The organism is Pseudomonas sp. No.21 (assembly GCF_054558415.1).
Map to the genome: position 1 here is coordinate 167,916 of NZ_BAAJNO010000003.1, position 49,441 is coordinate 217,356.

At 63.4% G+C, this 49,441-nt stretch carries 74 protein-coding genes (2 of these 74 only partly in view); 46 read left to right on the plus strand and 28 right to left on the minus strand.

The window, feature by feature from the left end:
* The 11 genes from fdxA to ACYJSS_RS06455 all read right to left on the minus strand — a co-directional run.
* Positions 1-222: the 5' portion of a ferredoxin FdxA gene (gene fdxA, locus ACYJSS_RS06405; RefSeq protein WP_111261643.1), read on the minus strand. The gene continues 102 nt to the left of window position 1, outside the view; only the first 222 of its 324 coding nucleotides appear in the window; its start codon is at positions 220-222; its stop codon lies beyond the left edge, outside the window.
* Between the two features lie 138 nt (positions 223-360).
* Complete coding sequence (gene mutS / locus ACYJSS_RS06410) at positions 361-2,961, minus strand: DNA mismatch repair protein MutS (protein WP_236204600.1); 2,601 nt, start codon at positions 2,959-2,961, stop codon at positions 361-363.
* A gap of 19 nt (positions 2,962-2,980) precedes the next feature.
* A complete protein-coding gene (locus ACYJSS_RS06415) occupies positions 2,981-3,961 on the minus strand; it encodes a tyrosine-type recombinase/integrase (RefSeq protein ID WP_111261641.1) in 981 nt (326 codons plus the stop codon).
* A gap of 9 nt (positions 3,962-3,970) precedes the next feature.
* Entirely contained in the window at positions 3,971-4,174 is a 204-nt protein-coding gene (locus tag ACYJSS_RS06420; protein ID WP_111261640.1) for a DUF4224 domain-containing protein, read from the minus strand.
* A 51-nt stretch (positions 4,175-4,225) separates the two neighbouring features.
* Positions 4,226-4,516, minus strand: coding sequence for a hypothetical protein (locus tag ACYJSS_RS06425; protein WP_111261639.1), 291 nt, complete (start codon positions 4,514-4,516; stop codon positions 4,226-4,228).
* Positions 4,516-5,265: a hypothetical protein gene (locus tag ACYJSS_RS06430; RefSeq protein ID WP_111261638.1), complete on the minus strand. Its 750-nt coding sequence runs from the start codon at positions 5,263-5,265 to the stop codon at positions 4,516-4,518. Before ACYJSS_RS06430 ends, ACYJSS_RS06425 begins: the two co-directional genes overlap by 1 nt.
* Positions 5,262-5,447 carry a hypothetical protein gene (locus ACYJSS_RS06435; protein ID WP_111261637.1) on the minus strand — a complete coding sequence of 62 codons (186 nt, stop codon included), beginning with the start codon at positions 5,445-5,447 and terminating at the stop codon, positions 5,262-5,264. The genes ACYJSS_RS06430 and ACYJSS_RS06435 overlap by 4 nt, the downstream gene beginning before the upstream one ends.
* On the minus strand, positions 5,444-6,436 hold the full coding sequence (locus tag ACYJSS_RS06440) for a hypothetical protein (RefSeq protein ID WP_236204599.1): 993 nt from the start codon (positions 6,434-6,436) through the stop codon (positions 5,444-5,446). The genes ACYJSS_RS06435 and ACYJSS_RS06440 overlap by 4 nt, the downstream gene beginning before the upstream one ends.
* Positions 6,433-6,645: a hypothetical protein gene (locus ACYJSS_RS06445; protein ID WP_236204598.1), complete on the minus strand. Its 213-nt coding sequence runs from the start codon at positions 6,643-6,645 to the stop codon at positions 6,433-6,435. Before ACYJSS_RS06445 ends, ACYJSS_RS06440 begins: the two co-directional genes overlap by 4 nt.
* On the minus strand, positions 6,642-7,310 hold the full coding sequence (locus tag ACYJSS_RS06450; RefSeq protein ID WP_236204597.1) for a hypothetical protein: 669 nt from the start codon (positions 7,308-7,310) through the stop codon (positions 6,642-6,644). The genes ACYJSS_RS06445 and ACYJSS_RS06450 overlap by 4 nt, the downstream gene beginning before the upstream one ends.
* A complete protein-coding gene (locus ACYJSS_RS06455; RefSeq protein ID WP_236204645.1) occupies positions 7,307-7,690 on the minus strand; it encodes a phage protein NinX family protein in 384 nt (127 codons plus the stop codon). The genes ACYJSS_RS06450 and ACYJSS_RS06455 overlap by 4 nt, the downstream gene beginning before the upstream one ends.
* Before the next feature lie 136 nt (positions 7,691-7,826).
* Here ACYJSS_RS06455 and ACYJSS_RS06460 point away from each other — a divergent pair, with 136 nt between their 5' ends.
* A complete protein-coding gene (locus ACYJSS_RS06460; protein WP_236204596.1) occupies positions 7,827-8,084 on the plus strand; it encodes a hypothetical protein in 258 nt (85 codons plus the stop codon).
* Between the two features lie 8 nt (positions 8,085-8,092).
* Here the strand turns inward: ACYJSS_RS06460 and ACYJSS_RS06465 are convergent, their stop codons facing one another.
* Entirely contained in the window at positions 8,093-8,488 is a 396-nt protein-coding gene (locus ACYJSS_RS06465) for a hypothetical protein (protein WP_236204595.1), read from the minus strand.
* 98 nt (positions 8,489-8,586) lie between these two features.
* Between ACYJSS_RS06465 and ACYJSS_RS06470 the strand changes: the two genes are divergently transcribed.
* Positions 8,587-8,805 (plus strand): hypothetical protein, encoded by a 219-nt coding sequence (locus tag ACYJSS_RS06470; RefSeq protein WP_236204594.1) that lies wholly within the window; start codon positions 8,587-8,589, stop codon positions 8,803-8,805.
* Here the strand turns inward: ACYJSS_RS06470 and ACYJSS_RS06475 are convergent.
* The 14 genes from ACYJSS_RS06475 to ACYJSS_RS06540 form a co-directional block, all read right to left on the minus strand.
* The gene (locus tag ACYJSS_RS06475; RefSeq protein WP_236204593.1) at positions 8,795-9,121 is read right to left on the minus strand and encodes a hypothetical protein; all 327 of its coding nucleotides are present in this window, start codon (positions 9,119-9,121) and stop codon (positions 8,795-8,797) included. The two genes, ACYJSS_RS06470 and ACYJSS_RS06475, sit on opposite strands and share 11 nt — an antisense overlap.
* Before the next feature lie 2 nt (positions 9,122-9,123).
* Positions 9,124-9,597, minus strand: coding sequence for a hypothetical protein (locus ACYJSS_RS06480; RefSeq protein WP_236204592.1), 474 nt, complete (start codon positions 9,595-9,597; stop codon positions 9,124-9,126).
* Positions 9,597-9,770, minus strand: coding sequence for a hypothetical protein (locus tag ACYJSS_RS06485; RefSeq protein ID WP_236204591.1), 174 nt, complete (start codon positions 9,768-9,770; stop codon positions 9,597-9,599). The genes ACYJSS_RS06480 and ACYJSS_RS06485 overlap by 1 nt, the downstream gene beginning before the upstream one ends.
* An 11-nt stretch (positions 9,771-9,781) precedes the next feature.
* Positions 9,782-10,648 carry a ParB/RepB/Spo0J family partition protein gene (locus tag ACYJSS_RS06490; RefSeq protein WP_236204590.1) on the minus strand — a complete coding sequence of 289 codons (867 nt, stop codon included), beginning with the start codon at positions 10,646-10,648 and terminating at the stop codon, positions 9,782-9,784.
* A 317-nt stretch (positions 10,649-10,965) separates the two neighbouring features.
* The gene (locus tag ACYJSS_RS06495; RefSeq protein WP_236204589.1) at positions 10,966-11,202 is read right to left on the minus strand and encodes a hypothetical protein; all 237 of its coding nucleotides are present in this window, start codon (positions 11,200-11,202) and stop codon (positions 10,966-10,968) included.
* A gap of 20 nt (positions 11,203-11,222) precedes the next feature.
* A complete protein-coding gene (locus ACYJSS_RS06500; RefSeq protein WP_236204588.1) occupies positions 11,223-11,477 on the minus strand; it encodes a hypothetical protein in 255 nt (84 codons plus the stop codon).
* Positions 11,478-11,930: 453 nt separating this feature from the next.
* Positions 11,931-12,176, minus strand: coding sequence for a DUF1654 domain-containing protein (locus tag ACYJSS_RS06505; RefSeq protein WP_236204587.1), 246 nt, complete (start codon positions 12,174-12,176; stop codon positions 11,931-11,933).
* Between the two features lie 54 nt (positions 12,177-12,230).
* Entirely contained in the window at positions 12,231-12,818 is a 588-nt protein-coding gene (locus tag ACYJSS_RS06510; protein WP_236204586.1) for a hypothetical protein, read from the minus strand.
* 62 nt (positions 12,819-12,880) lie between these two features.
* Complete coding sequence (locus ACYJSS_RS06515; RefSeq protein ID WP_236204585.1) at positions 12,881-13,546, minus strand: SOS response-associated peptidase; 666 nt, start codon at positions 13,544-13,546, stop codon at positions 12,881-12,883.
* An 85-nt stretch (positions 13,547-13,631) separates the two neighbouring features.
* On the minus strand, positions 13,632-14,018 hold the full coding sequence (locus tag ACYJSS_RS06520) for a hypothetical protein (protein WP_236204584.1): 387 nt from the start codon (positions 14,016-14,018) through the stop codon (positions 13,632-13,634).
* Between the two features lie 2 nt (positions 14,019-14,020).
* Positions 14,021-14,713, minus strand: a complete 693-nt coding sequence (locus tag ACYJSS_RS06525) for a type II TA system antitoxin MqsA family protein (RefSeq protein WP_236204583.1) — start codon at positions 14,711-14,713, stop codon at positions 14,021-14,023.
* Complete coding sequence (locus ACYJSS_RS06530) at positions 14,710-15,120, minus strand: type II toxin-antitoxin system MqsR family toxin (RefSeq protein WP_236204582.1); 411 nt, start codon at positions 15,118-15,120, stop codon at positions 14,710-14,712. The genes ACYJSS_RS06525 and ACYJSS_RS06530 overlap by 4 nt, the downstream gene beginning before the upstream one ends.
* 148 nt (positions 15,121-15,268) lie before the next feature.
* Entirely contained in the window at positions 15,269-15,718 is a 450-nt protein-coding gene (locus ACYJSS_RS06535; RefSeq protein ID WP_236204581.1) for a DUF4124 domain-containing protein, read from the minus strand.
* Positions 15,719-15,740: 22 nt separating this feature from the next.
* Complete coding sequence (locus tag ACYJSS_RS06540; protein ID WP_236204580.1) at positions 15,741-16,412, minus strand: LexA family protein; 672 nt, start codon at positions 16,410-16,412, stop codon at positions 15,741-15,743.
* Between the two features lie 98 nt (positions 16,413-16,510).
* Here ACYJSS_RS06540 and ACYJSS_RS06545 point away from each other — a divergent pair, with 98 nt between their 5' ends.
* The 42 genes from ACYJSS_RS06545 (at position 16,511) to recX (ending at position 44,942) form a co-directional block, all read left to right on the plus strand.
* Positions 16,511-16,747: a transcriptional regulator gene (locus tag ACYJSS_RS06545; RefSeq protein ID WP_236204579.1), complete on the plus strand. Its 237-nt coding sequence runs from the start codon at positions 16,511-16,513 to the stop codon at positions 16,745-16,747.
* Between the two features lie 69 nt (positions 16,748-16,816).
* Positions 16,817-17,431 (plus strand): hypothetical protein, encoded by a 615-nt coding sequence (locus ACYJSS_RS06550; protein ID WP_236204578.1) that lies wholly within the window; start codon positions 16,817-16,819, stop codon positions 17,429-17,431.
* 1 nt (position 17,432) lies between these two features.
* The gene (locus ACYJSS_RS06555) at positions 17,433-18,161 is read left to right on the plus strand and encodes a hypothetical protein (RefSeq protein ID WP_236204577.1); all 729 of its coding nucleotides are present in this window, start codon (positions 17,433-17,435) and stop codon (positions 18,159-18,161) included.
* Positions 18,161-18,823, plus strand: a complete 663-nt coding sequence (locus ACYJSS_RS06560; protein WP_236204576.1) for a replication protein P — start codon at positions 18,161-18,163, stop codon at positions 18,821-18,823. The genes ACYJSS_RS06555 and ACYJSS_RS06560 overlap by 1 nt, the downstream gene beginning before the upstream one ends.
* Positions 18,816-19,028 (plus strand): hypothetical protein, encoded by a 213-nt coding sequence (locus ACYJSS_RS06565; RefSeq protein WP_236204575.1) that lies wholly within the window; start codon positions 18,816-18,818, stop codon positions 19,026-19,028. Before ACYJSS_RS06560 ends, ACYJSS_RS06565 begins: the two co-directional genes overlap by 8 nt.
* Positions 19,025-19,384 (plus strand): Ref family recombination enhancement nuclease, encoded by a 360-nt coding sequence (locus ACYJSS_RS06570; RefSeq protein WP_236204574.1) that lies wholly within the window; start codon positions 19,025-19,027, stop codon positions 19,382-19,384. The genes ACYJSS_RS06565 and ACYJSS_RS06570 overlap by 4 nt, the downstream gene beginning before the upstream one ends.
* On the plus strand, positions 19,381-19,683 hold the full coding sequence (locus ACYJSS_RS06575; RefSeq protein ID WP_236204573.1) for a hypothetical protein: 303 nt from the start codon (positions 19,381-19,383) through the stop codon (positions 19,681-19,683). Before ACYJSS_RS06570 ends, ACYJSS_RS06575 begins: the two co-directional genes overlap by 4 nt.
* 40 nt (positions 19,684-19,723) lie before the next feature.
* Entirely contained in the window at positions 19,724-20,014 is a 291-nt protein-coding gene (locus ACYJSS_RS06580; protein ID WP_300936640.1) for a DUF1064 domain-containing protein, read from the plus strand.
* Complete coding sequence (locus tag ACYJSS_RS06585; protein ID WP_236204571.1) at positions 20,014-20,343, plus strand: hypothetical protein; 330 nt, start codon at positions 20,014-20,016, stop codon at positions 20,341-20,343. Before ACYJSS_RS06580 ends, ACYJSS_RS06585 begins: the two co-directional genes overlap by 1 nt.
* A gap of 10 nt (positions 20,344-20,353) precedes the next feature.
* On the plus strand, positions 20,354-20,941 hold the full coding sequence (locus ACYJSS_RS06590) for a hypothetical protein (RefSeq protein WP_459479506.1): 588 nt from the start codon (positions 20,354-20,356) through the stop codon (positions 20,939-20,941).
* A 201-nt stretch (positions 20,942-21,142) separates the two neighbouring features.
* A complete protein-coding gene (locus ACYJSS_RS06595) occupies positions 21,143-21,514 on the plus strand; it encodes a putative holin (protein ID WP_021217629.1) in 372 nt (123 codons plus the stop codon).
* Entirely contained in the window at positions 21,507-21,830 is a 324-nt protein-coding gene (locus ACYJSS_RS06600) for a phage holin family protein (RefSeq protein WP_236204569.1), read from the plus strand. Before ACYJSS_RS06595 ends, ACYJSS_RS06600 begins: the two co-directional genes overlap by 8 nt.
* 116 nt (positions 21,831-21,946) lie before the next feature.
* On the plus strand, positions 21,947-22,246 hold the full coding sequence (locus ACYJSS_RS06605) for an HNH endonuclease signature motif containing protein (RefSeq protein ID WP_459479634.1): 300 nt from the start codon (positions 21,947-21,949) through the stop codon (positions 22,244-22,246).
* A 66-nt stretch (positions 22,247-22,312) separates the two neighbouring features.
* Positions 22,313-22,693, plus strand: coding sequence for a P27 family phage terminase small subunit (locus ACYJSS_RS06610; RefSeq protein ID WP_236204568.1), 381 nt, complete (start codon positions 22,313-22,315; stop codon positions 22,691-22,693).
* On the plus strand, positions 22,693-24,402 hold the full coding sequence (locus ACYJSS_RS06615) for a terminase large subunit (protein WP_236204567.1): 1,710 nt from the start codon (positions 22,693-22,695) through the stop codon (positions 24,400-24,402). The genes ACYJSS_RS06610 and ACYJSS_RS06615 overlap by 1 nt, the downstream gene beginning before the upstream one ends.
* Positions 24,402-25,670: a phage portal protein gene (locus ACYJSS_RS06620; protein WP_236204566.1), complete on the plus strand. Its 1,269-nt coding sequence runs from the start codon at positions 24,402-24,404 to the stop codon at positions 25,668-25,670. The genes ACYJSS_RS06615 and ACYJSS_RS06620 overlap by 1 nt, the downstream gene beginning before the upstream one ends.
* Positions 25,671-25,687: 17 nt before the next feature.
* Positions 25,688-26,350, plus strand: a complete 663-nt coding sequence (locus tag ACYJSS_RS06625; protein ID WP_236204565.1) for an HK97 family phage prohead protease — start codon at positions 25,688-25,690, stop codon at positions 26,348-26,350.
* Between the two features lie 2 nt (positions 26,351-26,352).
* Positions 26,353-27,513 (plus strand): phage major capsid protein, encoded by a 1,161-nt coding sequence (locus ACYJSS_RS06630; RefSeq protein ID WP_236204564.1) that lies wholly within the window; start codon positions 26,353-26,355, stop codon positions 27,511-27,513.
* 61 nt (positions 27,514-27,574) lie between these two features.
* On the plus strand, positions 27,575-27,748 hold the full coding sequence (locus ACYJSS_RS06635) for a hypothetical protein (protein WP_236204563.1): 174 nt from the start codon (positions 27,575-27,577) through the stop codon (positions 27,746-27,748).
* Positions 27,749-28,072, plus strand: coding sequence for a head-tail connector protein (locus ACYJSS_RS06640; RefSeq protein WP_236204562.1), 324 nt, complete (start codon positions 27,749-27,751; stop codon positions 28,070-28,072).
* On the plus strand, positions 28,069-28,623 hold the full coding sequence (locus ACYJSS_RS06645; protein ID WP_236204561.1) for a head-tail adaptor protein: 555 nt from the start codon (positions 28,069-28,071) through the stop codon (positions 28,621-28,623). Before ACYJSS_RS06640 ends, ACYJSS_RS06645 begins: the two co-directional genes overlap by 4 nt.
* Positions 28,620-29,231, plus strand: a complete 612-nt coding sequence (locus tag ACYJSS_RS06650) for a glycogen/starch/alpha-glucan phosphorylase (RefSeq protein WP_236204560.1) — start codon at positions 28,620-28,622, stop codon at positions 29,229-29,231. Before ACYJSS_RS06645 ends, ACYJSS_RS06650 begins: the two co-directional genes overlap by 4 nt.
* Positions 29,228-29,665 carry a hypothetical protein gene (locus ACYJSS_RS06655; protein ID WP_236204559.1) on the plus strand — a complete coding sequence of 146 codons (438 nt, stop codon included), beginning with the start codon at positions 29,228-29,230 and terminating at the stop codon, positions 29,663-29,665. Before ACYJSS_RS06650 ends, ACYJSS_RS06655 begins: the two co-directional genes overlap by 4 nt.
* Before the next feature lie 25 nt (positions 29,666-29,690).
* Positions 29,691-30,458, plus strand: a complete 768-nt coding sequence (locus ACYJSS_RS06660) for a phage tail tube protein (RefSeq protein WP_236204558.1) — start codon at positions 29,691-29,693, stop codon at positions 30,456-30,458.
* Between the two features lie 66 nt (positions 30,459-30,524).
* The gene (locus ACYJSS_RS06665; RefSeq protein WP_236204557.1) at positions 30,525-30,947 is read left to right on the plus strand and encodes a DUF4124 domain-containing protein; all 423 of its coding nucleotides are present in this window, start codon (positions 30,525-30,527) and stop codon (positions 30,945-30,947) included.
* 53 nt (positions 30,948-31,000) lie between these two features.
* Complete coding sequence (locus tag ACYJSS_RS06670; protein ID WP_236204556.1) at positions 31,001-31,363, plus strand: hypothetical protein; 363 nt, start codon at positions 31,001-31,003, stop codon at positions 31,361-31,363.
* Positions 31,364-31,538: 175 nt separating this feature from the next.
* Positions 31,539-33,593: a hypothetical protein gene (locus ACYJSS_RS06675; RefSeq protein ID WP_236204555.1), complete on the plus strand. Its 2,055-nt coding sequence runs from the start codon at positions 31,539-31,541 to the stop codon at positions 33,591-33,593.
* Positions 33,593-34,102: a hypothetical protein gene (locus ACYJSS_RS06680; protein ID WP_236204554.1), complete on the plus strand. Its 510-nt coding sequence runs from the start codon at positions 33,593-33,595 to the stop codon at positions 34,100-34,102. Before ACYJSS_RS06675 ends, ACYJSS_RS06680 begins: the two co-directional genes overlap by 1 nt.
* Complete coding sequence (locus ACYJSS_RS06685) at positions 34,102-35,868, plus strand: hypothetical protein (RefSeq protein WP_236204553.1); 1,767 nt, start codon at positions 34,102-34,104, stop codon at positions 35,866-35,868. The genes ACYJSS_RS06680 and ACYJSS_RS06685 overlap by 1 nt, the downstream gene beginning before the upstream one ends.
* A gap of 3 nt (positions 35,869-35,871) precedes the next feature.
* On the plus strand, positions 35,872-36,414 hold the full coding sequence (locus ACYJSS_RS06690; RefSeq protein ID WP_236204552.1) for a hypothetical protein: 543 nt from the start codon (positions 35,872-35,874) through the stop codon (positions 36,412-36,414).
* Positions 36,411-37,784 carry a hypothetical protein gene (locus ACYJSS_RS06695; RefSeq protein ID WP_236204551.1) on the plus strand — a complete coding sequence of 458 codons (1,374 nt, stop codon included), beginning with the start codon at positions 36,411-36,413 and terminating at the stop codon, positions 37,782-37,784. The genes ACYJSS_RS06690 and ACYJSS_RS06695 overlap by 4 nt, the downstream gene beginning before the upstream one ends.
* On the plus strand, positions 37,775-38,737 hold the full coding sequence (locus ACYJSS_RS06700) for a hypothetical protein (RefSeq protein ID WP_236204550.1): 963 nt from the start codon (positions 37,775-37,777) through the stop codon (positions 38,735-38,737). The genes ACYJSS_RS06695 and ACYJSS_RS06700 overlap by 10 nt, the downstream gene beginning before the upstream one ends.
* A 26-nt stretch (positions 38,738-38,763) precedes the next feature.
* Positions 38,764-39,348 (plus strand): hypothetical protein, encoded by a 585-nt coding sequence (locus ACYJSS_RS06705; protein ID WP_236204549.1) that lies wholly within the window; start codon positions 38,764-38,766, stop codon positions 39,346-39,348.
* Positions 39,341-39,664: a hypothetical protein gene (locus ACYJSS_RS06710; RefSeq protein ID WP_236204548.1), complete on the plus strand. Its 324-nt coding sequence runs from the start codon at positions 39,341-39,343 to the stop codon at positions 39,662-39,664. The genes ACYJSS_RS06705 and ACYJSS_RS06710 overlap by 8 nt, the downstream gene beginning before the upstream one ends.
* A gap of 9 nt (positions 39,665-39,673) precedes the next feature.
* Positions 39,674-40,396 (plus strand): head decoration protein, encoded by a 723-nt coding sequence (locus tag ACYJSS_RS06715; RefSeq protein WP_236204547.1) that lies wholly within the window; start codon positions 39,674-39,676, stop codon positions 40,394-40,396.
* Positions 40,396-41,052 (plus strand): hypothetical protein, encoded by a 657-nt coding sequence (locus ACYJSS_RS06720; RefSeq protein ID WP_111261764.1) that lies wholly within the window; start codon positions 40,396-40,398, stop codon positions 41,050-41,052. The genes ACYJSS_RS06715 and ACYJSS_RS06720 overlap by 1 nt, the downstream gene beginning before the upstream one ends.
* A complete protein-coding gene (locus tag ACYJSS_RS06725; RefSeq protein ID WP_236204546.1) occupies positions 41,052-41,462 on the plus strand; it encodes a hypothetical protein in 411 nt (136 codons plus the stop codon). The genes ACYJSS_RS06720 and ACYJSS_RS06725 overlap by 1 nt, the downstream gene beginning before the upstream one ends.
* 42 nt (positions 41,463-41,504) lie before the next feature.
* Positions 41,505-41,981 (plus strand): hypothetical protein, encoded by a 477-nt coding sequence (locus tag ACYJSS_RS06730; protein ID WP_236204545.1) that lies wholly within the window; start codon positions 41,505-41,507, stop codon positions 41,979-41,981.
* On the plus strand, positions 41,978-42,490 hold the full coding sequence (locus ACYJSS_RS06735; RefSeq protein ID WP_236204544.1) for a lysis system i-spanin subunit Rz: 513 nt from the start codon (positions 41,978-41,980) through the stop codon (positions 42,488-42,490). Before ACYJSS_RS06730 ends, ACYJSS_RS06735 begins: the two co-directional genes overlap by 4 nt.
* 331 nt (positions 42,491-42,821) lie before the next feature.
* Positions 42,822-43,334, plus strand: a complete 513-nt coding sequence (locus tag ACYJSS_RS06740) for a CinA family protein (protein WP_111261760.1) — start codon at positions 42,822-42,824, stop codon at positions 43,332-43,334.
* 85 nt (positions 43,335-43,419) lie between these two features.
* Positions 43,420-44,469, plus strand: a complete 1,050-nt coding sequence (gene recA / locus ACYJSS_RS06745) for a recombinase RecA (protein WP_111261759.1) — start codon at positions 43,420-43,422, stop codon at positions 44,467-44,469.
* Between the two features lie 5 nt (positions 44,470-44,474).
* Positions 44,475-44,942, plus strand: coding sequence for a recombination regulator RecX (gene recX / locus ACYJSS_RS06750; protein ID WP_111261758.1), 468 nt, complete (start codon positions 44,475-44,477; stop codon positions 44,940-44,942).
* A gap of 52 nt (positions 44,943-44,994) precedes the next feature.
* Here recX and ACYJSS_RS06755 read toward each other — a convergent pair whose 3' ends face one another.
* The gene (locus tag ACYJSS_RS06755) at positions 44,995-46,074 is read right to left on the minus strand and encodes an LOG family protein (RefSeq protein ID WP_111261757.1); all 1,080 of its coding nucleotides are present in this window, start codon (positions 46,072-46,074) and stop codon (positions 44,995-44,997) included.
* A gap of 364 nt (positions 46,075-46,438) precedes the next feature.
* On the opposite strand from ACYJSS_RS06755, the gene ACYJSS_RS06760 reads away from it, so the two are divergent.
* Positions 46,439-46,633: a hypothetical protein gene (locus tag ACYJSS_RS06760; RefSeq protein WP_111261756.1), complete on the plus strand. Its 195-nt coding sequence runs from the start codon at positions 46,439-46,441 to the stop codon at positions 46,631-46,633.
* 11 nt (positions 46,634-46,644) lie between these two features.
* Here ACYJSS_RS06760 and ACYJSS_RS06765 read toward each other — a convergent pair whose 3' ends face one another.
* Positions 46,645-47,061 (minus strand): quorum-sensing-regulated virulence factor family protein, encoded by a 417-nt coding sequence (locus ACYJSS_RS06765; protein ID WP_173171775.1) that lies wholly within the window; start codon positions 47,059-47,061, stop codon positions 46,645-46,647.
* Between the two features lie 713 nt (positions 47,062-47,774).
* Here ACYJSS_RS06765 and ACYJSS_RS06770 point away from each other — a divergent pair.
* Positions 47,775-49,441: the 5' portion of an OmpP1/FadL family transporter gene (locus ACYJSS_RS06770; protein WP_236204543.1), read on the plus strand. Its footprint extends 34 nt past the window's final position; only the first 1,667 of its 1,701 coding nucleotides appear in the window; it begins with the start codon at positions 47,775-47,777; its stop codon lies off the right edge, out of view.

Sequence of the window (49,441 nt, forward strand, 5' to 3'; positions counted from 1 at the left end):
ATCGCGGTTGAGCTCGATGAACTCCTGCATGTCTTCCGGCACTTCATCTTCGGAGAAGATGGCTTGGGCCGGGCACTCGGGTTCGCAGAGTGCGCAGTCGATGCACTCGTCCGGGTGAATGACCAGGAAGTTCGGGCCTTCGTAGAAGCAGTCCACCGGACAGACTTCCACACAGTCGGTGTATTTGCATTTGATGCAGTTGTCGGTGACGACGAAGGTCATTTCTAGTTCTCTCCTCAGCGGCGGCTCGGAAACCCTGGCTATAGAGGTTTCCCGGCTCTGGATGGCGTCCCCGACTCAGGCTGGCGGCCGGAGCTCGTCCAGAGCGCGCGGGATTCTAACAGCTTGTGCGCGATGGCGTTAGATTCGAGCCTTGAATGTATATAACAACTCCAGCGCGCGGCGTGGGGTCAGGTCGTCCGGTTGCAACTTCGCCAACTCGTCGAGCACCGGGTGCGGCAGGCTTGCGAACATGTCGCTCTGCATGGGCGGTACCGGCTGGCCGGGTGCGGCTTTCGGTGCTTCATGGGGCAGGCTGGTGGTTTCCAGTCGCGCCAGATGCTCGCGTGCTCGGAGGATCACGTCTGCCGGGACGCCGGCCAGTTGTGCCACAGCGAGGCCGTAGCTCTGGCTCGCCGGGCCGGGCAGGACGTGATGCAGGAAGACGATGCGCTCGTTGTGCTCGGTGGCATTGAGGTGCACGTTGGCCACCACCGGCTCGCTTTCCGGCAGCACGGTGAGCTCGAAGTAGTGAGTGGCGAACAGCGTATAGGCGCGCAGGCGTGCCAGGTGCTCAGCTGCAGCCCACGCCAGCGACAGGCCGTCGAAGGTACTGGTGCCACGGCCCACTTCGTCCATCAGCACCAGGCTGCTGTCGGTGGCGTTGTGCAGGATGTTGGCGGTTTCGCTCATTTCCACCATGAAGGTGGAGCGGCCGCCGGCCAGATCGTCGCTGGAGCCGATGCGGGTGAAGATGCGGTCCACGGGCGACAGTTCGCAACTGGCCGCCGGCACGAAGCTGCCGATGTGCGCCAGCAGGACGATCAGGGCTGTCTGGCGCATATAGGTCGATTTACCGCCCATGTTCGGGCCGGTGATGATCAGCATGCGGGTGGCATCGTCCAGAGACAGGTCGTTTGCCACGAACGGGGTTTCCAGCACCTGCTCCACCACCGGGTGGCGACCTTGCACGATGCGCATGCAGGGCTCTTCGACGAAGCGGGGACGGTTCAGGTCCAGGTTCAGGGCGCGCTCGGCGAGGTTGCTCAGTACGTCCAGTTCGGCCAGGGCGGCCGCGGTGTCCTGCAGGGGCGCCAGTTGCTCGATCAGTTGTTCCAGCAGGTCCTCATAGAGCATTTTCTCCCGGGCCAGGGCGCGGCTCTTCGCGGAGAGGGCCTTGTCCTCGAATGCCTTGAGCTCGGGGGTGATGAAGCGCTCTGCGCCCTTGAGGGTCTGGCGGCGGATGTAGTCGGCGGGCGCCTGCTCGGCTTGCACGCGGGGCAGTTCGATGTAGTAGCCGTGAATACGGTTGTAGCCGACCTTGAGGTTGGGCAGGCCGGTGCGTGCCTTCTCGCGTGTTTCGAGGTCCATCAGGTACTGGCCGGCGTTTTCGCTCAGCGCCTGCAGCTCGTCCAGTTCGGCGTCGTAGCCGGTCTTGATCACACCACCGTCACGGATCACCGCAGGCGGTGTCTCGATAATGGCGCGGGCCAGCAGGTCCGCCAGCTCCGGATAGGTGCGGATGCTGGTGGCCAGGGTTCCCAGATGCGGTGCCTCCAGGTCGGTCATGGCACTCTGCAGCTCGGGCAGTGCCGCCAGGGCATCGCGCAGACGGGCCAGGTCGCGGGGGCGGGCGTTGCGCAGGCCGATGCGGGCGAGAATGCGCTCTACGTCGCCGATTTCCTTCAACTGTGGCTGCAGGCCTTCGAAGCGGTAGCGCTCCAGCAGGCAACTGATGGAGTCCTGGCGTGCCTCCAGTACGGCGCGATCACGCAGGGGGCGGTTCAGCCATCGGCTCAGCAGGCGGCTGCCCATGGCGGTCTGGCAGCGGTCGACTACCGATTGCAGCGTGTTGTCGCGTCCACCTGCGAGGTTGATGTCCAGCTCCAGGTTACGGCGGCTGGCACCGTCCAGGATCACCGTGTCGTCGAGGCGATCATGGCGCAGGCTGCGCAGGTGCGGCAGGGCGGTGCGTTGGGTTTCCTTGGCGTAGCCGAGCAGGCAGCCGGCCGCTCCGATGGCCAGCGTCAGGTTCTCGCAACCGAAGCCCTTGAGATCCTGTACGCCGAACTGCTGGCACAGGCTCTTGCGGGCCGAGTCACGGTCGAAGTCCCAGGGGGCGCGGCGACGTACGCCACGGCGCTTCTCGGCCGGCAGGCCCTGGGGCCAGTCGTCAGGGATCAGCAGCTCCGCGGGATTCATGCGCTCGAGTTCTGCCAGCAGGTTCTCCCAGCCCTTGATCTCCTGCACGCTGAAGCGGCCGCTGGTGATGTCCAGCACTGCCAGCCCGAACAGGCGCTCATCACCGAGTACCGCACCGATCAGGTTGTCGCGCCGCTCATCCAGCAGCGCCTCATCGCTGATCGTACCGGGGGTGATGATGCGCACCACCTGGCGCTCCACGGGGCCCTTGCTGGTGGCCGGATCACCGATCTGCTCGCAGATGACCACCGACTCGCCGAGCTTCACCAGCTTGGCCAGGTAGCCCTCCACCGAATGGAAGGGAATGCCTGCCATGGGGATCGCCTTGCCAGCCGATTGGCCGCGGGCGGTGAGGGTGATGTCGAGGAGCTTGGCGGCCTTCTTGGCGTCTTCGTAGAAGATCTCGTAGAAGTCACCCATGCGATAGAACATCAGCTGGTCCGGGTGCTGGTTCTTCAATCGCCAGTACTGCTGCATCATCGGCGTGTGGTCGGAGAGCTCGTTGTTTAGGGCTTCGGCGGGGGCCTGTCTTTTTGACATAGGGGTGTTTGTCTAATACTCAGCGCACATTGACAGGCATTGTCGGGGCCTGAGCGATCTTCGGCAACCGCCCGCGCAGATATCGTGCGGTCATTCTCGGGTCGCTATGGCCGCCGAGCGCCTGAGCGTTTTTGCCCTCAGCATCAGCATCCGTCAGGGACTTTGCGCGGATGTCGTGGATGGTCACGTCAGCCACGCCGGCTTTCTCCCTCGCCCTGGCAAACGCCTCCTTGATTGTGTGGTACGACACTGGCCTTCCGGCGCGTGCGCAGAACAGCGTGAGCGTGCGCACTTTCCTCGGCAGGGCCTTGGCGCGGGCGATCAACTCCTCGAGGTCCGGGGTCATGGCTACGACCAGTTTGGCTCCCGTCTTCTGCTGCACGAACGCCACGCCCTCCGGCGATATGTCCGCCAGGTGGATACTGATCACGTCGCTGATGCGCTGGCCGGTGAGGTATGCCATTTCCAGGATGTTGCGCACGTATGGGCTGCAGGCGGCCAGGATGGCCGAGAACTCGGCATCGGTGATGTACCGGTCGCGCCGCGCCTCCTGATGGCGCCGGACCCCCACGCAAGGGTTGGAATCGACCTCTCCCCATTCCAGGGCGTAGCTGAACACGATGCGGGCCACGGACAGGATGCGGTTGCACATGTTCGGGGTGCCGGCAAGATCGACCTTCACCGCGGCGATGTGCTTCGGCATGACCTGTCTTGGCTCGAACTCCGCGAATATGTCCTTCAGCCTCTCCGCTGCGGCTTCATACTGGGCCACCGTGTTGGCGGCCAGGCGCTTGACCTTGAAGTGGTGCGCCAGGGCTCTGTCGATGAGCTCCGGCATGCCGCCAAGCGCTGCCTGTGAGGTCTTCCGGGCATACTCAAGCAATGACGCCTGGTAGTCCTCGCCCAGGCGCAGCCACTTCCCACCCTTCACCAGGTAGTACGCGCCGTGCTTGTGGTACATGCAAGCCGGCAGGTGCCGATCCTTCTTCCTTGGACGCATGTCCCCTCCTCACGACCCCGTCAGACGCAGCCGGGGCTCCTTCTTCTGCTGCTGGGAAGCCCCCAGCCGGGCAAGCACTACGTCCCGAAGAACCTTCGGGCGCCCATCCGCGCCTATCACGTATCCGAAACGATGATCATCGAGCCAGCGTATTTGCGCGCTGGCGCGGGACCGACCCGTGAGGTCGGCCACTTCCTGCTGGGTCATGAACATGACGATACCTCCCCGCCGGTCATTGCCGGCAGGCTGTGGTGGGGTAGGGGGTTAGAAGTTGCTGTCGCGCCCGAAGGCTTCCCAGAGATACAGCCGGCCCTTCTTGGTGAGGCCGTATCGACTGCGGTAGATCAGGCCAAGCTCCCTGCATATGGTCTGCGAGGTGTGGCCCTGGTGCCATCCGCTGGCGCATTTCAGGACGGCGAATCGAATCACGTCGCGCCTGTCCATCCCGCCGAAGTTGGCGTGACCCCAGGCGGCCTCAAGATCCTCATCGCTGACGAGCTCTTTGATCGGGTCGTCAGCTCGCGCGACGCGCTGTGCAAGACTGAGTTCTCGCATCACTCCCCCTCCTCAGCCTGGCGGGTGGAGAGGATGGCGAACTCGACAGCGTCGTTCACCGTGTAATCGAGGCGCTCGTTGTTGGTTGGGAATTCGACTACCTCCAGTTCGGCATTCAGAAGAGCGACCCAGGCGCCGTCTCGTTCTGCGTTCACCTCGATAGACCACCCATCAGGCAGCTCCCCGCAGGCCCGGTTGATGGCTGCATGAAGCGGAACATCACGTTCCTCTGCGCCGAGCTGTTGGGGTGGAAGGGCGTAGAGTTCTCGGGCTTCGTAGCCTCCGGGGAATGCTTCTGGCTCCCGCTTCACCCAATCGAAGTGGCCGCGGCTGCATTTGGCCCACTCCTCGTCGGTGAAGCGTGATTGCCACGCCACCGGCTTCTGCCCCCTGATCGCGTCGAGCTCGGCGCGGAGCTTGGCATTGTCGTTGGCATACCCTCCGGGAGGTTCGCCGCCGATTGGATCACCCTCGTTGTTCAGGCCGTAAACGTCTCGCTGATAGCGGTCGTTGGCCTTGATCAACTCGGCGCGGAGCTGGTCGCGGTCTTGGTACAGCTCGACGATCTGGTCATGCAGTCGGGCGTTCTGACCAGTCACGCGGCTGCATTCAGATTCCAGGCTGTCGCGTTCCTCGCGGAGCTGGTCGCGCTCGGCGGCCAGATCCAGTACCCACTGCGGGTCGCACTGCATGTCCATCTTCTGGCGCTTGGCATTGCGCGCCAGGCTAAGCAACGGATTAAAGCTCATCGGTCGTTCTCCTGGGGCGGGGTGGGAGCAGGCTTGTTCCAGGCCTGGGCCAGGCCTTCGGTAGTGAAGGCCTCCACGGTGCGGTTGCACTTCGGGCAGATGAGGCTCAGGAACACGGAGTGCTGCAGTCCCATCAGCTCGCCTTCGTATCCGCAGTGGCACGGCTTGATCTTCTCGCTCATGCATCACCCCCATTCCCCGCCTCAGTTGTAACCCCCTGGTTTACACCTGCCAGGTGCGGGTTCAGGCGCAGGTCGCTCTCCCGAGGAAATGATTTGCACGGACCGGAGAGTCCGCAAACGGCGCAGGTACGCGGATAGGGCTTCCCTTCAGCCATGAGCACGCGCTGACACGTTTTGCCCACAAACTCAACTGTGTGCGGTTGCTGGACAGCCTGCTGCTGTTCGGATGCAGGCGGGGTGGGGGCGCCTTCGACGAAAGCTCGCAGCTCTTTCACGAAGCCGTGCTCTGTCTCCGGTTCGAACGATGCGAAGCCTTCATCCATGCCCATGCAGTAGCGCCGCTCCAGGCAGAACTCGACCATGCCGACCAGGGTTGAGCGGGCCTCCTCGGACATCTGCTCCAGCACCCCAGCAGCAGGCGGGGCGTCATCCATAGCTAGCAGGGCGGCTTTCTCTTCATCGGGCATCTTGGTGATGGTGGCGGTGATTTCGACGGCCTCAGCCCATGGCACCGCATGACCAAGAACCGCCGCGCGCACTTCGATCAGTCGCGCTGCCAGCGTTTCGGCCGGCTCGGATTCGTCAGCAGCAGGCGGGGCGGAGAGCGCGGCGCGGGCCTGCCAGGCGGACCATGCAGCCTCAACAGTTGCTTGGATGTATCGTCCAGCGCGGTGTAGGTGACCGGGCCTATGCCTATCGAGAGTTGCGCCGGGATATCGCCCCAGGATGTAAGCCTCGAACTCCTCCCGCTCCCCCTGCACCTGCGCGGCGGGAGGGGTGGCGCCTTCCATGCGAGCTTGGATCATCTGCCAGGCTGGTTCGTACTCGGGCCAGTCGCTTTCGATCACCAGGCATTCGCGGGTGGGAAGGTTGTCGCGCACGATGTCCAGAACTTCGGCGAAGGAAGCATCGACCGCACCTGATTCCGCTGCGGCGATGAGGTCTTTGCGCTTGATGACGATGTAGCGGTTCTCGCGTTGAAATGTCATGGAATACGCTCCCATACGTTCTTGTCAGCCAGCGCCTCGTGGCTGGCGTAGGTGGATTTCATGTCGATGCCCTGGAGCTCGCACTGCTTGCCGTCGTCGGCGATGACGCGGTAGCGCTTGTGCGTGTTCCTGTTGAGGTATCGGGGCTTGGCGGGGCAGCACAGGGCGTCTATGCGCCGCTGTGTGGCGGATTCGGAGAGACCGGTCATGGCTGAATCCTCCGGAACTCAACGACCCAGACCATCGGGTTGGCGTCCCAGCTGCCAACGCCGTTGATGGATTCCCAGAGCCGGCTGAATGCGGTGATCGGACTTTCGTACCACCGCCACTGCGGGCACTCAGGACGGGAAGCGGGGTGGCTCTCGACGCCGCCCCATTGCTTGTAGAGCGAATTCCACCGCAATCCCTCGGCCTTCGCCTGCTCTTCGGTGATCGTCTGCAGCCGCTCCACGCGCACGTCGGTTATCTCCAGCAGGATGCGGGAGGCCCAGCGGGGCATGTGGATGGATGGGCACCAGCGCCCTGGGTCGCAGCGGTCAAAGCCTTCACGGAAGTAAGCTATCTGTGTGCCGTCAGGCGATATCGTCGTAGGCAATCCGCCCCACGGCCCCCAGCGCTCACCATCGGTTCGGCGTTGGCCGTGTGTCGCGTGGATAGAATGAGTCTCGCGCACCCACAGCCGGTCGCCTGGCTGGCCGTATGGGCACAGTTCGTTCGCCTTGCTGGCAACCCATTCGGGAGAGTGGTCGATCAGCCATTTGGCGGCTGCGCCCTTTACGACGCGCCGCGTTGCCCACTTGCGGTCATCCAGGATTCCACGCACCGAACTGCCGCTGAAGATGATCGGGCGCTCTTTGCGCTGAAGGGCGGTCATGGCAGCAGCTCCGCAGGGATCTGGACTTCGTCGCCGAGGTTGGCGGCTACGATGGCGCGGCAGGCGGCGATTAGCATGCTGTCGCCCGGGTACTGACGGGGCTCATCGTCATAGCGACTGGTACAGGTTCTGTTGGCCCAGTAGTTCTCATCGCCAATGCTCAGCTCGATGTGGTTGGGCTCCAGTAGCGGCCCACCCTTCGACCAGTCGGTTGAGTACGGCGCAGGGCCCTGCTGGTACGGGATTCCTTCATGGAAGAACGCCCACTCGCCGTTGCCGCTTTTGTGGTGACGCACCTCCAGCGGCTTGCCAGACAAGACCATGTCGACGGCCCAATCCAGCGCCGCGCCTATCAGCTCGGAGGTGCGTACAGTTTTCATCTCGGACACGATTCTTCCCTCCAGCGCTGCGCGCAGAGTGGGTTGGGGATGGGGTGTGTGAGAGGCCTCTGGTGCGAGGCGCTGCGGTGGTCTAGGTTTGTTTCTGCACGGCATTTCGCCTCATCAAGGAGGACTTATGGAACTTGGAATTGATCGTCCACGCGCACCCAGGCTGACCATTGAGAGCGGAAAGGGGGCTGGTAAGACCATCTATGCCGACTACTTGTGGGGGGATGCTTCAGAAGATCTTCCTCGCAAGGTGCGAGTTTTCGTTTTTGTCGGAGGCGACCAGAAGTGGATAGATGAGATCGATGGTCCGTTCTCAAGCCTGGCTGATGCCGATCAGCAAGCCCTGCTGTCAGCCTCGAACTGGTACGACCGAGGCAATGGATAAATGCCTAGCTAGAGGCTATTCCTTTCATCGTCTTCAGTGACCGATGCCATGCCGGTATCCAGATTCCGTAAGTCGATGATGGAGATGGAGCTGGTTCCATCGGTTACTTGCCACTGGGGCAGCTCCAAATTTCGGAACGTCCCGCAGTAGTGCCGATAGGCGCCCAGCGCCGCGCGCCTGAAGGACTTGGCAGCCACCGTGCAGATCGACATTTCCTTACCCCCCCCTGTGAGCTTGAGCTCGTAGACGTGCAGGTCGGAGATTCGCTTTGCGGCCTTCCTGGCGGTGCTGGGGTTGATCTTGAATTGCTCGCAGACCTCGGCCGTGGGCATGCTGGCCATTGCCTCTGCGATTGCTTGGTCACGGCCTGGATTGCGCAGGCCAGCGTAGATTACGGTTTGCATTGCTTTCTCCAGGTCGATCGCATCCTTTCCGCTGGTGCGGATGGATGGGGTGGGGTAGGTTTGGGGTTCCGGCTCGGGGCCGGCTCAAGGAGGGGACGATGCCAATCGAATCGCAGGTCTTGGATGCCTGCTACCGCGGATACGACTATTCGCTGACAATCGCCAGGCACCAGAACGGCTTCACCGTCGAGGTTGATATTCACGTAGATCGCTATCCGACACGCCCGGAAGGCGGGCTACATCCGGATTACGAGGCAGCCAAGAAGAAGGGCTCGGAGCTGGCGCAACGTTTGATCGATCAGTTGATCAACAGCTAGCCACATCTTCCTGCCGGTCGAGATGCTGCGATTCAGCCTCACCCTGACCCCGAAGTTGGCGCGCCACGCTTTCCGATATCGTTATTTCGTGGCGCGGCACGGCAAGGAACCGCTTGGCTCCCTCTGGCCCAAGGGCATGGATGTTCATGATCAGCAGCTGGATGCACTCGGCGATCTCGGTGATCGCGCCCCAGCTCATGAGGTCTCGCAGCATCGAGAGTATTCCTGGCCGCACGCGGTGCCGGAGTTCAACCTCGCCGCGCTCCTTGCGCCGCGCTGCTGCGTCGGCTGATCGTTGCTGGCTGGTCTTAGCCATGCTCAACGGGTCTCCGGGAACTGGATTTCGAACTGCTGGCAGACCTTCTTGAAGATCCGCGGGTCCAGCTCGCTCGCCTTGATGGCCTCACGTCGCGTCAGCCCGATGGCCAGGTAGGCGCGAAGCTTGGCGGCGTGGACTTCATAGCGCGCCAGGTGGGCGCGGCCACGGCCTTCGGGGAAGGTGATCTCGTGCTCCTCGGCCAGAGACACCAGGCGCTTCCTGCTGATGCCGGTCAGCTTTTCTACCTCGGTTATGCAGTGGGTCTTCGCCAGCTCCCGCACCCGGGTCATCTTCTCTTCGTCCTGCACTGCCTGGATCTGCCGCCGGCTCATGATCTCGATGTCGAGCGTCTTTCCTTTTCGGGCCATCAGCTTGGCGTAGCGCCTGGGGAACTTCACCGGATCGATCCCGGCGGCGCTCCCCAGCATGGCCACCTGCTGCTCATGGCTGCGGATGCAGCCGGTGGAGAGCATCACGCCACCTGCTGCGCCTGGCGGCGCTTGAAGCCGAGGACACACAGGTTGCCGCAGAGCTTGGCGAAGACGGGGTCGGTATAGCCGTAGCGGCGGGCGAGGGCGGCGGTGTCACGGATGTTCTTGCCGGCGAACTCTTCGATGTCGGCGGCGGGGTGCTGGCGCTGCTGCATGATGCTCTCCTTCAGCCTTCGATGGCTTCGGTGGACTGGCGAACGAGATCGGTGAAGCGCTCGAGCTGGTTCGCCTTGAGGGTGACGGTGATGATTTCGGCGCCTTCGCCAATGGCGGTGCGCACTTGTTCGGGGAGGCTGTCCGCAATCAACTTGCAGGACGCGTAGAGGCTTTCCAGCAGCGGACGGGGAATCTCCGGCTCCTTCATGGCCTTGGGCGTTACCCGCGTTGCGCCGGACGCCTTCACCTTCTCCAGGGTGCTCTGCAGCACCTTGCCGGCCTTGTCGCCGTGCTTGCGCACCACGCTCGCGGCCACGGTGGCGGATACCGCGCCGTCCTTCACCAGCTGCTGCACGTCCGTGTTGGCGTTGCCAACTGTGAGCACCTGGTCAACGTGCTGGCGGGTGCGGCCCATCTTCTGGGCGATCTGCTCGTTGCTCCACCCGAAGGCGGCCAGGCGCTTGTAGCCCTCGGCCAGCTCCAGCTGCGTGAGCTTGCGGCCTTCCTGACTGGTGATGACGCGCAGCACCCGCTCGGCGTCGTTGCCGGTAAAGGCGGTGATGGCGATCCAGGCCTGACCAGAGTCATCGCGCGGCAGTCGGCCCTCGGCGTCCAGCTTCAGGTAGGCACGGCGGCGGCGATGCCCGTCCACCACCCACATGCCGCCTTCAGCGCGCGGGCGAACCTCCAGCGGCGGAACCACCCCGCCCTGGTGCAGGTACTCGGCGAGCACCGCAATCGATTGCTCGAGGTCTTCGCCCTCGGCGCGCAGGTTGAAACCCGGCTCCTCGTGGAGGTCTTCCAGGCGAGCCTTCATCGCGTCTGCGCGCTTCAACTCGCCGTCCCGGATCATTTGCTTGAAGGATTTCGCAGTCATGCGAGGGGCCTCGTAAGTGGGTTGCGTGCATAGGTCGCCGGCCTCACCGGAAGCAGACACTTCCGCAAGGCCTATCCGGCATGGCCGGCGGCGTATGGACTCAACAAAAAAGGGCTGGCCAGCGATGCTGGGCAGCCCTGCCTCCGTACCTGTGTGATCGTCTACTTCATGGCAAGCCCTCCGCTGTTGCACCTGGGTGCCGGTGCCGCTCGTGCTCTCGTTGTTGCCCCGCGCGCGGCGTCATGCGTTGCGCGGTGGCGCCCCGTGTCGGTTCGGGGAAGGGGGAATGCTTGCCCTGCTACCGGCAGGGCGGCTGGTTAGAAAGCTCGGTGTTTGCGGGAAAGCCTTTGCTGAGCAGCGATTTCGCGCACTTCCCGCATTGCGTCCTTCAGGTCGCGCAACTGTTTCTCAAGCCCGGCTTTGAAGGCATCCCCAAGGCCTGGGCCGTACATGGCAATGCGCTTTTCAAGGTCTTCCTGTTGCATGCGATAGGCCGAGCTGAGCGCCTTGATGTGGCGGGGCATAAGTTCGCCGCGCGCTTCGTAACGTGCCATCTTCCTTCCTCCGTTCTGCCCTATCGGGCTGTGGTGTGGCGAACCGCGTAGTTGTAGAGCTCTTCCTTCACGATCGGCCTGTTGAAGCCGAGCACCGGATGGAATCGGTAGATGACCAGGCACTCACGGGCGTGATCGACCGTCCCGATATCGCTGATGATCACGACGCGTCGCGCGTGGGAGGCGAAGAAAACCTGCCCGGCCACATCGCCGTCGACGTAGCAGGCGGTGGTCATGCCATCGCTACTGCCGGTGTGCTTGATGCTTTCGAACATGGCCAAACTCCTGGCTGGTGTGGCTGCATGGGTTGGGTGATCTTGCCGGGCGCTACTCCGGCTATCCTCGTGAGGCCGACAAAGCCTTCCTCTCCGGTCCCGGCTCTAGCCCCTGCAGGCATACCGGGCGTCGCTCATGTGGCAGGTATTGCAGGCGGTTATTCAGGGGTGCGCCTATCCGTTGCACTGCGTGTCTGCTTTCCACGCCGAAGATCACCCACCGATGCAGCCAGGGCCTTGCGGCCCTGGTCATCGATCAAAGAGCTCTCAGATTTCTGAGCAGGTCGATCCCTCTTCGGGGCCTGGACCTCGATTCCCCTGGGCCGTGGTAGCCGGTGAGACTCCGGCTTGTGTGCCGGCGGTGTTCTGCTGGCGTGACTACAAATTAGCAACTGCTAATTAATCACGCAATAGCAAATGCTAATTTTCTTTTGGGAGTTGAGCCCGCGTGGTTCAGCAGTAGTTGCTGAACCAGGCAACATGGATGCTGCCGTCGGGGCGGTGGGTGAGGACTACGCCCTCTGTGTCGCGGATTTCTTCGAGGAGGCGATCCCAGTCGGAAGAACTGTCGGAGGGCTCGCGATAGATCACGGCCTGGTGCTCGATCTGGGCGCGGGGCGTGTTCAGCAGGAGCTGAACACGGCGGGTGAGGTGGTAGTAGCTGCTCTGCTCGGCGCGCTGAAGCGCTTCTTCTGCCATCGTTACTGCTCCTTGGCTGTATATGCATACAGTATTTCGGCAGATGATGGCCTTTCAATACCCGGGCAGGGGTCTACCTTGGTACACGTGTAAACTTTTTTTACAGGTTAAATCGCGCTCGGGCGCGAGCACGGTTTCGCGCCAGTCCCTGAACTCGTACTTGGGCGGGACGACGCTGCGGAGGGTCAGCGGAGCCAGTCCCGGCCGAATGACCTGCAGCCCTTCCACCCGGCCGAGCACATTCAGGTCGGTGTCCTTCATCTGGTAGTGCCAGGCCCCATCGACCCAATCGTGCCAGATGACGCCGAGGCGGTTGTATGTCAGGCCCGTGATATGGCCTTCCAGGACGGTGCCCAGCAACTGGTCGCCTTCCAGCAACTCGTAGTAGAAGCGGGGGTTGAAGTAGACCTCTGCGGCTATCCCTTCCTCGACGTGGAACGAGTAGGCGCCCAGGGCGCGCGTGACCAGCTCCTGGCGATGTCCCAGGCCGATCACCCCGGAGTGGTAGAACTCGTCGGCTATGTCGAGCAGGGCCTGGTAATGGGCGTCAGGGCTATAGCGAAAGGTGAAACTGTCATCGAGCGCACCCTGCCAGTTGTCGAGCAGGAATCGGCGGCGTTCTCGGATATCGCGGTTGTCCATGGTACGGATAAGATTTCTGTATGGATATACAGTATCCGCCCGCCGCCGCAGTTCAGCCACTCTCACCCGACGGGCAGCGGCTTCACCAGTTGGGGGCCCTGGTTGCGAACGTTGCCCACGGCGCGGTCCACCCGATACCACTCGAACGCCTCAGGCCCCTCGCCGGCACCCAGCATCTCCTCAGCCCGCGCAGCAGGCGTGGCCGGGTCCAGCCATTCCCGGGCGAGGGCAGGGGAGAACGCAACCGGCCGGCGGTCGTGCACATCGACCATGCCGCCCAGGGCGTCTGCGGTGATGATCACGAAGCCGTCGTCATCACGCGGCTCGTCATGAACCTGACCGATCGATGCGCACAGGGTCGGCTGCAGGTCCTTCCTGCGAATGAAGTAGGGCTGTTTCTTCGGCCCACCCTCATCGACCCACTCGAACCACCCTGACACCGGGCAGAGCATTCGATGCGGCCAGATGGCGCGGAAGAACGGTCCATGCGCCACTGTCTCGGCGCGGGCGTTGATCGGTGCCGCGCGATCCTGGGCCCAGTGCGGCCTCCACCCCCAGCGCATAGGCGCCACCCGTGCATCGTCCTCAAGCGGCAGCACGACCTGCACCTGGGTGGTGGGCGCGACGTTGAACCGCGGCTCGAGCGGAGTGCTCGGCGGCAGGCTGTGGATGTTCAGGAGGTGGTAGATCTCGGCCCAGGACATGAACTGGGCGACGCGTCCGCACATGAGATTCCCCTTCAGCAGGTTCCGAAAGGGTAGACCAAACTGGTATGACTAATTTGTGTCCTGGGTGCTCATGTTGCAGTAGTGACTATGCGCTGCCGACCAGAAGATTTCGCTTAATGGACCGGTTGTCGAACTTAAATACCAGTACATAGTTCCCATCCTCGTCAAGCGTAGGGGTAACAATTTTTGTGCTGAATATTATAGAGCTTGCTTCCGGTCTAAGGGCTTTCGGATCAAGTACAACCATGCTTTCGCCACTCGGGGATAGAACATTGAAGGTTAATTGTTCATAACCCTCTACATCGTCAAACTGTGCGAAAACGCAAATCTGAGTCATGGTTCTGGTTTCTGCATCTTCACTGAAGAAAACGCCATTTGTGTAAACGCCATTAAAGCTTAGCTTATTCCCCTTCTCCTGTCTTATGTCGTCGCAAACAATAATGTTTCTAACTTTCGGAAGCTTCTTGGTCATTACTAATGCGCCGTCATTGTGCTGGTATTTATCTCGTGAAGACTAATAGCTGCTCCGGTCAGCGGTGTTGCAATTTTGGAAGAGCTAACTGCTACGGACTTGGCAACCGTTTCAATGTTTATCAGCTCAAGGGCCAAGCTCTTCGCTATCTGGAAGTCCTCAAGATCATCAATCACTCCACCAAGCGCTAATCTTGATCGGTTAGTAGGCATCTTATCTATTGAAACAGCTCGTCTCGATGAGGATGCTAAGTAACTGGGTCTGTCCTGATCATCCATTTCCCTGAGCCAGTCAAGCACTATTGGGCGCTGGATAATGAGTCTTATGAATTTTGTTATGGTTCTAGATGGTATGATTGATCCAAGCTCATACTTAGATATGGCTTTCTCTGAGCTGTCGAATAACTCAGTAAGGGCTCCTTGAGTTATTTCGAATGCCGCTCTAAACGCTTTAATGAATTCGGGAATGCTATCGCGGTTAATATCCAGTGATCGCGCATAGTGGTCGGCTTTAGCGCGCGCAACAGCGATATTATTCTTCTTTGTGATCTCAGGAGTCTCTACTTCTTCGCCACAGTGGGCGCAACTGTACGCATCAAGCATTACCGGGACAGTGCACTTGTCTGCCGTCTTGGCTTCAAATTCATACTGGAATAGAGACAGCGTTCCCTCACTTGAGCAGATCGGGCATTTCATACTGGCTTCCTCGGCTGGTGGAATGACTGCACGCTGACCACCGCCACTGGCTGTAACTGCTTATTCAACAAAACTTTCAGATAAATCTTGTCTGATCTACCTTCACTATTTCTGGCTGTGGGCAAATACACGTCCATACGTATTGGCTCTCCATCCGCATCCAAAACAGGTCTACCACGCTCATCATTCTTGGTCCAGACATGGTCGTAGTCGCTTGGCTGAAGCCTGCCAACGATCCCTCTGACATCATCTGGGCTGTAGCCGAGGTTCTCAGCGTCACGACGCGCACCTCTGGTCAGAGCGAACGACGCCTCTGACGAAGCTGCCTCCCGGATGGCATTGAGGTCATAGAGAGGGCCTTTGGGGCCGCGAGTATTAACCATAATGGTTACCCGCGCCACAGTCATTCGAAAATCCGCGACCGGGATAGATCATTTTGAGTCCTTTCAGGCCATCCGGTTCTATCAAAATCTACGCCTTCTTTGCATTCCAGATCAGCAGCACCCTGGCGTGGATGGCCGCTATCGAGAAGGCGGGCTCAAGCGGCTCCGCAAGCTACTGGGCGCCAAGTTTGCGGAGAGCGTTTCTATAGCGCTCCTTGGTTTCGCCTCGCTGCTCATGGGCACGCTTCAGTTCCTCGAATGCCTCCCGACCCTTCTGCACTTCCCATGCGAGCTTGCGGCCAAGCTCCTGCGCCTTTGGGTCTGGAGATGCCATGAGCTCGGCAGCCTTTCGTTCTGCATCAGGCAGTTCGACGTAATAGAAGCGCCGAGCATCCTCCCATTCTTTATCCAGTTCAGCTTCGCTTTTCACGCTTCGTGGTTGGACGGAAGGGGCGGGAGGGGCCACCTTTATGGCATTTTCTGGACTCTCGACTGCGCCATTGCAGGGCCGATCGGTAAATTGCACCTGCCCATTCGGGCCGACGCATTTATACATGGCAGCCTGCGCAGTAAGAGCGGTCATCAGTAGCAGGGATGCAGCCAGCGCTAGCTGTATTTTCATTCGACCTCCTTGTCTCAAGTCCTTAGAGCAGCTTCATCTTCGCTTCTCGCACCACTCCGATGATCCGGCAATTGCCGTTGATCTCGATGGGGTTGTATCCGGTATTCAGCGGCTTCAGGTAAAGCTTTCCGCCGTCCTGGACCAGCTTCTTGAAGGTGGCTTTCTCCTCGGTATCCAGCTTGGCCACGACCAGGTGGCCTGGCTGCGGCTCGATGCCGGTATCGACGAGGATCAGCATGCCTTCGGGGATGCTTGGTCCTGAGAGCGAGGTCATGGAGTCGCCCTCCACCTCCAGCCAGAACGCAGGCCCCTTCACCTTGGTGTCGGTCTTCTCGAAACGGTCTTCGGCGCCTGGCTCATAGGCCTGGATCGCGTCGCCCCATCCGCCAGCCACAACGCTGCTGACGACCGGGAAACGGTAGTAGCGATTGGGCTGAGAAGCAGGGGAGACATTGCTCAGTCCGTCACTTTCGCCCCCTGATATCTGAGTCGCAGCAGGCGCTACAAGGGTGCCCGCAGCGCATCCGATCTTGGTCTCCATGTTCGCCGCGGCTCGCTCGCCGAGGTTCCTATGGCCATTGAGAATCTGCGACAGATACGAGGAGTCCAGATCGTGCTGGTCCGCGAATTCCTTGAGTGACGCCGAGCCAATAAGCCGGCGCAAAGCGCTGATGCGCAACTGGTGAATGTCCATTTCCAAAGTCTGTCCGGCTGTTAGCAAACAGTAAATTACAGTTTGCTATTGCTGCTCGAATTAGCAGTTGCTAATCTGGCTGCACATAGGAGGTGCCCATGACCTTGCACGACTACATCAAGGCGCTGCGGAAGGATGAGCTGGAGTTTTTCGCCAGCCGTTGCGAGACATCCGCCGGCCAACTGAAGCAGATCGCTTACGGCCACCGCCAGGCCAATCCGGCACTGGCGATAAATATCGAGCGCGAATCCAGTGCCGCCGTCTCCTGCGAAGAGATGCGGCCGGATGTCGACTGGGCGTACCTGCGCCAGAGCGGCAAGGCGCGAGTCGCGTAGCGACTTTCAGGGAAACCGAAGATGGGGTCGTGTTCGTTCATGGCTCCACGATAAGAGCGGGAGAGCAAGATGACACTGTCCAATGAGCGACACGGCTGCAGCCGGGATCAGGTCCTGGTGGCGCATGCGAACGAGATGATCACGCGGACTGGGTTCAAGAGCCCGAAGTTCGCCCACCGCCTGAATCGCATGGTGGTCGAGGCGCTCGGCGCCCAGGCCCATGACCGCAAGGTGCCGGACCTGGAGTCGATCGCCGGCGGAGACGGCGCTGAGTTTCTGAAGCAGGCCGACACCTGGTTGAAGCGTGTTCAGCGCTGGCTGGATGGATCGGTCGATTTCCCGGCGTGGCTGGAAGAACCCTGGGTTCTGGCGCTGGAGCCTGAGTACCGCGAGCGCTGCACCAATGAGCTGGCCGCCCGCCACGGCCTGGTTGCTGTTCGTCAGCAGAGCGGGGACGCCTGCCCGGTGATGGCTTTCGGTCAGCTGGTAGGCCACCTGGGTTCGACCGTTGAAGCCTGCGGCGTAGTTCTGGCTGACGGCAAGATCGATGCTCTGGACCACCAGCACCTCCCACAGATGGTCGAATCGCTCTGGGCAGCTGAAAGCCGCTGCGCCGAACTGCGTCGGGTGGCTGAGAACGTGATCGCTGACATCCGCCGCGAAAAGCAGCTGAAGGCGGTGTGACATGGCTAACCAGTGGTTCCGCCTCTATTCCGAGTTCGCCAATGACCCCAAGGTCCAGATGCTGAGCGAGGCAGATCAGCGGCGTTACGTCATGCTGTTATGCCTGCGTTGCAGCAACGGCGATGTAACGTTACATGACGAGGCTGTAGCGTTTCAGCTGCGAATCAGTAACGAAGAGTGGTCACGCACGAAGGCCGTTCTTATCGAGAAAGGGCTGCTCACTGAGGGCAATCAGCCCACCGCCTGGGACAAGCGCCAGTATGCCTCCGACTCAAGCGCGGCGCGGGTTAAGGCCCATCGCGAGCGTAAGAAACAGGCATGTAACGTTACCGAAACGCCCCCAGATACAGATACAGATACAGATACAGATACAGATACAGAAAAAGAACCCCCCTTACCCCCCAAGGGGGAAAACGTCGTCCCGCTGCCGACAGCGAAGGACACGAAGCCCAAGCGCAAGACCCGAATCCCTGACCCGTTCAACGTCACCGGCGAGATGCGCCAGTGGGCGGCAGACCGTGTGCCGGCTGTGAACCTCACGACCGAGACCGAGAAGTTCGTGAACTACTGGCGCGGCTCGGGCGGCACCAAGGTGGATTGGGTTGCCACCTGGCGTACCTGGATGCTCAAGGCTCAGGACGACCGCCAGCGTCACCCGCCGCGCTCGGCTCCGTCGGCTGGACCTGATTTCGAAGACTCGTCATGGGCAAACGACCTGGGGGCACTGTGATGCGTGAAGCCAAGGACATCATCCCTTCGCTGCAGCCGCAGCTAGCAGCTGAGCCTGCCCGGCCCACCCAGCTCGACCAGGGCTCTGTCGAGGTCGTGAACGGTCTGTTCCGTGAGCTGCAAACGATCTTCACCGGTTGGCGGCAAGCCTGGCCGGATGACAAGGCCCTGGCTCGCGCCAAGCGCACCTGGGTCAAGGCGCTGATGGCGGCCAAGATCAACCGGCTCGAGCAGATCCGATTCGGGCTGCAGCAGTGCCGGCTGCATGGCGGCGACTTCGCGCCGAGCCCTGGTCGCTTCATCGCCTGGTGCACGCCTACTGCGGAGATGCTGGGCCTCCCCACCGAGGAACGAGCTTTTCGCGAAGCCTGCCGCAATGCCCACCCAGGCATGGCCGGCATCGGCAAGTGGTCGCACGACGTGGTTTATCACGCGGCCTGCGAATCGGGTTTCGCCAACCTCAACCGCCTGGGCATGGAAGACAGCCGCAAGCTGTTCTCCCGGAACTACACCATCGCCATCCGCCAGTTCGTGAGCGGGGAGAAGCTGCGCGCGATGCCCCTGGCCTTGCCGGCGAAGGTAGACGGCCAGCGCACCCCGGAAGTAGGCCGTGCCGCCCTGGCCGAGATCCACAAGAAACTCAAAGGAGGCCGCAATGGCTGAAAGACTGCGCTGGCGCCAGAAGCGCGGCGCCCCGGACTGCTGGGAAACACAGTGCGGCTACACCATCGCGCTGTGCCGGCTGCCGAACAACCGCTACACGATCACCGCCCCGGGTGGAAGCGCTCCGTTCGCCTACACCAACGAGCGCGACGACATCACTCCGCTGATCCTGGCTCACAAGCAAGCCCAGGCGGTGCCGGCATGATGCAGGGAAGAGCAGTAACCGCCGAGCAGAAGCGCTGGCACGACAAGCTGGTGAGCGAAGTCGGCTGCATTGCCTGTCGAAAGGACGGGCGCCTGGGCAACACCCACTGCAGCATCCACCACATCAGCGGGCGCACGAAGCGGGGCGCGCACTGGAATGTGATCCCTCTGTGCGGCCCGCACCACCAGACCGGCGGCGAGGGTGTCGCGCTACATCACAACAAGGCGCGATTTGTAGCGCGCTACGGTCGAGAGGACGACCTCCTCGCCGAGTGCGCCAAGATCCTCGCTGCCGACGGTCATGACATCCCCGCCGGCTTCCTGGCTTGGCTGGATGGCGACGAGGTGATGGCGTGAGACGCGCCCGCGGGATCAGCCCGCTCACTCACAAGCGCCACCCGGACGGCTACACGGTGAACCTGAAGATGCACGACCCGGAGCTGGTGGCGCTGGGTTGGGTCCGTGTGGAGCAGTACCGGCACGAGAAGAACGGCCACTCCGTGACAGCAGAGTTCGGCACCCATGACGGGTTCCCGTGCTGGATGTACAGGACCCGTATGGCGGATGGCCGGAGCTTCGGTGTCTTCCCCACCGTCCTGGGCGCGGCCAAGTGGATCGAGCGCGAGCTGGCGCGGGAGGTGGTCAATGCTGGCTAAGCGTCTACTCCAGGCCCTGGGGAGGCTGAAGGCCGGGGCCATGAACAAGACCGAGGCGTCCTATGAGTCGTTGCTGAAGCAGCGCCTGCTGGCCGGGGAGATCCAGTGGTATCGCTTCGAGGGGGTCAAGCTCCGCCTGGCAAACAACACCTTCTACACCGCCGACTTCTTCGTGATGAACGCCGAGGGTCTGCTCGAAGTGCACGAGGTGAAGGGCTTCTGGACGGACGATGCTCGGGTCAAGACCAAGGTGGCCGCTGATCAGTACCCGTTCCGGTTCCTCGGCGTGCAGAAGGCCAAGGGCGGCGGCTGGGCGATCGAGGAGTTCTGATGGCGATGATCCCGAAGCGGCATGGGCCAGACAGGAAGATCGGCGTGATCCCGTTGGGGCGCTGCGAGATTTGTCAGGGCCAGGGCGTCATCAAGGGGATTTTCTTCGAAGGGGCGTGCGCGGCCTGCAATGGCTCGGGCCTGGTCAACCGGGACACAGGCGAGGCGCTCAGCTCTGACTCCATGGTGGTGCAGCTACGGCTCAGGCTGAACCGGGCCAACCGCCTACTCGCTCAGTACGAAGGCGAGAAGAAGGGCGGAGCCCACGAGGACTACACGGGAAGACACAACCCCGCCGGCAAGGGCGGCGGTAACTGGACAGGTGATTGAGGGGGTAACCATGGTTTACAAATCCGTTCTGGCGGCCGTCGTCTCTGCAATGGCATCCGAGGCGCTGGACAACACCAGCAAGCAGTCGTGGCAGAAGCTGATCGACCACATCAACCAGCCTGGCGGGCGAGGGGCTTCGGTCAGTCCTGAGCTGCGCATGCAAATCGACTGCTGGGTGCATGCCAGGCTGCACAGCGAGCTCCCGTCTCGGCTCTGGTTTGCGCTCGTGGCCAAGTACTGCACGCACCACGCGCGTCGGCTGGAGGCCATCGGCCGACTTGATGCGCTGATCGTAACGCCTGCGCCTGGACTGTTCCGCAAGAAGGCTGTAGTGGCCTGGGCTGTTCCGCCTATGAAGGGCAAGCCGGTCGGGGCTGATGGCCTGAAGCGTTCCACCCAGATCCTGGCCTTGCCGGCCAGCTTCTACGACATGAACACCTGGGAACTCGACGCCTCGCCAGAGCGCACCAAGCGCCGCTGGCGTGCAGGCATCTTCAAGGCGCTGGATGAGCTGGTGAACGTGGCGCTGATGGAGGCTGGAGAGATCCTGGATCGTGAAGGGCTGGTCCCTTCGTTCAATGGGGCGGCGGTGGCTTGACTCGAATGGCCGGATGGCCGAGAGTATTTCCATCCTGTCGATCTTACGCGTTGCGAGGACCGACTCCGAAAAAGCCCTGGCCATACCGCCGGGGCTTTTTCGTTTCTGGCGCATAGCGCCCCATCTTGCTCTGCGCTGCTCCCCTCATCAGCAGCAGCGCCCTTGCCCCTCCCGGGGCCTTTTATTCATGGAGTGACCCACATGGCAGAGCCGAGCCTTGGAGTGCTGGGCGGCGTTGCCGCGGGCGTAACTGTCGGGGCGGCATGGGCTGGCCTGGACCTGAACGCTGTTATGGGTGCTCTGGCTGGCTCGCTGCTCTTCGTGCTGTTCGCGCCCGACCTGAGCATCTACAAGCGCATTGGGTACTTCCTGGTGAGCCTGGTCGCTGGGTACTACGGTTCTGCCGAACTGATCGGGGTTGGCGCTGCTCGAACCAGTGGCGGCGCCTCGTTCGTGTGTGCCGCGCTGGTGGTGACCATCTCGATCACCATCCTCGAGTGGATTCGCGGCGGGAAGATGCCGGAGTGGCTCCGGTCTCTCCTCGACCGTAGAGGAGGCGGCAGCAATGGCTGATCTATGGACCCTGTTGGCGGCGCTGTCCTGCGCCGCGATCTTCATCCGCATCATCACCTGGCGTCACGCGGGCGAGCGCTACCGGTTCTGGATAGGGCTGTGCGCCTATGCCCTTGCCGTGTGCACTGGGTGCTTCGCGCTGACCGTGCTGCTGGAGTTCCTGTCTGCCAAACCCATTGAGCCTGTTTCGCCATGGCTTGCCCTGGTGCTGGTGTGGCTGTCGGTGCTGGTCTGGCTCGCCCGGGGCAACGTGGCCCGCATCGTCCAGGTCAACTGGGCAACGCATTGGGACGGCACTGATCGCCGAAGGAGATAGTCATGCCCGCACGCTCCCTGAAGCCTTGCGCGACGCCTGGCTGCAGGGAGTTGGTGCGTGGCTCTGCTCACTGTCCTCACCACCAGGTGCTGGCCGACCAGCGTCGTGCTGAGCACATGAAGAAGGTGCACGCCGCCTACAACCAGCGGCGAGACGAGAGCGACAGGTTCTACAAGTCGAAGGCATGGCAAGCATGCCGGGCTCAGTTCAGACGCGCGCACCCACTCTGCGAGGAGTGCGAACAGCGTGGGAAGGTGGTGGAGATGGACATCGTCGACCACCGAGTGCCCTTCAAGGAAGCGCCTCACCTCGCCCTGGACTGGGCCAACCTGCGATCCCTGTGCAGGGGATGCCACAACCGCGTCGGACGCCGCGTAGGGCTCACCGGAGGGCAGGGGGGAGGGGAAAAACTCTAACCTCGCCGAATGCCGAACGACGGGGGGAGCCTTTTTTCCATTTCCGCAAAATTCGGATTCCGAGATATGGCCAGGCCACGCAAGCCGACGAACGTGCTTGAGATGACCGGCGCGTTCAAGAAAGACCCAAATCGAGAGCGGATTGACCCGCCCACCGCTGGCGCACTTTCAGCACCGCCGGATCATTTGAACGGGGGCGCCCTTCACGCATGGAATGAGATTGCGGGGTGCGCCCCGCTCGATGTGCTGACCGAGTCGGACCGGCTCGCGTTGGAGATCGCCGCCCAGTTGCTCTTCCAATTCCGCGATAACCCGGTGGAGTTCCCGGCGACCAAGCTGGTACGCCTGGAAGCACTGCTCGGTAAGTTCGGCATGACCCCGGCCGACCGCGCCAAGGTGGCCGGCGGCAGCAAGAAGCCCAAGGGCAACGAGTTCGAAGAATTCTGATGACGACCAAGAAGACCTATCCGTTCGTGCGCGCGGCGGAGAAGTACGCGCGCGACGTGGTGGAGGGGAAGATCGTCGCCTGCAGGAATGTGAAGCTGGCCTGTCAGAGGCACCTGGACGACCGGAAGCGGAAAGCCTCCCCGTCGTTCCCCTACCTATTCGACCCGGGAAAAGCTGAGCGCGTGGCCCGCTTCCTCCAGAAGCTGCCGCACACGAAGGGCAAGTGGGCTGGCCGGAAGATGAAGGTCAAGCTGGAGCCCTGGCAGCTGTTCTCGGTCTGCATCCCCTTCGGGTGGGTGCACAGGAAGACCAAGTTTCGGCGCTTCCGCGTCATCCTCATCTTCGTCGCGCGCAAGAACGGCAAGAGTATCGTCGCTGGCGGCGTGGGGCTCTACATGTTCTGCGCCGACGACGAATTCGGCGCCGAGGTCTACTCGGGGGCGACCACGGAGAAGCAAGCCTGGGAGGTCTTCCGGCCGGCCAAGCTGATGGTCGAGCGCACGCACCCGCTGCGCGAGCACTTCGACATCGACGTGAACGCTTCGAACATGGTTCGCCTTGAGGACGGTTCCCGCTTCGAGCCGGTGATTGGCAAGCCTGGCGACGGTGCCAGCCCGTCCTGTGCCCTGATCGACGAGTACCACGAGCACCACGACAGCTCGCTCTTCGACACCATGGAGACCGGCATGGGCGCCCGCGATCAGCCGGTGCTGCTGGTCATCACCACGGCCGGCTCAAATATAGGCGGCCCGTGCCATGAGCTGGTGCGCGACGCCGAGAAGATGCTGGAGAAGGTCCCCGGCGCCGACCAGCCCGATCTGTGGGCGATGCTCTATTCGATAGACAAGGGCGACGACTGGACCGACCCGGCCAACATGATCAAGGCGAACCCGAACTACGGGGTTTCCGTTGGAGCCGACTACCTGCAGGCCCGCCTGCGCGCCGCCATGCAGTCGCCCCGGAAGCAATCGGTGTTCCGCACCAAGCATCTGAACGAGTGGGTCGGGGCCAAGTCGGCCTGGCTCAACATGTTGCGCTGGGGCGAGGCGAAACCCCGCAAGTCGCTTGCGGAACTGGAGAACAGGCCCTGCTTTATCGGCCTCGACCTGGCGTCGAAGATCGACGTGGTGGCCGCGGTGCTCCTGTTCCCGCCCGTGGTCGATGACCCCGTTTGGCACGTGCATGGCCGCTACTACCTGCCGGAAGCGCGCGTCATCGAGGCCGATGACGTCAACGCCCAGCGCTACGACGAATGGGACAAGCTGGGATTGCTGACCCTGACCGACGGCGAGGTAATCGACTTCGAAGTCATCAAGGACGACCTCAGGGAGTTCCAGGGGCGCTTCGACGTACAGCAGATCGGCTACGACCCCTGGCAGGCCACGCAACTCGCCCAGGAGATGGAGCGCGAGAGCATGACCATGGTCGAGGTGGGCGCCACGGTCCGCAACTTCAGCGAGCCGATGAAGGAGCTGGAGAAGCTGGTGACTCAGCGCCTCATGGCCCACGGCGGCTGTCCGGTGCTGTCCTGGATGGCGTCCAACGTCGTCGCGCAGATCGACGCCAAGGAGAACATCTACCCCCGCAAGGAGCGGCCAGAGAACAAGATCGACGGCATCGTCGCCTTGATCATGGCGCTTGGCCGGGCCCTGAGCACGATGGACGAAGCGCCCATCGATGACTTCCTAAACCGACCGATGAGCATGTGATGGCCGATACCGACTACAGCATTGACCTGCGCACCCGCAGCCCCATCTGGGCGCGGATGGCGGCCTTCTTCACGGGCGGCCGCCTGGTGACGCCGGAGAAGGGGTCGCAGACCGGCCCCATCTCTGCGAGCGGAGCCGTCGGCGAGTCCATGGTCACCGACGAGCGCATCATGCAGATCTCGACGGTGTGGGCTTGCGTCCGCCTTATCAGCACCGTAACCGCCAGCCTGCCGCTGGATGTCTTTGAGACGGTGAACGGGGAGCGCAAGAAGGTCGGCCTGGATAATCCGCTGGCTCGCCTGCTGCAGTACTCGCCGAATATCTACATGACGGCCCTCGAGTTCCGAGAGGCCATGACCATGCAGTTGGCTGTCTACGGAAACGCTTATGCGTTGATCGAGCGCAACAGTGTGGGTGGCGTCGTTTCGCTGATTCCGATGCTTTCCGCGAACATGGATGTCCGCCTGGAGAACAAGCGCGTCGTCTACAAGTACCGGCGCGACAAAGAGTATGCGGAGTTCAGCCAGAGCGAGATCCTCCACCTGAAAGGATTTGGCTTTAACGGCCTGGTTGGACTTTCGCCGATTGCCTTCGGGGCCAAATCCTCCGGCGTGGCAATCGCAATGGAAGACCAGCAGCGCGACTTCTACGCCAACGGCGCCAAGTCCCCGCAGATCCTCATGACCAACGGGACCACGCTGGGCCGCGAGCAGCGCGAACAACTGGACGAGAACTTCAAGGAGATCGCCGGCGGCCCGGTTCGTAAGCGCCTGTGGGTGCTTGAGGCCGGCTTCACCACTCAGGCGATCGGCGTCAGCCCGCAGGACGCCGAGACCATGGCGGCCCGCAAGTTCCAGGTCAGCGAGTTGGCCCGCTTCTATGGCGTACCTCCGCACCTGGTTGGTGATGTGGACAGGGCTGGCGGCTGGGTAACCGGTCTGGAGCAGCAGAATCTCGGTTTCCTGCAATACACCCTCGCGCCTTACACAGGACGTTGGGAGGCCTCGATCTGGCGCTGGCTGGTGCCGCCGAAAGAAATCACCCGCTATCACGCTGAGCACAACTTGGACGGGCTGCTGCGCGGAGACTCTGCTGCCCGAGCTGCATTTATGGGCGTCATGGTGGACAAGGGGCTCAGAACCATCAACGAACTGCGACGCCTGGACAACCTGCCGCCACTCCCCGGCGGCGATGTCGCGACGCGACAGTCGCAGAACGTACCGATCACACAACTCGGCAACCCAAGCCCCGCACCCAGCGGGGCTTAGTTTTTCTGGAGGCTGTAATGCCCAACATCCACAAGACGCTGGCCTTCGAGCACGCCGAGTTGAAATTCGTCGGCGCTTCCACCGAGGGCGTGTTCGAGGGTTACGCCTCGGTCTTCGGCGTGACCGACTCCGACGGCGACATCATCCTGCCCGGGGCCTTCAAGAACGCCCTGGCCAGCCAGACCCGAAAGGTATCGATGTTCTTCAACCATCGCTCCTGGGAGATCCCGGTGGGCAAGTGGGACAGCATCGAGGAGGACGCCAAGGGGCTGTTCGTGCGTGGCTCTCTCACCCCAGGCCACTCCACGGCGGCTGACATCAAGGCGGCCATGGCGCACGGCACCGTCGACGGCATGTCCGTCGGTTTCGCCGCCGGCCGCGACGACTTCGAGCTGATCAGCACCGGCCGCGCGTTCAAGAACGTGCAGCGCCTGAGCGAGATCAGCATCTGCACCCAACCCGCCAACGAGGCAGCGACCGTCGCGTCGCTCAAGAGCCTCGGCGGCCAAATCACCATCCGCGACGTGGAGCACTGGCTGAGGGACTCGGCTGGCTTCTCCAAGTCCGAGGCGCAGGCGTTGATTGCCTGCATCAAGTCCGCAGTTCGGAGCGATTCCGAAGGCGGCGACGACATCGCCGCGCTCGTTGCGCGCATCCAAAACTTTGAATTGAGGACTTGACCATGAGCGAACTTGCTCAAATCCAGAAGGCCATCGAAGAATCCCAGACCCGAATCCAGGGTCTGTTCGATGCCCAGAAGAAGGAAATCGAATCCAACGGCGCTGTCAGTAAGCAGCTGCAGGACGACCTGGCCAAGGTCAGCGATGAGCTGAAAACCGCCGGTACCCGCCTGTTCGACCTGGAGCAGAAGCTGACCAAAGGTGCCGACGATCCCGCCGTCACCAAGTCGTTCGCCGAGCGCACTGCCGAAGACCTGATGAAGGGCTGGGACGGCAAGTCCAGCAAGGTCGACGTCAAGACTTTCCAGAAGGCGATCGGCAGCGGCAGCACTTCTGCTGGCGCCCTGGTGCAACCTATGGCCATCCCCGGCATCCTGATGCCTGGCCTGCGCCGTCTGACCATCCGCGACCTGCTCGCCCAGGGGCGAATCTCCAGCAACTCGCTGGAGTACGTGCGCGAGAACGTGTTCACCAACAGCGCCGCTCCTGTGGCTGAGAACACCCTCAAGCCCGAGTCGAACCTGACCTTCACCAAGGAAACCGCGAACGTGAAGACGATCGCGCACTGGGTGCAGGCAAGCCGCCAGATCATGGACGACGCCCCGGCTCTGGAGTCCTACCTCAACAACCGCCTGCTCTACGGCCTGGCCCTGGCCGAAGAAGCCCAGCTGCTCACCGGCAACGGGACCGGCGACAACCTGCTGGGTCTGAAGCCGGTTGCTGCGGACTACGACACCGCCCTGAACGCCACTGGCGACACCAAGGCTGACCAGATCGCCCACGCGATCTTCCAGGTTTCCGAGTCCGAGTTCGAGGCCAGCGGCATCATCCTCAACCCCCGTGACTGGCACGCCATCGCGCTGCTCAAGGACGACCAGGGCCGCTACATCTTCGGCGGCCCGGCTGCCTTTGCGGCCCGCGTGATGTGGGGCCTGCCGGTTGTGGCCACCAAGGCGCAGCCGCAGGGCCAGTTCACTGTCGGCGCCTTCGATCTGGCTTCCCAGATCTGGGACCGCATGGACGCCACCATCGAGGTCAGCCGCGAGGACCGCGACAACTTCGTGAAGAACATGCTGACCGTTCTCTGCGAGGAGCGCCTGGCGCTGGCTCACTACCGCCCGGCCGCGATCATCGACGGCGCCTTCACCACCCCCACTCCGTAAGGATTGGCGGGACCACCCAACAGCAACGAGGCCGGGGCGGGCAACCGCTCCGGATTGACGCATGGCTACGAAAATCAAAGCGCTGAGGCAGTTCTCCCACTATCACCTCGGCACGGTCGATGCCGAAGAGGTGCGCAGTGTTCGCGACGACATCGCCGAAGCTCTGGTCGGCATGGAGTTGGCCGAGGTCGTGGAAGAGCCCAAGGAAGAGAAGAAACCGAAGGGGTCGAAGTAAATGGTTGCCCTGGAGCTCGTGAAGCAACACCTCCGGGTCGAGCACGGCGAGGAGGACACGTTGATCCAGGGCTACCTCGACGCAGCCAAGGTGCACGTGGAGAAGTATTGCGACCGAGAGATCGTGGCAGAGCCCACTGATCCCGACGCCCCGCCGATCGACCTGAACACCCAGATGCTGCTGACCAAGGACATCGAGCAGGCCATCCTGCTGCTGGTTGGCCACTGGTACAGCAGCCGTGAGGCTGTCGTTATTGGCACCATCACATCCAGCTTGCCGTTCGGTGTTGAGGCTCTGCTCTGGCCGCGGAGATCCTTCCGATGAGAGCCGGAGAGATTCGACACCGCGCCGAGCTCCTGGAGCTTGACGGCGATCTGCAAGAGCGCTGCCTGGGCAAGGTCTGGGTAGGAATCATCACTCAGGAGAACGCTGCGCCTGCAGCCCCTGCCGGCCTGCGCAACCCAATCCGGGTTGACATCCGGGCCAGGTACAACCCGTCAATCATCATCGGCCGCTACCTGCGCCACGATCAGCGCCTGTTCCATGTGACCAGTGTCCGTGACCCCATCGGCACGCGCGCCGAATTGCGTGTGACCGCTGACGAGCTGATGGGTACTCCAGGCCAGGTGATTCGCCAGCGCCAGGCGCCGAAGTGCTGCCGCGTGTTCCTGGCCTTCGACGTTCCGTACGTCAGCCCCGACAGCGATCAAGTTCCTGTGCTGCGCATCTACGGGGAGGTGGCCCTGATCGAGGCTGGCCGCGTGGAGCAGGGCGACATTCTGGTCGTCGGCCGCGATCGCTACTGCGTCCTGTGGCTGGCTGCTGACAGCGACGACGGCGTGGTGCGTGGCCTCTGGCTGGAGAAGGTGTCATGAAGCTGTCCGTCACCCTGGTCGGCGAGGAGATGGCGCGGGCCAGGCTGGCCGCCATTGGCAAGGCCGTCGAACCGATCATTCGCGGAGCCCTGAACGCCACCGCCACCCGAACGCGGCGCGACATCTACCTGAAGCCGATCGCCGCCTTCATCGCTGACGCCGAGGTCAGGCAGCGGCTGGCCATCAAACGTGCCAACAGCCGCCGGCTGAACGCCAGGATCATCCCGTCCAGCTCCGGCGTGGACGTGATCCGCTACAAGTCCTGGGGCTTCGACGCCATTGACGCCACCCGCGCCCGGGTATGGGTGGCCGGGCTGAACGGCAAGAAGGTCGCCGCCGGCTTCGTCAACCCGTCCAGCGGCAGCAAGCAGCCACTGTCCACGCGCAGCAGCAAGGCCCGGAAGATCGGGCCGAAGACCAAGAACCCGCAGATCACCAGTTACGAGTACGCCCTCGCGCTGCAGAACGCCCAGGCCGTGAGCGTCGCCTACTGGTTCAAGCAGCTGACCGACACCGGCTCCATCCGCTGGGTGAATGCCTTCCTGCAGCAGGAGTTCGAGCGGCGCATTCGGCGCGAAATTGACCGCGCCTCCAGGGGATCGAAATGAGCAAAGCGAGCGAGATCACCAAGCAGGTGAAGGAGCGCCTCGAGCAGATTGGAACCGAACGCGGCTACAGCATGGATGTGAAGGCAGTCTTCACCGGCAGCGACAACGGCAAGGAAAAGCAGGCCACCCCTTACCTGGTGCTGCGCGTTCTGCAGGACCGACGAACCAGTACGGCCGGAACCCAGGCGACGCGCCTTCGCACCTACCAGATCGAGGTGGTGTTCAACAGCAGCGCCGAGGACAGCCTTCTGGACGATGCCGGCGTCGACATCCTGCGCGCCCTTGGCTTCGGCCAGGACGATTGGGACGAGCGCCTGCCAGGCCTCGTCGATGACGACGACTCGATGGAATACACCTACCGCGCCGCCCAGGGCGTGGCCACTCGATCGCTCTTCGTCACCGTGGGCGTGATCTACGCCGAAACCTACAACTGACGGCCACTGGCCAGGAGATTGACCCATGCTCAACACCCAACTGTTCCGTGGGCCGTGCTTCGTCGCACCCTACCCGAGCTGGAACCTGCAGGAGCTGTTCAAGCTGCAGAACATGACGGCCGAGCCGACCACCACCGAGATCACCATCCCGGACCCTACCCGTATCGGCCTGCCTACCCTGGACTCCGTAACCTCCACCAGCCAGATCGTGCTGAGCGGCGAGGCGGTTTCCTTCAGCGCCGAGGCTGCTGCCATCGTGCTCTATGGCTCCGTCGAGTCCGTGCCCAGCGGCACCGTGACCGACGAGGCGCACGACGCCCGAATCGACCGCGTGATCAAGCTGGACAAGCTGACGCTGGACGTCACCGAAGTCACCGACTCTGCCGGCACCACCACCTACACCCGCAACATCGACTATTCCGTCCTGCCCGGCGGCGTGCGCATCCTGCCCGGCGGCGAGCTGGCGTCGGACATCGCGGCCGTGAGCGGCACCGACAAGAAGCTGCCGATCCTGATCAGCTACACGCACCCAACCGTGGACCTGATCAAGCCCTTCGTGGAAGGCCAGAAGTTCTACCGCCTGATGGTCGGCCAGAAGAACGAGGGCGGCGATGGCAACATCCGCCGCATCCAGTGCTTCTACGCGAAGATCGCGCTGAACGGCGGCATCCCCCTGAACCAGGGCGCCGAGTTCGGCACCGTACCGATCCAGATCACCCTGCTGGCCGACCCCGCCATCTTCGACGCGGACGAAGCGGCGATGTGGCAATGGGAGGTCGAGCGCAAGGCCTGACCGGTGGCGGGAATGCATCTCAAGGGATACATTCCCAGCCATCTGCCAACCAAGGAGGGAAGCCCTGTGCGTCTCTGGATACTCGCTGCAGCCCTGGCCTGCAGCACCGCGACCCATGCCGCCACCGTCGTAAAGTGCACCGATGCCGCCGGCAAGGTGACCTTCGCGCAGAACGTGTGCCCAGGCGACACCCAGGGCGGCGAGGTCGAAGTGAGGGCGGCAGCCCGCCCGAGCGGCGAGGGCCCGGCTGTGCAGCTGGCTGACCCGAGCAAGACCTATGTGGCGCCCAAGCCCAAGCCGAAGCCCAAGGCTGCAGAGCCGGAGATCGTCTACAAGGAGGTGCCGGTGGAAGTGCCGGTGCCGGTGTACGTCAAGCCGTGCGTGAAGACGGTAGAGGTTCGAATTCCTCTCCGTGAGAAGAAGGCCGACGGCAGCACGAGAGGGGGGGTCGAGGTGAGAAAGATCCAAGTGCCCTGTAACGCCAAGTAGATAGAAAGAATTCAACCAAACCCGCTTCGGCGGGTTTTTTTATGGGAGCTCGCATGAGCGACATCCAGATCCTCTTTCCCGAGCCAGTACCCCTGACGGTCGGAGGCCGGCAGGTGCTGATCCTCCCGGTACGCATGCGCCACTTCGAGGCCTTCGGCCAGGCGGCCTCCGACCTGTTCGTCATGCTCGGCAAGTTCACCAGCGAGGAGATCTACAGCTACGCCAAGAAGAACGGCGGCCTGAAGGTCATCCTGCTGCACTGCACCACCCTCAGCCGCTGGCGCTTGTCCCGGCTGCCAGCCGCTGTCGCCGTCGAGCTGATGATCCACGTCGTCATGGCCAACTCCGGTTTTTTCGGACGGGCCCTGGTGAAGGCACAGCAGTTCGTGGCTGGGCAGACGTCGCCCAGCAACTGATCGGCGCCGGCCACCCCTGGGCCAGCATCCAGGACTACACCCTCCCTCAAATCGAAGCCTTCTGCACGGCCATTGCCACCGATGACCGCCAAGCTGCGCATCTGGACCTGATAGTCGCCCGTGGCGCCCAGGCCGACCGCAAGGGCTTCGAGGCGGTCCTCAAGGAACTCAAGTCATGACCGGCAAGATCACTACCCAGCTTGTCATCGACGGCAAGAACAACTCGAAGAAGGCGTTCGACGAGGCCGAGGGCCAGGTCAAGAGCCTGACCAAGGCCGCGAAGGCAGCCGGCGCGGCGCTGGCCGGAGCGATTGCGAGCGCCGCGATCGTCGACTACGTGCGCAGCAGCATCGACGCCGTGGATATCACTGGCGAACTGGCCGAGCGCGCCAACATGGCGGCCGGCGAGTTCGCGGGCCTGCAGTACGCGGCGAAGTTCGCCAGCATTGAGGGCGAGGCCCTATCGGCCACGCTGTCCAAGTTCAATGCCAACATCGTCGCCGCCGCCAACGGCTCCAAGAAGCAGGCGGCCGCCTTCGACCAACTGGGCGTCGGCCTGCGCAACCAGGACGGCAGCCTGAAGGGCACCAACCAGCTGCTGCTCGAGGTCGCTGACAAGCTGGCCGCGCTGCCCAACGGCGCCCAGAAGTCGGCGCTGGCCATGGATGTCTTCGGCAAGTCCGGAGCCAAGCTGCTGCCGCTGCTCAACCGCGGCGCCTCCGGCATCCAGGCGCTGATCGACGAGGCCGAGGAGCTGGGCCTGGTGCTGGACGACCAGGCCTATGCCGACGCCGGTCAGTTCAACGACACGCTCGATGTGCTCGCCTCCTCCTCCGAGGCGGCCGGGCAACGGGTGGCGGTGAACCTGCTGCCGGCCTTGAACGACGTGGCCGGCTACCTGCTGACGTTCTCCAAGGACAGCCGCAAGGCCGCCGAGTCGGCCGGGGTGCTGGGTACTGGGCTGAAGCTGCTTACCAGCATCTGGATCGTACTGGCCGGCGCCTTCAAGCAAGCCGGCGGGGTGCTGGGCGCGGTGTTCGCCGCTGCCGTGCAGGCGCTCCAGGGCAACTTCGAGGGCGCCGCCAACACCATCAAGGACGGCGTCTCCGACATCGGCGAGAACATCGGCCAGACCAAGGGCGAGCTGACCAGCCTCTGGAATGGCGAGTACGGCGAGCAGGCCATGGCCGACCGCGCCCAGGCTGCAGCGGACCAGTTCGACGCCGCCGTGTCCGGCATGGGCGAGTCCGCCGGCGAAGCGCAGCAGCACACCGACGACCTGACTGCGATCCAGAAGCAACTGCTGAACGACTCCAAGGCCTACCTGGCCGAGCAGGTGAAGCAGGAGAGCAAGGCCACCGCTGACCTGGAGAAGGCGAAGAAGGCCCAGCTCGACACCGCCAAGCGCTACAAGGACGCCCTGGCCAAGGTCAACGCTGGACCCGCGGGCGAGGCGAGCTTCGGCCAGGCCAATGCGCTGAAGGTCGCCGCGCGCGACGCGCTGTCGTCCAACGACCTCGAGGGCGCCAAGACCAAGGCCCAGGCTGCGCTCGATGTGCTGCAGAAGATCCAGGAGGAGGGCGGCAATACATACGGCTTCGCCGGGATCATCAAGGAGCTCCAGGCGATCGAGGAGTCGGCGGACAAGATCAAGCTGGACAAGGCCCAGAAGTCCGTCGACGAGGCGAAGGCCTCGGTCAAGGAGCTGAAGGCCGAGATCGCCGATGTCACCAGCGTGAAGGTGACCATCAACCTCCCGGACGAGGAGGTGAACGCGATCATGGAGAAATTCAAGAAGCTGGGCGAGAGCATCGGCCAGAGCCTGACCGTCACCCCGAAGATCAACGCCCCGACCACCGCGGGCGGGACATCGGTTCCCATCCAGGCCAACGCCCAAGGCGGCCACATTCGCGGCCCTGGTACCGGGACCAGCGACAGCATCCTGTCGTGGCTCTCGAATGGGGAGTTCGTCGTCAAGGCCGCGGCCGTGCAGAAGTACGGCGTCGGCATGCTCTCCGCGCTCAACGGTATGAGCCTCCCGCGCTTCGCCACGGGCGGCCTGGTCGGCACCGCTGCCGCGGTGAGCGGGGGAGGGGTGGGCAGCCTCGGCACCGTGATCATCCAGTTCCCTGACGGCACCAGTCACAGGCTGTACGCCGATCAACCAACCATCGAAGGGCTCGGCGCCCGCAACGAAGCCCGCAAGTTCGGCGATAGAGGGGTCAGCTGATGGAAGTGAAACTCGGCGGCCTGGCCATCACTCCGCTCGCCAGCGGCGGCTTCCCGGAGCAGAGCTACCAGTCGGCCGGCGACGGCGTCACGGAGGACCGCCGCACCGGCGGCACCCTGGTGAAGATGGTGCACTTCAGAAAGACGGTCATCACCATCAGCGGCGCTGGCCTGATGGGCCTGGGCTTCGACGGCCTCGACTTCGACCAGCCGCTGGAGCTTCTTTGCACGAAGCCCCGTTACCTGATCCCGCTGACGCTGGAAGGGGTCATCCCGGGGCAGATACGTCCTGACGTGGCGCCCTGGGCGCTGGCGCGCGTGGGTAACCGCGAGGTTCCGACCGCGATCACGATGACCGGCAACAACTTCGAGATCACGCCCAAGGCAGGCGCCACCAGCTACAAGGTCGGCTGGATGCCCCGCTTCATGGTCAGTTGCGAGCCGCCCGAGGAGGCGCTGCGCGCTGGCCAGTTCCCCTACGCCTGGTCGTTCGACGCCAGGGAGGTCTAATGCAGATCAACGGAATCACGCTGAACGGGGCGACCCTGAACGGCGGGGCCCAACTCGCCCTGGGAATTGTCACCCGGGAGGTTGAGCCAGCCTTCTCCATCCTCTGGAGCGTGCAGCTGCTGCTCAACGGCGTGGACGCGACCGAGTACCTGACCGGCACCATCCGCATCGAGCGCGAGGAGTTCGCGCGCTGCATCGCCGACTTCAGCCTGCTGCTGGACGCCGGCTCCGTGAATCCCGACAGCTACATCGGCCAGGACGTGGAGATCCACTTCATCCACCACCAGGCCGACGCGGATGTGCAGGTGCTGCGCTTCCGCGGCAAGGTCGAGCGCCCGCGCTTCAGCCTGCAGACCCGGATACTGGCCTGCGAGTGCAGCGACCGCCTCAACGAAGTGGTGGAGCCGATGCCGATCGAGCAGATCGACGCCATGGTCGGCGGCTTGTGGTCGCCGGATGTGTTCGAGCCAACCGAAGGCCGGTCCCGCTGGACCTACGCCAAGGAGCGCCTGAGCACTCTGCCGGTGAGTTTCCAGCGCTCGGTCGAAGGGCAGCTGCAGGTCACGCCCTGGGCGGCCACCAGCACCCCGCACTGGCTGATAGGCCCGGACACGGCGATCTTCCAGAGCATCGACTACCTGCCTGTGGAGTTGAGCGAGCGCATCAACGTCGTCGAGATCGAGGCGGACTACCGCTTCATCCGCTTGCGCGAGCGGCACCAGGAGTTCAGCTGGCGCCATCCCGACATCATCGGGGACTCGATCGACAACAGCTTCTGTGTCTGGCGGCACGACTCAACAGAGCTACCCGATATCGCCATGGTGAAGGAGGGCAGTGATAACGCTGGCTTCGGAGCGATTCTGTCCGGCGCCTACTGGCTCCGTCTTCCTGAGAGCGGGGTCTACTGTGATCCGCCAGCTGGCTGGCGCAACGAATATCCAGACCTGCTCCTGCGAGCCAGTTGGACCAGCGCCATCCGTTGGGCTCAGCGGGTTACAGAGCAGTACACGCTGCGCCTCGAGGCTCCTGCCAGCGTCGCCCAGGCCGGCCAGGTCATCAGCCGCGACCGCATCGCGATGGACACGGAGAGCGACCAGGAGCAGACCTTCCTCAATGCCACGTACACCTCGCCAGAGCCTGGCGCTGTGCTAGACGCCCTCGGCGACTATGTGGTGGACATCCGCAACGAGGAGCGCCGCCAACTCGGCCTCAGCACCATCCTGGCGATGGGCAGGGTATCGATTCTCAGCGCCCACCGCGGCAACCGGTTCGCCTTCACGCTGCCAACAGCTGAGGCGGTAGGCATTCGCCTCGAGCACACCGTGCGCATAGAGGATCAGGTGCTGGGGCATCCCATCAGCTGCCAGGCGAAGGTGGTCAATATCATCGACGAGTGGGACCTGAAGACCGGCCGGTGCTACACGAACTTCCAGTTGGCCGTGAGCCAGGGCGGTAGCAGCGAGACGGACCCGCTGACACCGCCGGCCACGCCGAACAGCACGCCGCCCGGCGAGCCGTGGCCGCTGATCGAGTTGCCGACCCAGCTGGGCGGGCGCAACGAAAGCCCGATCTACGACGAGACCATCGACGGGTTCAGTGGCAACTACGACGAGACGGATCTCGACATCAACCCCGACCTGGAGCTCTTCCCGCGAAAATTCTGGATCAACATCGCGGAGATACCAGCTGAGCACATGGACGAGTACCCGGTTGAAGCCAGCAAGACTTACCGCGTCAGCGTTCCAACCGATCACCTGGAGCTGTAACCCATGACCCTAGCAGACGAGCGCCGCGCAATCGCGGATGGCATGTCAGCGTCGCGCGCCTCGACGTCTGAGGCTTCGCGCGCCGCTACCTCCGAGGCTTCCCGAAACTCCTCGCGCCAAGCGATCTCCTCCGGCCGGGCTCAGTCTTCCGAGGCCGCCCGCCGAGCAGTTGGCCGGAGCCTGGAGGAGCAGCGTCGCGGCAAGACCCTGCCGGATGATCTGAACTCGCTCAAGCCGCCGGAGCGGAAGAGCAAAACCTTGGCAGTCAGGGAGAAGACCGGAGGCCGTCCTGCCACGCGAGGGGCTGGAACCTGGAACCCGCCTACCCGAGTGGGTGCCGATGGTGGCGGCATCGCCAGCCCGCTGACCGAGCAGACCAAGGTGGTCGAGGGCGTCACGGTCCCGGATAGGGACTACTACGGCACTCGCATCCTCACCAGCTCGGACGGGATCTTCACGCTTGAGGTGATGCCAATCAAAACGCTGCGGCTGAAGGATGACGCCGAGGCCGACGTGGTCATCTTCCTGGCGGAGCCGCCGGCATGATGAACGTGCAAGGAGTGCTGACCGACAAGGTCAACGTGTGGGGCTGGCCCTGGCACGGTCTGATCCGTCCGGCGCCCAACCCCAGCCAGGGCGAGATCGTGTTGCCAAACGGCGAGACGCGGGAGCACCCGCTCACTGGCAGCACGAACTACCGCATCCACGTCCCTGGCACGCCGCTGACTTGGCGCACGCCGGAGCAGGCGGCCGAGGATGAGGCAGCAGGCCGTGAGTGGTGGAACGAGGCGATCCTGAGCGGCACCGCTCTCTACGGCCAGGACCTGGGCGGCTGGCTTTACTGCTCGCCGGACGGCACGCGCTGGATCATCAATCTGGATGGCGCCCAGGCCCGGCGCATGGGCGAGTTCGGAAAGCCCCCGCAAACCAAGGCCATAACGGTGACCTGGCCGGCGGACAACGGCCAGTCGACGCCCAGCCTGGATTTCGGAGAGGGCGAGGCGCCGGTGTTTCAGTGGCCGGTCCCGATCGACATCAGCAGCGACGGCCGCAAGGCCATCTTGATGCTGTACATGCGTGACGTGGCCTACGGCCCGCTGGAGCGGCCCATGCCGGTGGGGTTCCTGCTGGTGGAGGTCACCGGAGGCGCCGCTACCCCATTCGCCGCCAACATCACCGTGCTCTACACCCGGGCCGAGACGCTGGGCACCTCGGGCTACACCTCCGACATGGTGGTGGAGCACGACGGCACCGGCAACCCCATCTCGGCGAATGGCACGGAGACGCGGGAGATCATCGACCGGATCTGGGCGGCATGGTTCAACGAGTCCGGCCTACCGATTCCGTGCCTGTTGTACCGGCGCGAGGAGGCGGAGCAGCACATGACCGTCGACGGCGGCACGAAGCGCTCGAGGTTCCTCTGGCAGCTGAAGGTCGACAGCACGCTGGCCTGTGAGGCGGACCTGGCCAGCCTGTTCAACGAGTCGCCGCCCGGCACCATCACGGCTTCCGGCACCCTCAACGGCGAGAGCATCTACAGCCAGACATTCTCCGGCGAGGAGTCGCCGGTTGACGCGGTCGGGCCGCTGACCCTGCGCGAACGCCTGATGCCGCGGGAATCTATCGGCGGCGTCCTGGCCGGGGATAACTCGGACATCGTCGTCTACAGCAACAACCTCGTGGGCCTGTACGTGCGCCTGCAGGAGACCGGTTCGGCTCAGCCCGAGCACCGCTACATCGGCGCGGCCTGCCCGACGACGCCACTCGCGCCGCTGCTGATGAACGAGAACCACCAGGGCGCAATCGTCACCTTCCCCGACCGCAATCGCCTGTATGGGCCCAGGCCCTACTGCGCCTGGAACCCTGTTACTCACATCGCCTCGGCCTTGTCGGCTGGGATCGTAGGATGGATCTGATGGCCAAACCTTTGTTCGTGAACAACTGGACGGCGACCCTGCAGGCCGAGCTGGCCGCCGGCGCCACCAGCATGACCGTGGAGACCGACCGCGCTGCGTTGCTAACCGGCCTGACTGGTGGCGACTACTACCTGGCTACCCTGGTGGGCTCTGATGTGGCGGGCCAGGAAAACGCCTGGGAGATCGTGAAGGTCACCGCCAATGCGTCGGGCGTGCTCACTGTGGCTCGGGCCCAAGAAGGCACCCCCGCCAGGCTCTGGCCGGCCGGAACGGTGGTGAGCATGCGCGCCACCGCCGGCCTGTTCGTCCAGTTGCGCGACTCCGGCGGCACCCCAGGCCCTGGTGGCGGCATCGAGGACGTAACCGACGATGGCCGCCAGTATCAGCGCCGCTTCGAGGAGTGGGTGGCGGTACCGGTGTTCGAGATACCGGAGGACGCCTGGACTGACAACATCCCGGTCAGCTTCACCAACTCGACGCAGTTCCTGACCGCGAACACCGTCTACCTGGTGCCGTTCGTGCCGCCCCATGACATGACCGTCGATCAGGTGTCGATGATCATCACCACGGCGGCGGCCTCCAGCGTGATCACCATGAAGATCTACGAGTCGGATGCAGCAGGATGGCCAGGTGCTGGCTTGTCTGGTGCCTTGGGTAGCGTCTCGGCTGCTGCTACGGGCCAGGCCACTGTGACCCTGGACGTTCCGGCCGTCTTGGCTGGCGGTCGCCGCTACTGGCTGGCTGCTCACCCGAACGGCTCCCCGTTCGTTCGCGCGGCCTCTGTGGGCACACCCGTACTGGGCACCTCCGCTGACGGCAACAGCCGCTACACGCTGCTGCAGCGCTCGATCAGCTGGTCCACCGGTTCGCCCGACACCTGGGAATTCCTGCGCTCCGACCTGGCCGCCGCCAACCCGCCGCTCTTCCGCCTGCACCGCGCCGCCGGCGCCTGACACCCCTGACACAAGGAGTAGCCAGCATGACGCCGGCCCGCCTAGACCTGCCCATCATTCCGGGCGCCACGCTGCAGCAGCCGCTCCTGCTGATGCAGCCTACCTACACCTACAAGCCGATCACGGCGATACAGCAGACGGCCCCGCTGAAGATGACGGTGCCAGGCCACGGCCTGCCCGGGGAATGGATGACCTGGTGCGAGGGAATCCAGCAGGGCCAGGGCCTGAACCTGGACAAGGCCACCGCCGTGGGTCGCATGACCCGCGTAGTCGACGCCGATACGGTCGAGTTCAACGACATCAACGGGCTGCAGCTGAAGGCCAGCGGAGGCGTGCTGGTCTTCCAACTGCCGGTGGACCTCACCGGCATGGTGCCCCGAGTCGAGATCCGGGGGGAGGGCGCCGAGCCCATCGTGCTCACGCTGGGCGACGGGCTGACCGTCACCGGCCTGGGCCAGCTGCTGATTGTGCTCACGCCCGAGCAGACCGCTGCCATCACCTGGACGCGCGGCGAATGGGACCTTGACCTCACCTACACCGATGGGCGCGTGGAGCGCTGGCTGCGCGGCGAGGTGGTCGTCAACAGCGGGGGAGGGTGCTGCCATGGCTGACAACCCCGCCGCGGTGGCCGTGGCGCAGCCTGTGGTGATCGTCACGGAGCCCCGGCGAGCACCTGCAGCTGTCGTGGCCACCGGCCCGCAAGGCCCCTCTGGCCGTGACGGCGCCCCGGGCGGAACGACCTTCCAGTGGGATCAGACCATCGCCCTGGCGGTGTGGACCGTTCCCCACAACCTGCAGCGCTTTCCCAGCGTCACAGTCGTCGACTCCACCGGCCGCAAGGTCGAGCCCGACATCACCTACATCGACCAGGACATCGTCCAGATCACCCACGGGCGGCCGGAGACCGGCAGCGCCTACTTCAACTAGGAGCAATCCATGAAATTGACCAACCTGCTCGACGCGGGCGGTTTCCGCGTGACCGCCCTCGCCGATGCTGTAAGCCCGCAGGACGCCGTCACCAAGGCCCAGCTCGACGCCGCGGTTCAAGGCTATGCCTGGAAGACGCCCGTCCGCGCAGCCACCACGGCGAACATCACGCTGTCCGGGGCGCAGACCATCGACGGCGTGAGCGTCGTTGCCGGTGACCGAGTGCTGGTGAAGAACCAGACCGCCGGCTCTGGCAATGGCATCTACGTTGCCGCGTCCGGTTCCTGGACCCGTTCCACCGACATGGATACCGCCGCCGAGGCGCTGGGCGCTGCTGTGTTCGTGAGCGAGGGCACGAACCAGGGCAACCAGGTCTGGCTGATGACCACCGACGCCCCCATCGCCATCGGCACCACCGCGCTCGTGTGGACCCAGGTTGGCGCCGGCACGAGCTACACCGCCGGCACTGGTATCTCGATCTCCGGCGGCGTGATCGCTGTCGATACCTCGGTCGTCGCTCGCAAGGCCTCCGCCACCATCGGCGACGGAACCGCCACCACCATCACTGTCACCCACAACCTCAATACCCAGGACGTGGTCGTCAGCGTGCGCGAGGCCTCGACCAATGCCGGGGTGATCGCTGACTGGGTAGCGAATGGGGTGAACACGATTCAGCTGACCTTCGGTACGGCTCCCACCTCCGGGCAGTACCGCGTGACGGTGACCGGCTGATGCGTGCCGTAGGAGCCATAGACCCCGGCCCTATCCTCACGGTGGCATCGGCTGCGACGACAGACATCGGCGCTGCCCGCGCGAATACACTGAGCATCTCCGGCACCACCGGCATCACCTCGTTCGGGACTGCGCCGGCCGGCACAACGCGCTGGCTGACCTTCCAGGGCGTGCTGACGATCACCTACAACGCCACATCGATGATCCTGCCTGGCCTGGCCAACATCACCACGGTCGGCGGTGATACGGCTCTGTTTGTCTCGCTGGGGGGCGGGAACTGGCGGTGCATGGACTACATGCGCGTTGCCGCGATGCCGGCACTGACCATTGATAAAGGTCTCGCCACTGCCTGGGTCAACTTCAACGGCGTGACCATGTCGATCAAAGGTGCGCATAACGTCGCGTCTGTGACGCGAGTGTCGGCCGGGGTCTACACCATTAACTTCGTCAACCCGATGGCGAACGCCAACTATGCAGTCGGCTACTCGGCCGGCACGGGCAATGGGCGCTGGATGTACCTCTACAACGGGACGTTCAACACGACTGACAGCACGAGCACGAAGACAACTACGTCAGTGCGGGTGATGTTTGCGGACGGCGGCGGCAGCGCTGTGGACAACGCTGACATCTCGGTAATCATATTCGGGGGCATGTGATGAGCCAGGTAATTCTCTTGCCGGACGGTGCAGTGATGGCGGTTGCGCCTGGTATCAAAATCGAAGCTCTGGCCGCAAAAGTGGGCGGGCGCGTCATTCCGTCATCGGAAATTCCCAGGACCGAGCAGGAGATCCTCACCGAGCTCACTGGCTGCGTGCAGCGCCACATGGACACCGTGGCGCGGGAGCGACGTTACGACAGCATCCTCAGCCTGTGCACCTACGCCACCAGCACCAACCCTCAATTCCAGGCCGAGGGCCAGGCCGGCGTGGAGTGGCGAGACGCTTGCTGGGCTCTGGGCTACCAGCTGGTGGCCGACGTGAAAGCAGGCGCACCCATTCCCACCGAGGCCGAACTGCTCGCCATGCTTCCGCCGATGAGCTGGCCGCCCCAGGCCGAACCTACCTGACAGCCCCGCCAAGCGCGGGGCTTCTTGTTTCTGGAGAACACCATGGATCTACAACAGGTCCGCCGGGAGGTCATCGCCCCGGCGTTTTTGCTGCTGCCTGACCGCATGGCGGGCAAGAAGGCAGAGGTGATGCTGCTGGCCATCGGGCTGCAGGAGAGCCGCTTCCTCCACCGCCGGCAGATCAACGGCCCCGCCAGGAGTTTCTGGCAGGGGGAGAAGGGCGGCGGCATGGTCCACGGCGTTCCGCGCCACGTGGCCACCATGCGCACTGCCGCGAAGGTGCTCGAAGCCCGGGGCGTGCTCCCGACCGATGACGCCATTTACGCCGCGATCGAGACCGACGACATCCTGGCCTGCTGCCTGGCGCGCCTGCTGCTGATCACTGATCCCATGGCCTTGCCGGAGATCGGGGCGCCACGTGCGGCCTGGGAGATGTACCTGCGCACCTGGCGCCCCGGTAAGCCGCACCCTGAGACCTGGCCAGCGCTCTACCAGCAGGCCGTGGAGGCAGTGCAGTGACCGCCCTGCCGGTTCGACTGCTGGTGCTGGTGGTCGCCTGCGCCATAGCGGCTGCTGCCGGAGCGATGGTCAACGGCTGGCGATGGGAGGCGAAGCTGGCCACTGCCAACCAGGTACACGCCGACACCCTGGCCGAAATCGACCGCGCCACGGCCAGGCAGCTGCAGACACAGCAGGAACAGCAGGCGGACCTACAGCGTCGCCTGGCTCTCACCGAACAACAGCACTACCAGGAGCTGGCACATGCTCAGGAAAACACTGATCGGCTGCGCGCTGATCTCGCTGCTGATCGCCAGCGGCTGCTCGTCAAGGTCCGAAGTCCGGCCAGTTGCGGTGGAGTGCCCACGGCCTCCGGCGCCTCCGGCGTGGATGATGGCGCCCAGTACGCCGAACTTCACCCTGCGACTGCAGCAGATCTTGCCGCCCTCGCCGGAGATGCAGACCGCTGCGCCGTGAGGCTGAAGGGTCTGCAGGCGTGGGTCATCGAGTTGGGAAAGGAGGGAAAATAGTTGCCCAGAACGGGCGAGGAAGGCTGTCTAATTCTAAGTATCGCTAACCCGATTTATGCGGCCTCTGGGAGGGCTATCTCGGGATTTCCAATTAGACAGCTGGTCGCGGAAACACGGATGAATAAAGGCGCCGAGTTCTCAAATCACCATACTGCTGCATCATCGGCGTGTGGTCGGAGAGGTCCTGGGTATCTTTGGCCATCGGTCAGCGCATCTGTCTTGAAAGTGGGGCGGCAAGGACGTTCGGCAGGAGGGCGGCGATGCCCGGCCTTGCGCGCAAAAGGCGCTAGTGTACGGTATCCCGCTCGCCCGCTTTAACCCCGGAGTGCACATGTCCGATATCGATTCACGACTGACCGAACTGGCCGCGCGCCTTGGCCAGCAACTACGCCTCGTGGGCGCCCAGGTGACCACCGCCGAATCCTGCACGGGTGGCGGCATTGCCGAGGCGATCACCCGTATCCCCGGGAGCTCGGCCTGGTTCGAGGCGGGCTACATCACCTATTCCAATGCCCAGAAGACCCGCCAACTCGGGGTTGCGCGCGAGCTGTTCGGTCGCGTCGGCGCGGTCAGTCGCGAAGTCGTCGAAGCCATGGTGCAGGGGGCCCAGGCGGCCAGCGGTGCACGTTTCGCGGTGGCCGTCAGCGGCGTCGCAGGACCGGACGGCGGTTCGCTGGAGAAGCCGGTCGGCACCGTCTGGCTGGCCTGGGCCGATGGTGGCTCCATCCAGTCGTGCCGCTGTCAGTTCGAGGGTGATCGCCAGTCGGTCCGCCAGCAGACGGTGGCCAAGGCCCTGGATGGGGTGATCCGACTAGCTGCAGGAGAAAAAGCGTCCGAGGGGTAGGCGCGCGACTTGCCCTATGGAATAATACTGGCTACTTATACAGTTGTTGGTGGCCGTCAGGCCCTCTTGATTAGCGAGGACTTCAATGGACGAGAACAAGAAGCGTGCTTTGGCGGCTGCCCTGGGCCAGATCGAGAAACAGTTCGGCAAGGGCGCCGTAATGCGCATGGGTGATCACGATCGCCAGGCCATTCCGGCCATCTCCACCGGCTCCCTCGGCCTGGATATCGCGCTCGGTATCGGCGGTCTGCCCAAGGGCCGTATCGTGGAAATCTACGGTCCGGAATCCTCGGGCAAGACCACCATGACCCTGTCCGTGATCGCTGAAGCCCAGAAGGCGGGTGCCACTTGCGCATTCGTCGACGCCGAGCACGCGCTGGATCCCGACTACGCCGGCAAACTGGGCGTGAATGTCGATGACCTGCTGGTCTCCCAGCCGGATACCGGCGAACAGGCGCTGGAGATCACCGATATGCTGGTGCGTTCCAATGCCGTCGACGTGATCATCGTCGACTCCGTGGCGGCCCTGGTGCCCAAGGCCGAGATCGAAGGCGAGATGGGCGATTCCCACGTCGGCCTGCAGGCCCGCCTGATGTCCCAGGCGCTGCGCAAGATCACCGGCAACATCAAGAACGCCAACTGCCTGGTCATCTTCATCAACCAGATCCGCATGAAGATCGGCGTGATGTTCGGCAGCCCGGAAACCACCACCGGTGGTAACGCGCTGAAGTTCTACGCCTCCGTCCGCCTCGACATCCGCCGTATCGGTGCGGTGAAAGAGGGCGAGGAAGTGGTGGGCAGCGAAACCCGCGTCAAGGTCGTGAAGAACAAGGTCGCTCCGCCCTTCCGTCAGGCCGAGTTCCAGATTCTTTATGGCAAGGGCATCTACCGCAATGGCGAGATCATCGACCTGGGCGTGCAGCAGGGCATCCTGGAGAAGTCCGGCGCCTGGTACAGCTACCAGGGCAACAAGATCGGCCAGGGCAAGGCCAATTCCGCCAAGTACCTGGAGGACAACCCTGAAGTGGGCAAGGCCATCGAGAAGCTGATCCGTGAGCAGTTGCTCAATCGTGACGCCATCAAGGGCGAGTCCGCTGCCACCAGCGAAGTCGCCGAAACCGAAGCCGACTTCTAAACCCCGTGCCCATCGTGCTCGATAGCCCCGCCGCTGTGCGGCGGGCCGCCATGGACCTCCTGGCGCGACGAGAACATGGGCGGGTCGAGTTGACGCGCAAGTTGCGTCAACGGGGTGCTCTTCCCGAACTGATCGACAGCGCCCTCGACCGCCTAGCGGACGAGGGCCTGCTCGATGAGTCCCGTTACCTGGAAAGCTTCGTGGCCAGCCGTGCCCGTGCAGGCTATGGGCCGCAGCGCATTCGTGAAGATCTCGCTCAGCGGGGCCTGGCCAGGGATGGAATCGAGGCCGCACTGCGCGAGGCGGATGTCGATTGGGGCAGTCATCTGCGTGACGTCTGGTCGCGCAAGTTCGGCGGGGAACGACCTGCCGACGCTCGTGAGCGTGCCAAGCAGGGCCGCTATCTCGCCTACCGTGGCTATTCCATGGACATGATCGGCCGCCTGCTGCGCGGCGCTTCCCTCGACGACTGATTGCACGCCACTCGGGCCATGCGCGTTCGCGCATGGCCGTCTGGTGGGATACTCAGGCGTGGTTTGCCCAGTGCTGCGGTTCGTTGATGAAGTCGATCAGTTCGCGCAGGCGCCCGTGGTCGCGTCCGTTGAAGGTGAACGCCAGGCGGATGAGGTCGCAGAACTCCGGTTCGTCCTTCTCCGACTCGCAATGGGGCCTTTGCTCGAAGCTGCCTTGCAGGCACAGGTCCGCGAAGGTTTCTCGGATTTCCGCCAGCGCAGGTTCGGTCAGGCCGTGATTCATGCGGATCAGGAAGCTGCCCTTTAGCCAGCGGCTGGAGTGGTAGTTGCCGTAGAAGCGCGCAATTTCATCGGCGGCCTCTTCGGCGCTGTGGACCAGCCGCATCAGCTTCATGTCGGTGGGCAGGATGTAGCGGTTCTGCTCCAGCTGGCGATGGAGGAAATCCAGCGCCTCCTTCCAGTAGCTGCCGTTCGGCTCATCGAGCAGCACGATCGGCACCAGCGGGCTCTTGCCGGTCTGAACCAGGGTCATCACTTCGAGGGCCTCGTCGAGGGTGCCGAAGCCGCCCGGGCAAAGCACCAGCGCATCCGCCTCCTTGACGAAGAACAGCTTGCGCACGAAGAAGAAGTGGAACGACAGCAGGTTATCCGTGCCGTCCACCGTCGCGTTGGCGTGCTGTTCGAAGGGGAGTGTGATGTTGAGTCCGAGGCTGTTCTCCAACCCCGCACCTTCGTGTGCGGCGGCCATGATGCCGCCGCCGGCACCGGTGATCACCATCAGGTCGAGCTTGGCCAGTTCCCTGCCCAGTTGGCGCGCAAGGTCGTAGATGGGATGTTCGACCGGTGTACGTGCCGAGCCGAACACGGTGACCTTGCGGCGCCGCTTGAACTGTTCGAGGACGCTGAAGGCGTGCTCCATCTCGCGGAGCGTCTGCAGCATGATCTTGGCGTCCCAGCGGTTGCGGTCGGCCTGGGCCATGCGCACCACGGTGATCACCATTTCCCGGTACAGCGCGAGGTTGCGGCTGTCACCCGGGACCGTGAGGTTGACCAGTTCGTCGACCTTCTGGTTGAGGTCGATCCCGCTGGTCTGGAAGTGTCTCGACAGGTAGTCGTCCGGTTCGTAAGGCATAGCGTTCTCCTTGCTCATCAACTGCATCGCGACCTGCGGGCCATCATTTCTGGCGGGCGAGTCGCGTCGAGCGTCATCGACGTCACAGGCGCATCCGCGCGCCTTGCGAGCGCTCGAATACAGCTTGCTTCAGCCCCCGGTTGTTTGCCAGCGGGTGTCCGTCGATACCAGAAGCATAGGAGCGCAGTTGTTTCGCCGCGGCTATCGGTCGCGCTTGTCGGAATCTGTCGGCGCCGCCCTTTGCGGCAGTGGAGATGTGCCGTGCCTCGCCTAACCTGCAGGTATCGGCAAGCCGAGGACAAGGGAGGTTCGGGCCAGCGGGTCGGTCTGGGCCGTCTAGGGATGTACGGAGGGAGGGGCAGGCATGCCCAAGTTGAGTCTGGAGATCGACCTCGAGCTGTATCGCATGTTGCAACAGGCCGCCTACACCAATGGCCTCAGTCTGGAGGAGGAATGCCAGCGACGCCTGGACGGCGGCCTGCGTCGCTCGCGCTATATGGAAGCATTGCTGGCGGAGCTGCGCGCCGATGATGAGCAGCGACGCGCCGCCGAAGACTGAGCGGTCCCGCCCTACTTGGCCGGAGCAGTGCTCAGGCCGCAATCGGAGGCGGTGAAGCGCTCGTTGCTGATCGGGCGATTGGTCTTGTACTCGCTGAACTCGTAGCGCAGTGCCGCGCCGCGCGCCAGCAGTTGGCGATAGCCATTGTTGCGGCACACGCTGTTGGCCAGTTGTGCGCGCATGGAGTCCGGATTGGCGCGCATCTGCGCCGCATGGGCCTCACGCACGCTGAGATGGTTCACCAGTTCTGCCCCCGAGACGGTGTAACCCTGGTCCAGGATGTCCTCGTTGATCGCGCGCGGCGTCCCGACGCTGCTTTCCTCGGCCACTTTTTCCAGCATTTTGGTCAGCTCGAAGTCCTTCAGCGAGGCGGCCTGGACAGTGAAGGGCAGGGCGAGTACGAGGGCGATTGCGAGGGGGCGTGACATGAAAATCTCCAACGGTTGGCAGCCTTTGACCCGAGGTCAGCGCCGGTGTTCAGCGGCGACCTGAAATCGTCCGGCGTTATCGTCGGCGCATCCTGAACAAGCGCGGCTGGCAGATCAAGAGGTAATCGATCCGCTCCCGCAGACCCCGTCCCGCCTGGTTTCCTCCTTGGTAGCGGTGTGCATCCAACCCTTGGGGCGCCCGCTGCGAAATCTACCGCTTGAATCAATTGCCGCCTGGCCGGTCTGTCCCCTCAGGGGCGGATGGCGACTGGCCAGGCCAGCGCCTTCCTTCCCGACTCTTTGCGCCGTTGCGCGTAGCGGCGAAATGCTGGCCGCCGCATCTCCGCTACGAGGAGCGAGCCCCGGCTGGCGGGATGATCGGTAACACACCTGCCGGGGCTGGCTGCATCGCACAGCCGCTTTAGCTGGGTGGATCGCGTAACTCCTTGCCGGATAAGCGAAACGGCGATTGCGGCCGGCCATTTGGAGACGCGCTCCCCGGGGTGTTACCGCACCGCGCGCCCCGTCGGGTCACCACGACTAAAGGTCGGGGATAGCGTGGAAAACACGGGCTGTCACAAAACAGCGGACGTCCCCGGCGTCCAGTGAGGTTGGCCTGCCGAACCCCGGAAACACTTGCGTGCCGGCCAAAGAGGAAAGCTGCTTCAACGGTGCCGAGAGGCTCCGTCAAAAAAAGTTGGGAGTCGAGAACAATGACAATAACTCGTCCTGCCGGCTGGCTCACCGCGTTCTGCGGCGGCAGTCTGGTGTTTGCATTCACCCCCCCGGTCCTGGCGTCCGGGTATCACTTCGGTTCGCAATCCGTCTCTGCCCAGGGCACTGCCCATGCCAATGGCGCGGAAGCCGCCGATCCCTCGGTGATCTTCTACAACCCTGCCGGGCTTGCCCGCCTCAAGGGCACCCAGATGACCAGCGGACTGAGCATCCTGCTCCCCAAGGGCGAATACGAGGACAAGGGATCGACCGACGTGTTTGGCAACCCCACCGGCACGGGTGATGGCGATGCCGGTTCCTACCTGCCGGACGCCGCCGTGGCGCCGAACTTCTACTTCTCCAAGCAGATCAACGACCAGGTCACCGTCGGGCTGGGGATCTTCGTGCCCTATGGCGCCAAGCTGGATTACGAAGAGGACTGGAGCGGCCGCTACGGTATCCAGTCAGCGAGCCTGGAGACGGTCAACTTCAACCCCAGCATCGCCTACCGCTTCAACGAGCATCACAGCATCGGCTTTGGCGTCTCGGCCCAGTACATCAAGTCCATCCAGCGTGGCGCGGCCGATGTGAAGGGCGCTTCGCGGCAGTTGGCCGGGCAGTTCGTCGCTGCCAACCAGGATGTCACCGAACTGGCCGCGTCCCCACTGGGGCAGTTCGCGATCCCGTTGCTCTATGGCGTCGACGTGCCCACTGAAATCAGTAGCTGTGACGGGCAGACAGGCGACTCCTTCGTGGATTGCGTGGCCTCCAACTTCGCCGACAACGTCCAGGGCGACGGCTATTTCCGCGCCAAGGGCGATGACTGGGGCTTCGGCTGGAACATCGGTTACCTGTGGGAGCCGACCGAATTCACCCGCTTCGGCATCTCCTACCGTTCCCACATCAAGCACACCCTGGAAGGTGAGTCGAAGTGGAGCTTCGCCGGTGTCCAGGGGGCCGTGCCTTCTCCGACGACCGATCTGAGCGGCGGGATCGACCTCGGGATCATTACGCTGCCGCCGCAGGACGCGCTGGAGCAGGTGCTCGATCCTGCCAACTGGGTCAACCCCGGTGACTTCGCCGCCACCCGCTTGCACCCCAACTCCAACGGCAGCACCTCGATCGACACCCCCGAGTCGCTGTCCATCAACGCCTTCCACCAGCTCAACGACAAGGTCGCGCTGATGGCCGACGTGACCTGGACCCGCCACTCGCGCCTGGGCACCATCGGCGTGGGGCTCGACCAGGTCGCCGGTTACCCCTACTTCAACGGTGTTACCGAGGGCGACCTCAGCGTCAAGCAGGACTGGAACGACACCTACAAGATTTCCCTGGGGATGAACTACCAGTACAGCGACGACCTGCTGCTGCGCACCGGTGTCGCCTACGACAAGAGCCCGGTCAGTGGCTCCACCACCCGCCACCCGGGCTTTCCCGACGCGGATCGCTACTGGCTGTCCTTCGGCGCCAACTACAAGCTGTTCAAGGACACCTCGGTGGACCTCGCCTACAGCTTCGTGCAGTTCGACACCGGCAAGATGGACTACACCGACACCTGCTCCCCGGCCGGCTGGGTGCCCGGCAGCGGCGGCCTGTATGTCGACAGCGGCGTGCGCTGCACCGGCAACGGCGGCAACTACAAGGGCGAGTACAAGACCCAGATCCA

Bases quoted from the DNA above. Each gene is read 5' to 3' on its own strand.
- ACYJSS_RS06705 (WP_236204549.1), top strand. From the start codon at position 38,764: ATGACGCCGGCCCGCCTAGACCTGCCCATCATTCCGGGCGCCACGCTG.
- ACYJSS_RS06445 (WP_236204598.1), bottom strand. From the start codon at position 6,645: ATGACCGGTCTCTCCGAATCCGCCACACAGCGGCGCATAGACGCCCTG.
- ACYJSS_RS06635 (WP_236204563.1), top strand. From the start codon at position 27,575: ATGGCTACGAAAATCAAAGCGCTGAGGCAGTTCTCCCACTATCACCTC.
- ACYJSS_RS06730 (WP_236204545.1), top strand. From the start codon at position 41,505: ATGGATCTACAACAGGTCCGCCGGGAGGTCATCGCCCCGGCGTTTTTG.
- ACYJSS_RS06585 (WP_236204571.1), top strand. From the start codon at position 20,014: ATGGCGATGATCCCGAAGCGGCATGGGCCAGACAGGAAGATCGGCGTG.
- ACYJSS_RS06570 (WP_236204574.1), top strand. From the start codon at position 19,025: ATGATGCAGGGAAGAGCAGTAACCGCCGAGCAGAAGCGCTGGCACGAC.
- ACYJSS_RS06670 (WP_236204556.1), top strand. From the start codon at position 31,001: ATGAGCGACATCCAGATCCTCTTTCCCGAGCCAGTACCCCTGACGGTC.
- ACYJSS_RS06435 (WP_111261637.1), bottom strand. From the start codon at position 5,447: ATGAGCGAGAAGATCAAGCCGTGCCACTGCGGATACGAAGGCGAGCTG.
- ACYJSS_RS06765 (WP_173171775.1), bottom strand. From the start codon at position 47,061: ATGTCACGCCCCCTCGCAATCGCCCTCGTACTCGCCCTGCCCTTCACT.
- ACYJSS_RS06465 (WP_236204595.1), bottom strand. From the start codon at position 8,488: ATGCAAACCGTAATCTACGCTGGCCTGCGCAATCCAGGCCGTGACCAA.
- ACYJSS_RS06595 (WP_021217629.1), top strand. From the start codon at position 21,143: ATGGCAGAGCCGAGCCTTGGAGTGCTGGGCGGCGTTGCCGCGGGCGTA.
- ACYJSS_RS06530 (WP_236204582.1), bottom strand. From the start codon at position 15,120: ATGACTGTGGCGCGGGTAACCATTATGGTTAATACTCGCGGCCCCAAA.
- ACYJSS_RS06655 (WP_236204559.1), top strand. From the start codon at position 29,228: ATGAGCAAAGCGAGCGAGATCACCAAGCAGGTGAAGGAGCGCCTCGAG.
- ACYJSS_RS06525 (WP_236204583.1), bottom strand. From the start codon at position 14,713: ATGAAATGCCCGATCTGCTCAAGTGAGGGAACGCTGTCTCTATTCCAG.
- mutS (WP_236204600.1), bottom strand. From the start codon at position 2,961: ATGTCAAAAAGACAGGCCCCCGCCGAAGCCCTAAACAACGAGCTCTCC.
- ACYJSS_RS06700 (WP_236204550.1), top strand. From the start codon at position 37,775: ATGGATCTGATGGCCAAACCTTTGTTCGTGAACAACTGGACGGCGACC.
- ACYJSS_RS06510 (WP_236204586.1), bottom strand. From the start codon at position 12,818: ATGGACAACCGCGATATCCGAGAACGCCGCCGATTCCTGCTCGACAAC.
- ACYJSS_RS06520 (WP_236204584.1), bottom strand. From the start codon at position 14,018: ATGACCAAGAAGCTTCCGAAAGTTAGAAACATTATTGTTTGCGACGAC.
- ACYJSS_RS06490 (WP_236204590.1), bottom strand. From the start codon at position 10,648: ATGACTGCGAAATCCTTCAAGCAAATGATCCGGGACGGCGAGTTGAAG.
- ACYJSS_RS06650 (WP_236204560.1), top strand. From the start codon at position 28,620: ATGAAGCTGTCCGTCACCCTGGTCGGCGAGGAGATGGCGCGGGCCAGG.
- ACYJSS_RS06620 (WP_236204566.1), top strand. From the start codon at position 24,402: ATGGCCGATACCGACTACAGCATTGACCTGCGCACCCGCAGCCCCATC.
- ACYJSS_RS06495 (WP_236204589.1), bottom strand. From the start codon at position 11,202: ATGGCACGTTACGAAGCGCGCGGCGAACTTATGCCCCGCCACATCAAG.
- ACYJSS_RS06740 (WP_111261760.1), top strand. From the start codon at position 42,822: ATGTCCGATATCGATTCACGACTGACCGAACTGGCCGCGCGCCTTGGC.
- recA (WP_111261759.1), top strand. From the start codon at position 43,420: ATGGACGAGAACAAGAAGCGTGCTTTGGCGGCTGCCCTGGGCCAGATC.
- ACYJSS_RS06425 (WP_111261639.1), bottom strand. From the start codon at position 4,516: ATGCGAGAACTCAGTCTTGCACAGCGCGTCGCGCGAGCTGACGACCCG.
- ACYJSS_RS06720 (WP_111261764.1), top strand. From the start codon at position 40,396: ATGCGTGCCGTAGGAGCCATAGACCCCGGCCCTATCCTCACGGTGGCA.
- ACYJSS_RS06545 (WP_236204579.1), top strand. From the start codon at position 16,511: ATGACCTTGCACGACTACATCAAGGCGCTGCGGAAGGATGAGCTGGAG.
- ACYJSS_RS06415 (WP_111261641.1), bottom strand. From the start codon at position 3,961: ATGCGTCCAAGGAAGAAGGATCGGCACCTGCCGGCTTGCATGTACCAC.
- ACYJSS_RS06430 (WP_111261638.1), bottom strand. From the start codon at position 5,265: ATGAGCTTTAATCCGTTGCTTAGCCTGGCGCGCAATGCCAAGCGCCAG.
- ACYJSS_RS06550 (WP_236204578.1), top strand. From the start codon at position 16,817: ATGACACTGTCCAATGAGCGACACGGCTGCAGCCGGGATCAGGTCCTG.
- ACYJSS_RS06440 (WP_236204599.1), bottom strand. From the start codon at position 6,436: ATGACATTTCAACGCGAGAACCGCTACATCGTCATCAAGCGCAAAGAC.
- ACYJSS_RS06590 (WP_459479506.1), top strand. From the start codon at position 20,354: ATGGTTTACAAATCCGTTCTGGCGGCCGTCGTCTCTGCAATGGCATCC.
- ACYJSS_RS06485 (WP_236204591.1), bottom strand. From the start codon at position 9,770: ATGCAGCAGCGCCAGCACCCCGCCGCCGACATCGAAGAGTTCGCCGGC.
- ACYJSS_RS06630 (WP_236204564.1), top strand. From the start codon at position 26,353: ATGAGCGAACTTGCTCAAATCCAGAAGGCCATCGAAGAATCCCAGACC.
- ACYJSS_RS06600 (WP_236204569.1), top strand. From the start codon at position 21,507: ATGGCTGATCTATGGACCCTGTTGGCGGCGCTGTCCTGCGCCGCGATC.
- ACYJSS_RS06625 (WP_236204565.1), top strand. From the start codon at position 25,688: ATGCCCAACATCCACAAGACGCTGGCCTTCGAGCACGCCGAGTTGAAA.
- ACYJSS_RS06680 (WP_236204554.1), top strand. From the start codon at position 33,593: ATGGAAGTGAAACTCGGCGGCCTGGCCATCACTCCGCTCGCCAGCGGC.
- ACYJSS_RS06645 (WP_236204561.1), top strand. From the start codon at position 28,069: ATGAGAGCCGGAGAGATTCGACACCGCGCCGAGCTCCTGGAGCTTGAC.
- ACYJSS_RS06450 (WP_236204597.1), bottom strand. From the start codon at position 7,310: ATGACCGCCCTTCAGCGCAAAGAGCGCCCGATCATCTTCAGCGGCAGT.
- ACYJSS_RS06470 (WP_236204594.1), top strand. From the start codon at position 8,587: ATGCCAATCGAATCGCAGGTCTTGGATGCCTGCTACCGCGGATACGAC.
- ACYJSS_RS06660 (WP_236204558.1), top strand. From the start codon at position 29,691: ATGCTCAACACCCAACTGTTCCGTGGGCCGTGCTTCGTCGCACCCTAC.
- ACYJSS_RS06475 (WP_236204593.1), bottom strand. From the start codon at position 9,121: ATGGCTAAGACCAGCCAGCAACGATCAGCCGACGCAGCAGCGCGGCGC.
- ACYJSS_RS06500 (WP_236204588.1), bottom strand. From the start codon at position 11,477: ATGTTCGAAAGCATCAAGCACACCGGCAGTAGCGATGGCATGACCACC.
- ACYJSS_RS06690 (WP_236204552.1), top strand. From the start codon at position 35,872: ATGACCCTAGCAGACGAGCGCCGCGCAATCGCGGATGGCATGTCAGCG.
- ACYJSS_RS06480 (WP_236204592.1), bottom strand. From the start codon at position 9,597: ATGCTCTCCACCGGCTGCATCCGCAGCCATGAGCAGCAGGTGGCCATG.
- ACYJSS_RS06460 (WP_236204596.1), top strand. From the start codon at position 7,827: ATGGAACTTGGAATTGATCGTCCACGCGCACCCAGGCTGACCATTGAG.
- ACYJSS_RS06515 (WP_236204585.1), bottom strand. From the start codon at position 13,546: ATGTGCGGACGCGTCGCCCAGTTCATGTCCTGGGCCGAGATCTACCAC.
- ACYJSS_RS06605 (WP_459479634.1), top strand. From the start codon at position 21,947: ATGAAGAAGGTGCACGCCGCCTACAACCAGCGGCGAGACGAGAGCGAC.
- ACYJSS_RS06685 (WP_236204553.1), top strand. From the start codon at position 34,102: ATGCAGATCAACGGAATCACGCTGAACGGGGCGACCCTGAACGGCGGG.
- ACYJSS_RS06580 (WP_300936640.1), top strand. From the start codon at position 19,724: ATGAACAAGACCGAGGCGTCCTATGAGTCGTTGCTGAAGCAGCGCCTG.
- ACYJSS_RS06695 (WP_236204551.1), top strand. From the start codon at position 36,411: ATGATGAACGTGCAAGGAGTGCTGACCGACAAGGTCAACGTGTGGGGC.
- ACYJSS_RS06675 (WP_236204555.1), top strand. From the start codon at position 31,539: ATGACCGGCAAGATCACTACCCAGCTTGTCATCGACGGCAAGAACAAC.
- ACYJSS_RS06755 (WP_111261757.1), bottom strand. From the start codon at position 46,074: ATGCCTTACGAACCGGACGACTACCTGTCGAGACACTTCCAGACCAGC.
- ACYJSS_RS06560 (WP_236204576.1), top strand. From the start codon at position 18,161: ATGCGTGAAGCCAAGGACATCATCCCTTCGCTGCAGCCGCAGCTAGCA.
- ACYJSS_RS06760 (WP_111261756.1), top strand. From the start codon at position 46,439: ATGCCCAAGTTGAGTCTGGAGATCGACCTCGAGCTGTATCGCATGTTG.
- ACYJSS_RS06640 (WP_236204562.1), top strand. From the start codon at position 27,749: ATGGTTGCCCTGGAGCTCGTGAAGCAACACCTCCGGGTCGAGCACGGC.
- ACYJSS_RS06420 (WP_111261640.1), bottom strand. From the start codon at position 4,174: ATGTTCATGACCCAGCAGGAAGTGGCCGACCTCACGGGTCGGTCCCGC.
- ACYJSS_RS06505 (WP_236204587.1), bottom strand. From the start codon at position 12,176: ATGGCAGAAGAAGCGCTTCAGCGCGCCGAGCAGAGCAGCTACTACCAC.
- ACYJSS_RS06725 (WP_236204546.1), top strand. From the start codon at position 41,052: ATGAGCCAGGTAATTCTCTTGCCGGACGGTGCAGTGATGGCGGTTGCG.
- ACYJSS_RS06710 (WP_236204548.1), top strand. From the start codon at position 39,341: ATGGCTGACAACCCCGCCGCGGTGGCCGTGGCGCAGCCTGTGGTGATC.
- ACYJSS_RS06555 (WP_236204577.1), top strand. From the start codon at position 17,433: ATGGCTAACCAGTGGTTCCGCCTCTATTCCGAGTTCGCCAATGACCCC.
- ACYJSS_RS06610 (WP_236204568.1), top strand. From the start codon at position 22,313: ATGGCCAGGCCACGCAAGCCGACGAACGTGCTTGAGATGACCGGCGCG.
- ACYJSS_RS06565 (WP_236204575.1), top strand. From the start codon at position 18,816: ATGGCTGAAAGACTGCGCTGGCGCCAGAAGCGCGGCGCCCCGGACTGC.
- ACYJSS_RS06535 (WP_236204581.1), bottom strand. From the start codon at position 15,718: ATGAAAATACAGCTAGCGCTGGCTGCATCCCTGCTACTGATGACCGCT.
- ACYJSS_RS06615 (WP_236204567.1), top strand. From the start codon at position 22,693: ATGACGACCAAGAAGACCTATCCGTTCGTGCGCGCGGCGGAGAAGTAC.
- ACYJSS_RS06540 (WP_236204580.1), bottom strand. From the start codon at position 16,412: ATGGACATTCACCAGTTGCGCATCAGCGCTTTGCGCCGGCTTATTGGC.
- ACYJSS_RS06715 (WP_236204547.1), top strand. From the start codon at position 39,674: ATGAAATTGACCAACCTGCTCGACGCGGGCGGTTTCCGCGTGACCGCC.
- ACYJSS_RS06455 (WP_236204645.1), bottom strand. From the start codon at position 7,690: ATGAAAACTGTACGCACCTCCGAGCTGATAGGCGCGGCGCTGGATTGG.